Origin of the sequence: Streptomyces canus 299MFChir4.1 (genome assembly GCF_000383615.1) — a bacterium.
GTDB classification, from domain to species: domain Bacteria; phylum Actinomycetota; class Actinomycetes; order Streptomycetales; family Streptomycetaceae; genus Streptomyces; species Streptomyces canus_C.
The window spans coordinates 112,668-170,338 of sequence record NZ_KB911596.1; the positions used below are offsets into that span (position 1 = coordinate 112,668).

Genomic DNA, 57,671 nt, shown 5'->3' on the forward strand with positions numbered 1-57,671 from the left:
CGGCCATGTCGGCCCGGTGGACGGGGCCCTTGACTGGAGCCATGACGACTGGAGCCAGGACACAGAACAGCAGGAGCAGCGGATTCGTCCTCGGCGCGGCCACGATCGCCACGGGCCTGATCGCCGGGGCCTTCTACGTCTTCGCGTGCGCCGTGATGCCGGCCCTGGCCCGCAGCGACGACCGCGTCTACGTCGAGGTCATGCGCGACATCAACGAGGTCATCCAGAACCCGGTGTTCTTCCTCGGCTTCCTGGGCGCCCCGCTGCTCACGGCGGTGGCGGCCTGGCAGGCGCGGGGCCGGGGGTACCGAGGGTGGGTGTGGGCGGCCCTGGTGGCCTCCGCCCTGGCGTTCCTGGTCACCGTCGCCTTCAACGTCCCCCTCAACGACGCCCTCGCGCGGAGCGGCGACCCCGGCGCCCTGCGCGAGGAGTTCGAGGACCCGTGGGTGGCGTGGAACGTCGTACGGGCGGTGTTGCTGACGGTGACGCTGGGGCTCCTGGTGAAGGCCACGGGCAGTCGTGCCACCGGGCGCGACCAGCCGGACGTCGGAGGACTCGACTAGCTGAACGTCGGAGCTCGACTAGCTGGACCTGGGAGTACTCGACTATTTAGGCGTCGGAGTACTTCGCGTCGGCCGCCGGGTCAAGGGCGAGCCGGTACCCCCGTTTGACCACCGTCTGGATCAGCTTCGGCGCCCCCAGGGCCGTACGGAGGCGGGCCATCGCCGTCTCCACGGCGTGTTCGTCGCGGCCCGCGCCCGGCAGTGCCCGCAGGAGCTCCGCCCGGGACACCACCCACCCGGGCCGCCGTGACAGCGCCCGCAGCAACGACATCCCCGCGGGCGGCACCGGCCGCAGCACCCCGTCGACCAGCACCGCGTGCCCCCGGATCTCCACCCGGTGGCCGGCGATGGGCAGCGACCGGGCCCGCCCGGGAAGCTCCTGGCACAGCAACTGCACGAGGGGACCGAGCCGGAACCGCTCGGGCGAGACCGTCTCCACCCCCCGCGCCTGCAACGGCACCGCGGTCACCGGCCCGACACAGGCCGGCAGCACGTCGTGGTTGAGCGCGGCGAGCAGCTCCGGCAGCAGGCTCCGGTCCTCGGCCCGGGACAGCAGCGAGGCCGCGGCCGGCGCGCTCGTGAAGGTCAGCGCGTCCAGCCCCCGCGAGACGGCCGCGTCCAGCAGCCGGTCCACCGGCCCGATGTCCTCCGGCGGCATCCACCGGTACACCGGTACCCCGACGACCTCCGCGCCCCCGGCCCGCAGCGCCTCCACGAACCCGGGCAACGGCTCACCGTGCAACTGGATGGCGATACGGCGGCCCTCGACGCCCTCCTCCAGCAGCCGGTCGAGCACCTCGGCCATGGACTCGGACGACGGCGACCAGTCCTCCGTCAGCCCGGCCGCCCGGATGGACCCCTTGACCTTGGGTCCGCGCGCGAGCAGTTCCACCTCGCGCAGCCGGTCGAGAAGCGTCTCACCGAGCCCCCAGCCCTCGGCGGCCTCGACCCACCCCCGGAAACCGATCGCCGTGGTGGCCACCACGACGTCCGGCGCCTGGTCGATCAGGTCCTTCGTCGCCGCCAGCAGCTCGCTGTCGTCGGAGAGGGGCACGATCCGCAGGGCGGGCGCGTGCAGGACCGCGGCCCCGCGACGCTGGAGCAGCGCACCGAGTTCGTCTGCCCGGCGCGCGGCCGTGACTCCCACGGTGAACCCCGCGAGGGGGCCGTGTTGCTCTGCTGCCTGCTGTTCCTCGTACATGGCTCTCGTCCCGCAGTCTGTCGTCAGTCTGTCCTCTGACCTACATGCCGACCGAGCCTGTCAACGGCTCGTGACAGGCTCGGTTCCGGTTCATGTCGCCGGTGTTACGTCACACCTCGGCGTAGCTGAGCTGCGGCTTCGCCTCTGGGGCGGTCGAGGCCTGGCCCTGGGCGGCCGTACGCCGAAGGTATACGGCCCAGGTGACCCCGAAGCAGGCCGCGTAGAAGGCGAGGAAGGCGACGAACGCTCCGGTTCCGGAGCCGTAGGAGAGGAAGGACTGGCGGAAGGCGAGGTTGATACCGACGCCGCCGAGCGCGCCCACCGCGCCGATGAGCCCCATGGAGGCACCGGAGAGGCGACGCCCGTAGGCGGCGGCCGCCTCGCCCTCCAGCCCCTTGGCGAGGGCCTTCGTGTGGAAGATGCCGGGGATCATCTTGAACGTCGAGCCGTTGCCGAGGCCGCTGAGGACGAAGAGCACCACGAACGCGACGGTGAACAGTCCGAGCGACTTCTGCATGCTGGCGGCGATCAGGACCGCGGTCGCCGCGCCCATGCCGACGTAGTTCCACAGCGTGATCTTCGCGCCGCCGTACTTGTCGGCCAGCGCGCCGCCCACCGGACGGATCAGCGAGCCGAGCAGCGGGCCGATGAAGGTGACGTACGCGGCCTCCAGCGGGGTCCGGCCGAACTGGTTCTGCAGCACCTGCCCGAAGGCGAAGCTGTAGCCGATGAACGAGCCGAACGTGCCGATGTAGAGGAAGGACATGATCCAGGTGTGGCCGTCACGCGCGGCGTCCTTGGCGGCGCCGGTGTCGTTCTTCACGTTCTCGATGTTGTCCATGAAGAGCGCGGAGAGGATGGCGGCGACGAGGATCAGCGGGATGTAGATCCCGAGCAGCACCCGGGGTCCGCCGCTGGCGCCGATGATCGCGAGGGCGATCAGCTGGATGACCGGGACGCCGATGTTGCCGCCGCCGGCGTTGAGCCCGAGGGCCCAGCCCTTCTTGCGGAGGGGGAAGAACGCGTTGATGTTGGTCATGGACGAGGCGAAGTTGCCGCCGCCGATACCGGCCAGCAGACCGACCAGCAGGAAGGTGTCGAACGAGGTCCCCGGCTTCATCACGGCGAACGCGGCGACGGTGGGGACGAGGAGCAGACTGGCCGAGATGATCGTCCAGTTCCGGCCGCCGAAGATCGCGACGGCGAAGGTGTAGGGGACCCGGACGACGGCACCGACGAGCGTGACCATCGACGTGAGCAGGAACTTGTCGGCGGGGGTCAGCCCGTACTCCGGTCCCATGAAGAGCACGAGCACGGACCACATGGTCCAGATCGAGAACCCGATGTGCTCGGAGAGAACGGAGAAGAGCAGGTTCCGCTTGGCGACCTTCTCGCCGGTCTCCTTCCAGAAGGTCTCGTCCTCCGGATCCCACTGCTGGATCCAGCGACCGCCCCTGCTCGGGGGTGCGGGGGCTGTACTAGGGGCTGTCATGACGCCTCCACGGTGCGACGGGGCTCGGTCCTGCTTCGAGTGGCTGACCCCGAAGGTAGGGACGCGGCGTTTCCTGTCTGTGGCACCGGGTGACCGGAAGGGAACGTTGCTCTCACCCTCGCGGGGGGCGGGATGAGAGGTCGTGGGGGCTTTGTGTTACGGAAAGCTCCGCGCCGGGGGGCCGTGGTGTGAGGGCGGGGTGACCGGCCTCAGTCGTCGGTGTCCTCCGGGTCGTCGTAGTCCTCGAGGATCCGCAGCCCGAGGTCGGACTCCCTGTCGAGGGCCCATTGCCGCAGCTCGGCGATCTCGTCGGGGCTGAGTCCATACGCCGCGAACTCCTCGTCACTGACCCATACGACGCTCTCCAGGCGGTCGCGCAGCTCGACGAGGTCGAACTCACTCTCGTCCCGTGCGCCCAGCTGCTCCAGCTCGATCACGGAGTAGTACCGGCAGGTCGCGTGGACGTCGATCACGTCTCGCGGCAGACCGCGATCGCCGAGGGCGCGTACCTTCATGACCACCAGGTCCTCGAGATCGACCACGGGGCCGACGTCCATGACGACCGGCTGACGAGCCAAGGCCTCCTTGAGGAGGTCGACTTCACAGGCTTCTCGGCTGTCCGGATCCGATACAAGGAGCCGAGCCTTGAGCGGCCGGACATCGACCACGGCGAACGTCCAGCCCTTCCCCCGCAGGCCGTCCGCGAGGCGCGGGACGATGTCGGTCATCGACGCAAGGTGTCGAGTCGCGAAGTCCAGAACCTGACTGGGACGAGCGCCCAGGCCGTGAGCCTGTACGGCGTACCCGCCGGCGAGGGCGAGCTCGTAGTCCTCGCCCTCGTCCAGGGCATCCGCCAGCAGTCGGCGATGCAGCGGGGGCAGCTTCATACCGAGCCGGAGCGGCGGAGCTCGGGAAAGGCTTCCTCCCACGTGTCGCGCACGCCACGCCCCAGCATCTTGCGCAGGATGGGCCAGTGGCGGACGAGGTGCCCCTGATCGAGGTAACGCACGAAGTCTTCCGTCGATCCGTTGTTGAGGACGATCCGGTACATGCCGAGCAGCAGCTTCACGTCACCGAGATCGAAGATCCGCAGCCCGGACCATGCGAGCTGCAGGGGAAGCTCAACGGATCCGCTCTCCGGTCCAGCCAGCTCGTCGAGCGTCACCGGAAGCCGCTCCGTCCCATAGCCCCAGCGGGAGGTCGCGCTGCTGCTTCCGTCTGCGTACTCGGCCACGACAGCAGTATGCCGGGCTAGTACGACAGCCGCGGCTGGACTGCTCAACGCTTCCCACCGCAGGGGTTACCCCGGCCCACCTCGAACCACAACAGCTTCCCCGCGCCTCGGTCGAGAAGCCCGTCCCCGAGCGACCAGCCTCCCCAGGAGTCGGCCAGCTCCTGGACGAGGAGCAGCCCGCGTCCACTGACAGCCCCCATCGGGGCGGGCGGGACGCGGTCGCCCGGAGGTCGGGCGAAGGGAGCGGGGATGTGGGGGTGGCTGTCCCAAACCCCTACGCGGAGCCGCCCTTCCCCCAAGGCCGTCAACCGGAGCGAGGCAGGCCCCTTGGCGTGCCGGTAGGCGTTGGTGACGAGCTCGGACGTCAACAGCTCCACGACGTCCAGGACTTCGGCCATACCGTGCCCCTTCAGCGCGGCCCGCACGGTCGTACGTGCGACACGTGCGGCTCTCGGGTCATGCGGCAGGCGAAGGGCGTACACCCAGGTGTCGGGCAGGGCTACGGTGACCATCGGATACCTCCGGCAGGAGAGAAGGAGACCTTTGAGGACTCGCTCAACGGCCGCGCCGGGCGGTGGCTGTGCCTGGGTGGGTGCGCTTCCGGCTTATGGGCGGGGGGAGTTGGGCGGTACGTGACCACCGTAGAGCAGATGGTTAGATGCATCTAACTAAACTCATTGGAAGCATCTACTCTTCACTCGTGTGAGGTACCGAGCCGCCGCGACGCGGTCTGGAAGGAGACGCCGTGCCGCCCACTAGCAGCCCCACTCTCAGGCAGCGGAGGCTGGGCGCGGAGCTGCGCAAACTTCGCGAGCGAGCGGGGCTCACCGCGACCGGCGCCGCCGAACAGCTGGGCGTCAACCAGGCGCGCGTCAGCATGATCGAGACCGGCCGCACACCGATCAGCGCCGAGCGAGTGCGAACCATGGCCCATGCCTACGACTGCTTCGATGAGCGCCTCATCGAGGCTCTCGCGGCGATGACCGGCCGGCGAACACGCGGCTGGTGGGAGGAGTATCGCGACCACGTTCCGGTGGCCCTGGTCGACCTGGCGGAGTTGGAGCACCACGCCGCCGCACTACGTGTGGCGCTCATGCTCCACATCCCGGCACTGCTCCAGACGACAGACCACGCGCGGGCCCTCTTCCAGGCGGTGGTGCCACCCATGCGGCAGTACGAGATGGAGCACCGCCTCACCCACCGCCTCAAACGACAGGGCGTGCTGCACAGGCGGGAGCCGCCTCCGTACACGGCGATCATTCACGAGGCTGCGCTCCGCATGGGTTTCGGCGGCCCCGTCGTGGCCCGCGGCCAGCTCAAGCACCTGGCCGACATGAGCGAACTACCGCACGTCGAGCTGCGCGTGATCCCGTTCGGGGCGGCCCACTTCCCCACCACGGGTCAGTCCTTCGATTACGTCGAGGGCCCCGTCCCTCAACTCGACACGGTCCAGTTGGACTCGCACCACGGAGCCTGCGAGTTCCTGGACGCGGAGGCGCAGTTGAGCAAGTACCGAGCCGTGCTGGACGGCATGGAATCCTGCGCGCTCCCGTCCACCACCTCACGCGACTTCATCCACCACCTCATCCACGATCTGTGAGGGACGAATCATGCAGCCCACGCACTGGCGTAAGTCCAGCTACAGCGGCGACGGCTCGAACTGCGTGGAGATAGCCGCGACCAAAACCGTCATCCACGTCCGCGACTCAAAGAACGCGGAAGGCCCTCAGCTCGCCTTCCAGCCGTCCGCCTGGAGTCTCTTCATTTTCCATGCGACAGCAGACAGGCACCCCCACCCACCCCTGGCAGGCTAGCCAAGCCGGGGAGAAAAGGCGCCTAGAACGTCCGCACCTGGCTCAACCGGCTAAACTCACCTGCCAAATTTCGCGCGCGGCATTGATACGGGCCGCGACCAGCCCCACTGCTGCGCCATTGGATCGTGCTGTTCCAAGGTGTTCTCTTCGCCGAGGAGATACCGCCCGCGACGTCAGGACCTTCCTCGACGAGCTCCGCGTGACCTGCCAGTGCTGTGCTCAAGAACGAGACGTGAAAAGGTTGCGCTGCTGCACCACCGGCCAGTGCTGTGATAAGCAGCTGTCACCCCTGACCGTGACGTACGTCCACGCAGTCCTCAAGCCCGCCCTCGAACACGCCGTCCGTGAGGACGAGCTGCCGCGCAACGGCGCCCAGAACGTATAGACCATCACGCCCCGGCCGAGACGACTCAGCCCCTCACGTTGACCGAGGCACGGCAACTGCTTCAGGTGGCCAGCGGCGACCAGCTCCACGCCCTGTACGAACTCGCCCTGCGCACCGCCTCGGCAAGGGCGAACTCCTCGGCCTCCACTGGGAAGACCTCCACCTCGACGGCGGCATCACCACCATCCACCCACCGCTCCCTCCAGCGGACCCGCAGCCAGGGCCTGACCGTCCTGAAAACCAGGACCCTGGCCTCTGAGTGGCGCATCGCCCTCCCCACCGAGTGCCTCAGCTCCCTCAAGATCCACCAGGAACAGCAACAGGAAGAGCGCCAGACTGCCGGAACGAGCTGGGCGGACAATGGCCTCGTGTTCACCACCCCGAACGGCAAACCGCTCGATCCCGCCAACGTCACCCGCAGCTTCAGCCGCCTCCTCGAAAGCCAGCGCTCCGGGCGATCCGCTTCCACGACCTCCGGCACTCGACCGCGATCCTGCTCCTGGAACAGGGTGTCGACCTCCTAGTCATCAAGGAGCTCCTCGGCCACGCGCACATAGGCGTCTCCGCTGGCATTGCCGTCAAGCACCACCGAAGCCCCACCAGAAACAAACTCTGAGTGGGGCTTCTGCATTCAAAGTCATTGCCTCAGATGACCGACCGGCTGCTAGCGCGGATCGTCAATCCTCCGGACCAACGATTCTTACCGAATCCGGAAATTCACCAAGCAAGCCTGAATCACCTGCCACGACCCTGGTTCCCCTAAGTCGAAGGTCACGCAAGGAACCCATATTGAGAAGCGGAGCCACCGATCGCACCTCCCCCCCGTACGTAACCCTGAGCTCTTCCAGATTATTTAGAGCCGACACCGCATTGAAGTCCAGCGGCTCAGGCTGAATTGACTCCCCTCCGCCAATCAGCCAGCACCGGCGCAGATCTTGAAGGCCTCGAAGGGGGGCAAGGCTTTCAACCCGCGCCTCAAGAATCTCCAGGTCGTCAAGTTTCGTGCAGTCCTCCAACCCGCGAAGATCCACAATCTGCCCGATACCTTCCATCTTGAATGACGAGATCCAGGGCGCACTCCTCAGGAATCCCAAATCACTCCTGCCGGATGACCAGAGCGTCAATCTCGCCAGGGCGGGAAACCCTGCGAGGTCAATTGCGCCCGCCCGATCATCTACCGCCAGCGTCGTCAGAGATGCGTTCCGGCCTGCAGGGATCGCCACTTGCCCCCTCGTGAGGAGCACCAGTTCGCGGAGTCCAGCGATTTCAAAAGCCTGCGAGTCGTCGGTAACGCGGCCTTCAATCTCCAGATACTTGAGATCCGGCAAGCTGGACAGGAAATCAAGGCTGCCCAGCCGCGCGCTTCCGCTCACACGGAGGAACAATCCGTTGAATTCTCCGGAATGATACTGCCGGCCGAGTTCATGCTCATCGATCGAGCCGTCGGCTCGCCAATTCAGGACACTGTAGTCCGCCCGCATTAAGGAACCTCATTTCGGCGATTCAAAAGCGTACCGCCACCCACGCCGCCGTATTGATCCATTACCGACTGCTCTTGCTCCCTGATCGCCTTCCAGGAATGACCAGACATATCGTTCACCGATATGTTGGAAATATCGCTCGTCGTGTAACCTGCCGACTTCACGGCTGCCTTGTCTGAATTGAAAGCGGCATGCAGGCGGCTATGTATGTTAGTTGAACTGGATCCAACATACACCTTGCCATCCTTCATCGTGATGGTGTAAACCCCGGGCACGGTCGGAGCATCCCTGAATCCGAACGTGCTGCACGACGAGTTATGCACCAACACCGGCGTACTCCCCGCCAGCACATAGTACGTGTGGAAGACGTGCTGTTCCGAGCTGGGTTTTCGCAGGTCGGACGGGAAATGTCAGTCCGTCGCCGTCTGCTGGCGTGCGCTGATGTCCGCTCCGGTTGCCGTCAGCGTTGCCGTCAACGGCTCGGGCTTGGCTGAGTAGTTGAGACCGGGCCTCCGCATGGGTCCAGCAGAGCGGGGTGGGTCCCTCCTCGGTCGGGCAGCTTCGCCGTACCAGGGTTCTTCAGGGGCCGCCAAGGCTCACGTCGTGACGCTTGCGCTTGGCCTTGGCGGCCCCTGGAGGTTCCTGGTACGCCTCCGGTGGCCGGCCGAGGAGGGACCCACCCCGCGACCCACCATTCCGCACCACGATGCACCCGGGGACAAACGCAAGCCCCGACCCCCTCCGAGAGAGGGCCGGGGTGTGGGGCAGAGCCCCATGAGTCTTCTCGCTTTGACGCAAGCTGCTGCGCTCCGGCGCCCGCTCGGGCCGGGCGCCGGAGCGGGACGGAGGCAGGAGCGGCGGCGCGCGGACCGGGCGGGCGCCGCGCCGCGCATGCGCGGCGCCTTGAACCCGTAAAGAAAGTTGTAACTCAGTAGGTCGGGCGAGGCTTGAAGTCGTATGCGCAGCTGGGGAGGTTGGCGGCTTGACGGTGTGCGAGTGGCAGGAAGAGTGCCGGTCGGATGGTCCAGGTGATGCGTGTGTCGGCCTGGGTGATGGTCACCGTGCAGGGCTCGGCTCGTAGGAGGGCTCGTCGGGTTTCGATGCGGCCGTCGTACAGCCACTCCCACGCCTCTTGCGATGCGTCGGGGTCCAGTGCCGGTGAGATGGTGCGCAGGGCCACCGCTACCCATCGGTCGGCCTGTGGTGCCGAGTACGCGTCGAAGGATGCTCGCAGCGCTGGCCCCGTCTCCTCGGTGAGGTCCTCGGTCCAGCACTCGCACCAGTAGCCCCACTGCGGCTTGTCCCTCAGCACAGGTGTCCTCCTGAGCGTGGGGTCGTGAAGAGTTCCGCGGTGACCGTGCGGCCTCCGTCGCCGTGCCGGACGACGATCCGGTGGGCGATCGCGTTGACCATGGCCAGGCCTCGGCCGTGTTCGGCGTCCTGGTCCTGGTGCTCGATCTTCGGGGCGGTGCCGGCGTTTCCGTCGTCCGTGACGGACAGCGCTACGACCTGTGGGGAGACGGCCAGGGCCAGGTGGAAGCTGCCGGATGCGTGGCCGCTGGCCGTGTGGAGGATCGCGTTCGCGCTGAGCTCGCTCACGATCAGTTCGGCGTCCTCGGCCAGGGGGGAGCCGCGCAGGATGTCCCGTGTCCAGCGGCGGGCTCTGCTGACCTCTTCCGGGAAACCTGGGCAAGAAAGCCCCCACACCCGGGCTGTACTCGTATACTCGTGCATACAAGTTCCTTCGTGCTGGTAGGCCGCCATGTGCAGCGGGTTTGGGCTAGACGAGTTTCACGCCGTCGTGGGCGCGTATGACCGGCGGGGACATCGCGTCGAGTGCGTCAAGGACGCGGATCGCGTATGCCTCGTCGGCGAGCTCGGAGACCTCTTCACGGGTCGCCCAGCGCAGGGCGCGGGTCTCGTCGCCGGTCATGGGCGTGCCGTCGGCGGCCTCGCAGCGGAAGACCAGCGAGACGATGAGGCCCGTCATGTTCTTGTAGACACCGGTGAGGGTCGCGGGAAGTGCGATCTTGATGCCGGTTTCTTCGAGGACTTCGCGTTGCAGTGCCTCGGGGATGGTTTCCTCGCGCTCCAGGATGCCACCCGGGGGTTCCCAGTGACCGTTGTCGCGGCGCTGGATCAGGAGGGCCCGGCCCTGGTCGTCGACGACGACCCCGGCGACGCTCACGGAGTGCGGGCGGTCTGTGCTCACGTTCCTCGGCCCTCTCAGATGGCTAGGCTCTCCACCGTAGCAACAAGACTCGCCCACTCGTCTAGATACCTAAAGGAGTACACACGTGCCCACTCTTCCTTCCGGCCTCCTCGGCGACCTGGACCCCACGAGTGATCGTGCGGTCTTCCGTCAGATCGCTGATCAACTGCGCGAGGCCATTGACCGTGGGCGGTTCAGAGAGGGCGAAAAGCTGCCCTCGGAGGCTGAGCTTGTCGATCATTACGGGGTTTCCCGGATGACCGTTCGAAACTCGTTTTCCATCCTTCAGGGTGAGGGCCTGGTCCACGCTGAGCACGGCAAGGGTGTCTTCGTGCGGCCTCGGCCGCCCGTGCGTCGGCTTGCCTCCGACCGGTTCGCCCGGCGACATCGGGAGCAGGGCAAGTCCGCGTTCATCGTGGAGGCGGACGCGGCCGGCAGTCACCCGCAGGTCGATAGCCTTGAGGTCAAGGAAGAGAAGGCCAGTCAGGACGTCTCCACCCGTCTCGGGTCTGTGCGGCGGGTGCTGGCTCGTCGGCGCCGGTATCTGCTCGACGGGCGGCCGGTCGAGTTCGCCACCTCCTATCTCCCCCTCGACATCGCCCGGGGGACTCCGATCGCCGAGCCCAACCCCGGTCCCGGCGGCATCTACGCCCGCCTCGAAGAGCTGGGCCATCACCTCGACCGCTTCGAGGAAGAGATCCGCGCCCGGATGCCCTCGCCCGCTGAGGTCAAGACGCTCCGGTTGGCCTCCGGTGTGCCCGTGATCCATCTGATCCGGACCGCGTACGACACTGAGGGGCGGGCCGTCGAGGTCTGCGACACGGTGATGGCGGCTGACGCCTACGTGCTGTCGTATCAGCTTCCGGCGACCTGACCGCAGGTCAGAGGTGGTGCGCGGGGACACTTCTCCGAACTCGTACACCTCAACAGGCATACTCGTATAGACGAGTGGGCAAGTTGTGTGGCAAGGTGATCACCGCGACTCCGGGAGATCGGGTTCGCAGATCGCATCTTGTATAGACGAGTAGATAGGAAAGTTCCTTGCGCACCATCCGTGTTGAGACCTCGGCCGCGACGATCCTCCTGACGGAGGCGCCCGAGCCCAAGGTCCGGGACCGGCAGACCGGCGAGATAGCCAAGGACGCCGTCAGTGGTGAGTCGCTGATGACCATCGGTGTCGTCTACATCGAGGAAGGGGAGTCCTCGCTCATCAAGGTCACCGTCCCTGAGAGCGGAGTCTCGGAGGGGCTGGCGCTCGGGGCGCCGGTCTCGCTGCCGGGGCTCATCGCCCGGCCGTGGGAGTCCGTGTTCAACGGTCAGCAGCGGCACGGCATCGCCTACCGCGCCGCCGCCGTGACCCCGGCAGCCTTCCCGGCCACTACCGGGGCCGCAGCCTGATGAGCGACCTCGCAACGCTTGTGGAGGTGGGTGGTCCTGTCGCCATGCTCGGTGGCGGGGCCGCCTACGCCCGGGCCAAGCATCCGGCGGTCTACTGGTCCGCGGTTGGCCTGCCGGTATCCACGCTCCGGCTGATGACCTCCTACGGGTCGGTCATGGAAGCGTGTGGCCTGACCGTGGCGCCGTCCCGGCTGCGGGTCCTCGCCGTCAAGGCCACCACCCGCCGTGAGGTGCGGCCCGTGCCTCCTCGCCGGGGAGTCATCCGGCCCACCTCGACCGGGCTGCGGCTTCGCCTCCGGCTCGCCCCGGGCCAGGAACCGGCGGACGTCGCTGCCTCGGCCGAACGGCTTCGGCACGCCTGGGGCGTTCATGCCGTGTACGTCACCACGGTCAAGCCGGGTGTGGTCGAGCTGCGGCTCGTCGGCTATGACGTCCTGCGCCAGGTACGGATGCCCCGGAAGCTCGACAGCGGGTTCCTCACGGTGCCGGTAGCCCTCCGCGAGGACGCCACGCCCTTCCTGCGGGACTACCGCGCCGTTCCCCATCAACTCACCCTCGGCGCGACGCTGTCGGGCAAGTCCATGTACCTGCGTCACCTCATCTCCGGCCTCGCCCGTCAGCCGGTTGCGCTCGTCGGCATCGACTGCAAACGGGGCGTCGAACTGGCGCCGTTCGCCTCGCGCCTGTCCGCGTTTGCCACCGACCAGGAGGAAGCCGCCGAGCTGCTGCCCGCACTCGTCAAGGAAATGGAGGACCGATACGACCTGATCAAGGCCCGGCAGGGCATCGCTCCGGACATCCCCGACGAGGAGATCACCTCCGACATCTGGGGCCTGCCCGAGAGCGAACGCCCCGTGCCCGTCGTGCTGTTCGTCGACGAGGTGGCCGAACTCTTCCTCACTGCCACGAAGAAGGACGAGGAACGCCGCGACGAGATGGTCACCCAGCTCATCCGCCTCGCCCAGCTCGGCCGCGCCGCCGGCATCTACCTGGAAGTCTGCGGTCAGCGCTTCGGTGCCGAACTGGGCGAGGGTGCCACCATGCTGCGCGCTCAGCTGACCGGCCGCGTCTGCCACCGCGTCAACGACGAAGCCTCGGCGAAGATGGCTCTCGGTGACATCGCCCCCGAAGCGGTCCACGCCGCATGCGCCATCGCTCCCGACCGGCCCGGCCTGGCCGTCGCGGGTGACACCTCCGGTGGCTGGTCTCGCATTCGGACGCCGTACCTGTCCCTGGGCGCCGCCGCTGACGTGTGCCGCGAGTCGGCGCACATGGTGCCCGACCTGCCTGCCCTCAAGCGGTTCCGGCCCGACCTGCCCGTCCGGCCAGTTGAGACGCCCAGCCCGGCCGTTCAATCGCACCCCGTGACCGACTGACCTTCGCCCCCTCCCACCTCCCGGTCGGCGTGACCGCCTCGCGCCACGTCCCTACCCCTCCCATTCCTGAACCCGGAAGGAGCCGCATCGTGCGCGCCCACCTGGCCCGCGTTGACGCGGTGCTCGTCCAGGCCCTCATCGCCGCCGCGCTGTCCTTCGCCCACCTCCACGACGTTGCCGTGGCGGCCGGACAGGACGGCTGGAAGGCGTGGGCCTACCCCGTCTCGGTTGACCTGCTGCTCGTCGCCGCCTGGCGCCGACTGCGTACCGGCAATGCCAAGACGGCCGCCTGGTGCTGGTTCGTCATAGCCCTCGCCGCGTCCCTCGGCGCCAACGTCGCAACCGCCGGCCTTCTCGACCTCGGCAACGTTCCGGCTTGGCTGCGCATCCTCGTCGCGGGCTGGCCCGCCGTCGCCTTCCTCGGCGGCACACTCCTCGCCCACTCACCACCCAAGACGGCCGACGACGTCGAGGTCATCGAGGACCAGGAGGACGAGCCCGAAACCGCCCTCGAACCGACCACCCCAACCGCCATCGAGCCACCGCCGAAACCCCCGCCCGTGCCGGTCCCCGCCGCCCTCATCAACCACGCCCGCAAAGTCGCCGACGAGCACCACACCCGCACCGGCGCCCCCATCGACGCCCCCACCCTCCGCGCCCGCCTCGGCGTCCCGGCCCCCATGGCCGACGCCATCGCCGCCCAGCTCTGAAAGGAGACCCGCGTGAGCGCCCACCGCCGCTTCCGCAACGTCACCCGCATCGGCCCCGTCCAGGTCGGAACCGCCTACGACAACCGGGGCCGCGAGAAACACACCGCCGCCTGCACGGCCCCGCGCTGCAACTTCTCCGCCGACTACGACAGCCGCGCCGCCGCTGAACTCGCCGCCCGCACCCACCGCTGCCCCGTCCGCTGAAAGGACCCCCGCGCCGTGACCGTCAGCCTGCCGCTCGTCGTCGTCCTCGGCTTCTTCGCCTGGGGAGCGGTCAAGTTCCTCGGCGTCCGCGTCTGGATCGTCGTCCTGATCACCCTCTTCGGCTTCTGGCTCTCGCGCACCTTCCTCGCCCCCGCCATCGAGTCCGGCACCCGCTCCGGCGTGGACGTCATAAACGGCTCACATGCCTAGACGAGTAGATAAGGAGACCTCGACCGTGTTCCTGCCCAAGTACCCCGACGTCCCCACCCCGCCGCCCGCACATACCCACACCCCGGCCGACCCGGCCCCCGCCCGGCGCTCGCTCCCGTCGATCTCCATCGACCAGAAGACGGTCGCAGCCGTCCTCGTGGGAGGCGTGGTCCTCACCGCGCTCCTGGCGGCCGTCGCCGTCACGGCCATCTCGGTCGCCGTCGCCGCCGTGGTCCTGCGCTCCATGCTCCGCGACCAGCACCGCCGCTGATCAGCCCGCTCACCTCTGGGGCGGCGCGACACGGCCAAGCATCCGCCGCCCCAGCGGCCCATCACTCCTGACCGAGCCAGTCAGAAGGAGAACAGCCATCTTCACCCGCACCACCCCGCCCCCACTCCCGGAACTCACCAACCTCGCCGCACACGGCACCCTGCCCGGTATCCTCCGGCAGCTCTCCGGACTCGGCGGCTGCACCAACCCCATCCGTCTCGACGGCCACCGCACCGAGTACGACGTCGACACCACGACCGGCGAGATCGGCCGCGTCCTCCAGCACCTCGACTCCGCCACCCTCCCGGCCGGCCAACTCCTCGTCCGCTGCAACAACCGCCGCACCACCCGCTGCGCGGCCTGCGCCGAGGTCTACCGCCGTGACACCTTCCAACTGATCACCGCCGGACTGCGTGGCGGCAAAGGCACCCCCGAACACGTCGCCGCCCACCCCCGGGTCTTCGCCACCCTCACCGCTCCCGGCTTCGGCCCGGTCCACAACCGCCGCACCGATGGCCGCCCCTGCCGCTGCGGCACCCGCCACGACCAGGAGGACACCGACCTCGGCACGGCGCTGGACCCTGACACGTACGACTACGAAGCGGCCGTCCTGTGGAACGCGCATGCCGGTGCCCTCTGGCGGCGCTTCTCGATCTACCTGCGCCGTGAGGTCGCCAAGCGGGCTGGTCTGTCTCAGCGCAGGCTCCGCGACCACGCCCGTGTCTCCTTCGCCAAAGTCGCCGAGTACCAGAAGCGCGGAGCGGTCCACTTCCACGCCGTCATACGCCTCGACGGCCCGACCGGCGGCGACACCTCGCCCCCGTCCTGGGCCACCACCGAACTCCTCACCGACGCCATACGCACCGCCGCAGCCATGGCCCGCGTCGACGGCCCGACCATCGACGGACGCGCCCACACCTTCGCCTTCGGCCGCCAACTCGACGTCCGCACCATCCGATCCACCGACTTCAGCGGTGGCCAGGAACTGACCGAACGGGCCGTCGCCGCGTACATCGCCAAGTACGCCACCAAGGGGGCCGAGACGGCGACAGAAGCTCTCGACCGGCCTCTGAAGTTTGCCGCCGAGCTCGCGCACCTCGACATCAGCGACCACGCCCGCCGTCTCATACGAACCGCCTGGGCTCTCGGCGCTCGCAAGGACCTGGAGCACCTCCGCCTGCGTGCCTGGGCTCACATGCTCGGCTTCCGCGGCCACTTCTCCACCAAGTCCCGCCGCTACTCCACCACCCTCGGCGCCCTCCGCGACGCCCGCGCCGAATGGCGACGAGCCCAGGCAACCACCGCACAGCCGGAGCGCGAGCCGGAGACGACGTACGTCCTCGCTCACTGGGTCTTCGCCGGAACCGGCCTCTCCGACACCGAAGCCTGGCTGACCGCATCCCTCGAACCCGCCCCCGGAACGGAAGGAGAACCCACTCATGCCTGACAAAGAGCTGCTGACCGTCCCGGACGTCATGGCCCGGCTCAAGCTCGGCCGCTCCACGGTCTACGACCTGATCCGCTCACGTCGGCTCCCTTCAATCACCATCGGCCGCGCTCGCCGTATCCCCTCCATCGCACTCGACGACTACATACAACGTCACCTGGAAGAGGCCGCCTGATGACCGCACCCAAGCGCAAGGGCCGCGCCAACGGCGAAGGCACCATCTACCAGCGTAAGGACGGCCGCTGGGAAGCTGCGGGCTACGTCCTCGCCGCCGACGGCACCCGCAAACGGATCCGCGTCTACGGCAGCACCCGGAGAGAAGCTGCCGACAAACTCGCCGAGAAGATCGCCAACAGCCACCGCGGCCTCCCCGTCGCCACCGCCGACAGCACCGTCGGCGACTACCTGACCTACTGGCTGAATGGCGTCGCTGTCCACCGGCTTCGGGAGAACACTCACGTCCGATACGCCGCCTGCGTCCGCCTCCACCTCATGCCCGGCCTCGGTACCAAGAAGGTCGCACGGCTGACCGCCAAAGACGTACGCACCTTCCTCGACCGCCTGCGCACCACTTGCCAATGCTGCGCCCAAGGGCTGGACGCCGAACGGAAGAGCTGCTGCGCGGTCGGCGAGTGCTGCCAGAAGCGGCTGTCCCCCTTGACCGTGACGTACGTGCACTCGGTGCTCAAGTCGGCGCTGGAGCACGCCGTCCGCGAAGACGAACTGCCCCGCAACGTCGCCCGAAACGTCAAGGCCACCGCACCTCGGCCTCGGCGATTCCGACCGTTCACCGCAGCCGAAGCCCGCCAGTTCCTCGACGCAGCCCGCGCCGACCGACTCCACGCGCTGTACGCACTCGCCCTGCGCACCGGACTCCGCAAAGGCGAACTCCTCGGTCTCCACTGGGAAGACCTCGACCTCACCACCGGAACGGCCAGCATCCGCCGCTCGCTCCAGCGCACCCGAACCGGCGGCCTCACGCATCTGCCCACCAAGACCTTGGCGTCCGAGCGCCGCATCGCGCTCCCGACCGAGTGCATCCGCTCTCTCAAGGAGCACAAGGCGCAGCAGGACAAGGAATGCAAGACCGCAGGGTCAGCCTGGCAGGACAGCGGCCTCGTCTTCACCACGCCGACTGGCCGGCCTCTCGACCCGGCCAACCTCACCCGCCGCTTCCGCAGCTTCCTCAACCGGGCCGGACTCCGGCGCATCCGTTTCCACGACCTTCGCCACTCGACCGCGACCCTGCTGCTGGAACAGGGCGTTGACCTCGTCGTGATCAAGGAACTGTTGGGCCACGCCCACATCGGCGTCACCGCCGGCGTCTACGCCCACGTCCGGCTCCGCCTCCAACGCCAAGCCATCGACTGCCTCAACAACGCCCTGAACGGCACCGAGGAACCTCCTGACATCCACCTGCCGTAGCCGTCGTCCGCTGACGTTGCCGTCAGCGTTGCCGTCAAACGACCATGGGTGGGTCCCCCGGCCTCCGAGCCGGGGGACCCACCCATTCCTCTGCCAAATCGACTTGTTCGAATCTGGCTACTGCAGGAGCACGCGCATTCGCCGCGCGATATCTGCCGCCTTCAACCGAACCTGGTCATCGTTGAGCAGATCAGGCATACCGATGCCAGCTGAGTCGTAGTCGTGCGCGACATAAAAGAGATCTGTCGCCGCCTCATACTGCTCGGCTGTCGGATATGGGCCGCCGTAGCCCTTGTAAAGGGGAAGGCAGACAAGAGCGAACTCTGAAGGAGAGATTCGCCCTTCGGATACGGCCTCCGCAAGCACCAAGAAGGGTTCCAACGTCGCCATTTACAGCTTCCCTTGCATGGTCAGGTACCAGAACTGGTCTGAAGTCACATCCGACTTCCAGGCTCCCAGCATCTCGCCCGACTCAATGTCCACCGAGACGTGACGCCCGGTATTGAGATCCACGTAGTGCCGGGCAGCGGTCCCGCGATACATTCCCGCGATCTGAACGTTCCCTGGATCCTTAACGAAGCCTTCCAAAGCATTCACGAATGCCTGCTTGCTCGCCTTGCTCTCCTTCGCAGTGATCCCGAAGTCAGCAGCATGTTTGAAATGATGAGGCACCCTGTTCGAATCGACCCACACGGATCCGCACCCCGGACCTGAGTTATGAACCAGAACCGGAGTCTTACCCGCCAGCACATAGTACGTGTGCAAGTCCTCGACTGTGAGGTTGTAAGTACGTGCGTACTTGGTAAAGGCGCGGTTGCCGGTAACGATGACGGTGTCACCCTCATCGGTGAGCAGGGTCATGCCCGGCTTCAGTGCCCCCGCGTCGACCCAATCACCTTCGGACGGAGACCAGAACGGGTGCTCGAACGTGGCCGTCAGCTTCTCGATGCCGTCCTCTGTTGCGATGGACAGCTCGTTGAAGTGCTTGTCGTGCTCGGTGATGATGAGTCGCGTGACTTTTCTGGGGCCTGACTCGCCAGTCTTGGGATCCGTGGCCTCGACCTCGTCACCGAGTTTGATGTCCTCGATATCCTTGGTGGTCCCATCGGCCATCAGAACGTCGGTGCCAGCCTGGAAGCACTGAGTGCAGCCGCCTGTCGATCTCTTGGAACTGCCGCCCGACATCGGTTTTCCTGCAGCGCTATGAAACGGACTGCCCGCCACAGCACTGACCGCAGCGCCAAATCCCATTGACATGTTACGGAAGTTGGCCATCACGCCTTGAGGGCACGACTTCATCGCCCAGCAGACGTTCACCCCCCAATACCCCAGCTGGTTGGCGGCCCCCTCTGGATTCGTCCCGTCGGTCAGATAACCCGGCAGACGTCCATTAGTGGACTTGACCGTGTCCACGTAGTTATAAAAGCGCCGGATAAACTCATCGCGCCCAGTCCACTTAACTGGAACAGTGACACCAGGAAATATCTCGGCTGGATTGTAGTTGTAGCTGACCGCCGGGCCGTTGCAGTAGGAGCACGGCTTCTCCCCCTTGCGTTGCCCCGTATAACCAGCACGCTTCCCGTCTCCGGCCACCGGATAGCCGTCTCCGCAGATGTCTCGCCTGCACAGACCGGACGGGTCGCTGAAGCTGACAGGGCTGTTGTTCGAGTACGCGTACCCGTTCATCTGAAGCGGGTCCGCCAGGTCGATGATCGGGTCCGCGGAGAGGAAACGGCCCGAAGCCTGGTCGTATTCGCGCGCCCCGATATGCGTCAAACCGGTAGCCGCGTCATCAATGCCGACGCCCAGATAACTCCGCTTGTTCGGCCAGCTCGACGGCTTCGCTCCACGCACATCGCCGTAGGGCTTGAAATCGCGGCGGTTGACCGTCTGGCCACTGGCCAGGTCGACCGACGTGTTCGCCGTGCCGAGGTTGTCGGAGATCAGGACACTGAGCTTGTGGCCCGTCGTCGCGCCGTTGGTCGTGGAACGGACGACCGTGGGTGCGCCCGCCTGGCCGTAGGAACGCGAGGCCTTGGTGATGGTGCCGGTCGCGTTCGTCGTCAGTTCCGTCTCGCCCAGGTACAGGGTCGAGCCGGACGGCGAGTTCTCCAACAGGCGGTTGCCCGCGGCGTCGTAGACGTACGTCGTCTTGTTGCCGCCGGCGGTGATCGAGTCGAGCTTGTTCTCCTGCGACCAGACGAGGTTCTGGGCGCCGCCGGTCAGGGCCCGGACGGTGTTGTTGCCCGTGGTGTCGTAGATGTAGGAGCTGCCTCGGCCCGACGGGTTCGAGCTGACCGTCGTCATGGTGTGGGGCTGGGTCCGGTACGCCGGAGTGGTCGGCGTCGCATCGACCGTCTTGCCGTAGCCGTAGGTGAGCGTGACGTTCTTCGTCGCGTCCGCCGTGTCGTGTTCGGTCATGGTGGCGCGGTTGCCGAGCCAGTCGAAGGTGAACGACTGGCGGTAGGCGGTGGCACCTGTGGAGACGGTCGTGGCGTCCGGAGCGCCGGCCGTAAGCGTCGACTTCAGTGCCGAGTCCGGAGTTGCGGCATCCGTCGACTCGTCGGGAGCGTCGGTGACGGGGCCCGAGGACGCCGCGTAATCGGTGCGATAGCCCCAGGTGGCACCGCTCGCTGCCTTGCAGCCCGTGCCGTCGCCGCCAGGTGCGACCTTGGACGTCCAGGCATGCACCAGTTCACCCAGCACGTCGTAGGTGAAGCACTGGGTGTCCCAGACCTTGTCCGCCGGGTCACCGAGTTGGCGCGCACTGGAGGTGATCGTCCCGGAGGCGTCGTAGGAGTAGTAGTTGTCCGCGATGCGATGCGGGCCGGCCGTCTCGCGGTCCGTGACCGTGCGTTGGAGGCTGCCGTTGAAGGGGTGGACGAAGTTCGTCGTCCAGACGCGGTAGGGCTGGGATCCGGAGACGGCGCGTAGTACCTCGCCGTAGGGCGAGTAGGTGGCGTCGGCGGTGTACCAGGTCTGGCCCGAGGTCGATTCAGGCAGGCCGTCCCCGTTGTAACGGGTGACGACCTTCTCCCGTGCCAGACCGCCTGCCGCGGGCAGCGTGACGGACAGCGGCTTGCCTGTCGGTGTGTACGTGTAGGTGTACGCGTACGTGCCCGACAGTCCCGTCGTCATCGAGTTGGCCGGGATGACCGTCTCGCTGCCGGTGACGTTGTACTCGGCGTCGTAGCCGGTGACGCGGCTGACGTAGTCACCGGTGTCGGTGTGCCGCTTGGAGGAGAGCGGCTGTCCGATGCCGCCGGGCGCTTCGTCATAGGTGTACTCCTTGACCGGAGTGGCGGTCGTGGAGCCCTGCCGCGCCTTCAGGACGCGTCCGAGGATGTCGTACTCGGTGTAGATGTGCAGGCCGAGGTCGCTCCGCACGTGATTGGGGCGGTCGGCCGAGTCGTACCAGGTGTCCGTGGTGCCGGTGTCAGGGTCCGTCGTGGACGTCACCCTGCCTCGGGCGTCGTAGGTGTACAGCCACGCGTTGCCTGCCGGATCGGTGACCTTGGAGCGGTTGCCCCTCGCGTCGTACTCGTAGGTGGTCAAACGGCCCGCGTCGGAGTTTCCCTGGGTGTAGTGCTTCAGCATGGTGGGACGGCCGAGGGCGTCGTAGGCGGTCCAGGTCTTCGGCAGGGTCGAGCCCGCCGGGTCCACGAACGTGGAGGAACGGCCGTACGACGTGTAGTTCGCGTACTTGTACTGGTCGCCCTGGTAGACCTGCGACCGTACTTCGCGTTCCAGGCCGTCGTAGCGGTATTCGGTCCAGGAGGGGAACAGCCAGTTCGACTTCGGGGCGAACAGAACCGCCTCGGGTTCGCCCTTCGCCAGATAGCCTCCCGTCTTCTCCTGCACGAGGCCGTGGTCGTCGTACTTGGTGTCCACGATGATGCGGCCGGGGCCATGCGCCTCCGCCTGCTGCTGGACCTCGCGCCCCAGACCGTCGTACAGGGTGATGTTCGAGGCGTAGGAACCGTCGTCCTTCAGGGTCTTGACGGTCACCGCCGCCGGACGGTTCACGGCGCTCGTTGCGATGGCCGCCTGGTAGGCGATCTGCACGTTCGGCGACTGTCCCGCGCCTGAGCGGGACGGGGACCAGCCCTTCACCAGGCGGCCGAGAGCGTCGTACTCGGTGCGGGTGACACGGCCGTTGGGGTCGGTCACCGTGAGAGGGAGACCGCGCCCCGGGTCGTAGGTCGTGATGGTCTCGTAGTCCTTGGCGTCGTAGGACCTCACTTCGGTGACCGGACCGCCCTCGTCGGCCGGGGTGTACTTGGTCTCCGTCGTGCCCTGGCCGGGAGACGTGACGGTACGGACCCTGCCCAACGGATCGTAGGTCGTCGTGACCACTGACGAGTACGCCGTGCCGGCACCGTCGATCTCGGCCTTCGAGGTGACCATGCCTCTGGGCGGCACTGTTCCGTAGGAGAGATCGTCGTAGCTGAACCGAACGGCCGACTTGAGTTTGGTGGCCGGATCCGCCGTGTCGTGCGCAGCACACGAAGTGCCAGTGCTGCGCTGCTCCTTCGGCAGTCCGATCAGCCACGCCGTGGTGTTGTGGAGGTACGACGTCTTGGTGCACGTCTGGTTGGAGAGGGTCTCGGCGGTGCCGTTGGGCGTGACGACAGCTGTTTCGATCTGCTCGGGCAGGCCGTAAGTGTCATCGACCGTGGTGAGCGTGCGCACGGCGCGCCATCCCGAGTCCAGGATCTGGATCTCGTCCGTTCGTTTGACACCGGTGCGGTGAGCGAGCAGCGGGTCGGCAGTGGTGCCGTCCTCGTTCTCGCGGGCCCGGGAAGCTGTCTGCTGCGACCACGGGAAGTTGAGACTGCGGTTGAGAACCTCGCCATTGGAGTCGCGATAGGTGATGGTCTCCGCGGTCATGCCTGCGTACTGCGGCGCGTCGTCCGCAGCGAGCGTGTAGGCACCGGTGGAGTCCTTCACCGCACCGCCGACGCCCTGGAGATAGCGGGTCACGGAGAGGGACTGGGACGGCGCCTCTCCGACCTCGGAGACAACCGTCTCGCCCTTGGTGACCGTCACCTGCCGGTAGCCGCGCCAGTCGCTGTAGGTGCGCAGTGCGGGGCGGGTGAACTCGTCGTCGGTTTTGGCCCAGGCCGATCCGGAGTACTCGTACTCCGTGGTGACCGGCTTGCCCCGGGAGGTGACCTTGTCCATCTCCGTCACCGATGCGACGACGTACTTGTTGAACCAGGCCTTCGCAGGGGTTTTCTCGTCACCGTCAGGAGACCAGCGCACCGGGAAGCAGGTGCCGTTGCTCCTTCCCTTGTCCTCCGTGGGCTCGGTGGCGCAGCCGCCCGTGTACTCGACGTGGATGTCCCCACCGTTCTCGGTGGAGACGGTCCCGATGCGCGGACGAGTGAAGCCGGGGCGCTGGTCGCTCTTGTTCTTCAGCACCAGGTTCGGCAGTTGGCGGTCCCGGAGCCGGCCCTGCAGGGGTGAGGAGGAACCGACCTTGTACGGCGCGAAACTCACGCCGTCGTCGGACTGCACGGTGCCAGTCGTGTCTCCGGGCGCGTAGCCGGTGCGGGTGATGGAATTGAGCCACAGGCCGGGGGCTGTGTCGTACCAGTCCTCGGGGAAGGACTGACGAAGCGTGTACTTGTCGACCGGGCCGAGGCCTGCCTGGCCAGCGCGAGCCGCCTTCGTCGTGACCGTGTCCAGGCGCATCTGCGTCCAGAACGACGGGAACGCTTGGCACATCTTTGACGTGGACTTGCAGTTGAGGTTGCCGGGGGTGTCCCACCAGGGACGGTAGGCGCCCGGGTCGTCGGTCTTGGCGAAGTTGGACGCGGCACAGGCCGTTTCCGACTTGAGGCAGCGCTGCTTGACGCCGAAGTCCACGGTCGCCGACGGCTTGGTCAGGCCGTCAGGGCGCATGCCGTACTCGATGGACGCCGGGTAGGCGTAACGGTCGTACTGCTCGGGAGACTTGAACTTCTCGCGGACGGCGTAGTAGTTGGTCTCCTGCTTCCAGTTGACGATCATCGTGTTGCCGTTGACGTCGACGACCTTGTCCAGACCCCAGCGCCAAGCCTGCTGCTTCCCGGCGCCGCAGCGGGAGTCGGCGAAGGCCGTGGCGTGGCACGGCTCGCCCTCGTGGTTGCCGAAGACCGGGACGGTGGAGACGGAGTTGGTGGTCGCGCGGCCTCCGCCGACGGTGTTCTGGCCGTAGTAGTACTGGGTGCCGTCGGTGGTGGTGACTACCCAGTACTCGCCGTTGTTGTCGTCGTTCGTGCCGCCCACGCGGTGTTCGACCCGGGTGCCGTCGTCCTGTTGCGGGCGGTAGACCTCGGTGTCCTTGTCGGGGTTGCTGCCGGATGCCGCGTCCCGGACCAGTTCGGTGGTCTTGCCGCCCAGTGACATCACCGCGTTGTACGACACCCAGCACAGGTCGGACGTCTTGTCCTTCTTGGCCGTGTTGTTGGGAGTTCCGGCCTTGAGCGTCTTGCGGTCGTCCTGGCAGGAGCGGTAGCGGCGCTCGATGTAGCCGGGGTCGTATGACCAGCCTTCGCCGATCCAGGAGGCCTGGGGCGAGGCGACGGACGTGCGGCCGTCCACGGTCTGCGAGCTGTACTCGAAGGAGATCTTGGGAGTCGGTCCAGCCGGGGGGTCCGGCACGGTGAGGGGATAGGACCAGTTGAACGCGCCCGATGATCCACCAGCCGTCCACTTGCCGTCCGAGGAGAGCGGTGTCGCCTTGAAGCTGCCGCCGCCGCCTGTTCCGGAATCGACAGCGCCGATCACCGCCGTGCCACTGCCCGCAGTGGCGATCGGTGTCGCCTTTCGGTAAGCCGCCTGGATGACACCTGAGTTCGAGGGCTTCACGGACCTCGCCGAGGCAGGTGTCACCGTGCCGTCGGCCGCGGGATCGACGGTGGCCGTGAGCGATGCCGACGCCGTGTCGTTCGTGGTCTCCAGTTCCTCGTACGCCTGGCATGCTTCGTCGTCAGGCGCGGTCAGGTAGCAGTCGGGGAACTGCACGAAGCGCAGACGGGATGCCCAGTCGGCGCCGTAGAGGTTCTCGAACTTGGCGTAGTCGAGCTTCACGGAGACCGGGACCGCTCCGCTCGCGGGAGCTTCCACGACGATTACCGCGCCGTCGACACCCTGGCCCGTCGAAGAGGTCCGCTGCGGGATCGTGACCTGCCAGGTGCCTGTCGGTGCCGGCTGGTCGGCCGCCTGGCCGAGACTCACCGGCAAAGTGCCGGCAGGCGCCAGGGCTGCCTGTTCCGCTCCTTGTCCGGCAGTTCGAGCCGAGGCTGTCGTCGCGGTGGAACCAAAAACGACCGGCGCCGATCCTGTCGGCGTGGTCGTCGTGTTGGCAGGCGCTTCAAGCCTGTCCTTGGGCACCATGGCGCGCAACGTCGGGCGGTCCAGGCTGAACTCTTCACCTGGGATCGGCTCTTCCTTCTCGAGCTCCTCCAGGGTGAGCGTCTCCCGCCCGACCTCGGCCTGCGCCGGATCCGGGGGGAGGGCCATCGCCTGCGTGGGCAACAGTCCAACCAACAGCACCGCGGCCGTCACCGGAACCACCGCGTGTGCCAGACGGCGCTTGCGGGCATGCGAAAGTCGATCGAACACGACCAGGTCCCCCCGGACCACTTGAAGCGGGACCGGTGAAGGACCACGCGTGACGACTTATCAGAGAGCACAAGATTCTGTGATCACTCTGTGAAAAAACGCCAGATGTGATGGATCGATGTGATGATCGTCACCGTGCGTAACGCATCATTGCGCAGCGAATACGCCTGTAAGCAGGATTTCGCTTTACGTGGGATTGACTTCCCCTTTATCGCCCATTGGGGAAAATCAGATCTCTTGCGACATAGGCCATGCCGAAGCGACCAAGTTGCCCTGCTTGGTGGATATTTGCACCCAAGCAACTCAGTCGCTCGCCGCCTTCTTCGCAGCACCGAGCCCTCATGACGGAGGCAGTCCCCAAGATCGCCACAGGGTGACGACAGTTTCCCCATAGGTCATCATCGGCTGGCCACACGAAGGGGAAGGGGAACCCGCCCGATGACGCACAACAGGCGTCGCCTGCCCGGCCGTCGGGCCGGAGCGGCACTGCTCGCCGCCGCCATCACCACGATCGGAATCGTCTACGCCGGCTTCCGGCTGACCGACGAGGCACACAACGACAGGGCCCGCGGCCGAAGCGCTCCGACGGTCAGTGAATCCGTCGCGCTCACCCAGGCCGCGAGGACGGGGAAGTCCGTCGAGGTGACCGCGGCTCGCACCGCACGCTCCACCACGTGGGCCCGCCCCGACGGCCAGATGGCGAAGCAGCTGTACTCCTCCCCGATCCGGGCCAAGGTGGACGGCGAGTGGAAGAGGATCGACCCGAACCTGCGGCGCACTGCGCAGGGTTGGGAGCCGAAGGCCACCAACACGCGGATGGTGTTTTCCGCCGGGTCGGGTGAGCGCACCCAGGAGCGCTCTTCCCGTTCAACCACGCACCGCGTCTCTCTGGTCAAATCCGCCGCCGCCGACACCGGGACGCCGTTGGCCACGCTCCACGTGGGCAACAACGGGGAGCACACGATCCAGCTCACCTGGCCGGGCCCCATACCGACGCCGATCGTCGACGGCAATCGCATCTTGTACCCGGAGATCTTCCCGGGCGGCGACCTGGTGCTGACCGCGGACGACGACGGATTCGGCCAGACCCTCGTGGTGAAGAACCGGCAGGCCGCGTCCGATCCGCACGTTCAGCAGATGACATACGGCCTGCACTCCAACAATCTCTCCTTCCGCTTGGATCCGCTGTCAGGGATGCTCAGCGCGGTGAACCTCTCCAACGATGAGGTCGCCGTCTCCCCCACCCCGCTGATGTGGGACAGCAGCGGATCCCCCGCCGTCACCGACGGACAGGTGGGTGCCACGGCCCAGCCGACCGAGGCTGAATCCCCGAATCCGACCGACTCACCGACCGAGACGCCCTCGGACACGGCCAGCCCGACAGAGGAGGAAGTCGAGTCCGACGAGCAGAAGGACACCGACGTCGAGGTTCTCCCCTCCGCAAGCGACGGTCCCGGACCCTCCGTTTCGGAGTCTCCCCTGCCGTCTGCGCCAGCCGAGCCGACCCCGGCGCCGTCCCAGACCGGTTCCGGCGCGTCGCTGAGTCTGTCCGCCCTGGATGGCCCTTCACCCGACTCGCGCGGTGAGCTGGTGAAAGCCGGTCTGTCCCCGGGCCAGTGGACTCTCACTCCGGATCAGGACTTCCTCAGCGATCCAGCCACGGTCTACCCGGTCTTCATCGACCCCTCGGTGAAGAAGCAGATGCAAAACTGGACCACCGCCTACGACCGCCACCCCAAGGCGACGTTCTACAACGGCAAGGGTTTCAACAAGGGCGGTACGCACGAAGCGCGGGTCGGTTTCGAGTCCGACACGTGGGGCACGTCACGGTCGTTCTTCAACATGACGTTCGACAAGGACCTCAAGGGCGCGAAGATCACAACAGCCAAGCTGTACCTGCTGGAGACGTATTCCTGGTCCTGCCAGGCCCGCTCCATGAGCGTGCACCTGACGAGCGCGATCAACGCGCACACGAACTGGGACAACGCTCCCGAACTCCATGACGGCAACAAGCTGACCACCAAGAGCTTCGCGCACGGCTACAAGTCCGGCTGCCGCGACGCCTTCGAAACCTTCGATGTGAGAAAGGGCGCGCAGAAGCGAGCCGACAAGGGGGCCGACTCGATCACCTTCGGGATGCGTGCACGGGATGAGGACTCCCAGTACGCGTGGAAGAAGTTCGTGGCCGACGGCCCCGAGCACCCACCTGTGCTCGAACTCGTCTACAACCGCAAACCATCGATCGTCACCGACTCCCTGGACCTCGGTCCAGACGGCAAGTGCACCACCACGAAGCCCTATGTCCGCATGGGCTCCGGCGATCTGACCTTCACCGCCAAGGCCACGGACAAGGACAAGAACCTCGACTACTTCGACTTCGACCTGTGGGAGATGGGGAAGTGGGATGAGACCGGCGATCTGCTGAAGTCGACCGGCAGGATCACCCTAGGCAGAAACCTCGGCACGGCATTGAGCACCACCAACGGATTCGCCACCAGCAAGCTCAAGAATGGCGCCACATACTCCTGGCGAGTGCAGATCTTCGACGACGCGGGCAGCACCTCGGGCTGGTACCCGAAGACGCCTTGCCGCTTCGTCCTCGACACCGCCGCGCCGCGCCCACCCGTGGTGACGTCCACCGACTTCCCCAATGCGGACGGCAGCCAGAACGGCTTCGGCAGCGGTGGTGAGGACAGCAAGTGGTCCGACAAGAAGTTCGGTACTGCCGGCGCCTTCGACCTGCGCGCCCTGGACAAGGATGTCCTGCGATACGAGTACGGCTACAACTCGCCCAGCTACAGCGGGGTCGTTTCTCGCGTCAACGGCACGGATACCACCGTCCACGCCGCCATCAGCGACGCCAAGCCCCCCGCCGCCGGACCCAACGTGCTCTACGTCCGGACCGTCGACGCTGTCGGCAACGTCTCCGAGCCCACCAAGTACTTCTTCTACGTCACCCCGCGCGATCAGGCAGACAAGCCCGGCGACTTCACCGGTGACCAGTTCCCGGACATGATGGTCGTCACCGACGAGGGCAATCTCGCGCTCTACCCATCCGAAGCGACGACGACCGATGCGGCCAAGGGCTCGGGCGACCTGAACTACTCGATGCCCGGGGCCTACTGGCCGAATCCCGACAAGGATCCCAACGGCAACGACAATCTGCCGCCCTACGTCGCAGCCCCGAAGGGCCACTTCAAGGGCGCCCTGATCACCCACAACGGTGACATCTACGGCGGAGACGGCCTCCAGGACCTCGTCGTCCGGGTGGGCGGCAAGCTCTGGGTCTATCCGAGCGACGGCTACGGTGCGGTGAACATCGACAGACGGCAGGAGATCCTGCTGCCGTCCAGCGCCCCGAGCCCTTCGACACTGACCCAGATCATGGCCGCCGGGGACATCACGGGCGACGGCCGCACCGACTTCTTCGCCACGGCCGGCGACGAGTTGTGGGCCTTCACCGGATACCACGGAGCGACGGTCGACCAGGCAGTCCTGCTGTCCGGTGGGTGGACCAACCGTGACCTGGTGACCGTCATGGACGTCAGCGGAGACGGTGTCGCCGACATGGTCTACCGCACCGATTCGTCCGGGCGCCTTCTGCTCCGCAAGGGCATCGCCGCGAGCGCGGGAGGGACCGACCTCAACTCCCTGGCCTCCGCCGCGAACTCCTCTGGCAAGACCGACACCGAGTACGGTGCCTCGGGCTGGTACACCACCGACGTTCCGCTGCTGATGGGGACGCCTGACGCCAACAGCGACGGCATCCCCGACATCTGGGCCGTCGCGGCCAACGGTTCCGTGAGGTTCCACCCAGGGAGCAAGACCGTGCTGTCGGGCTCGGGCACGCAGGTCATCAACCCGAACACCTACTGGCCGCTTCGGCTCTCCATCGGATGACACAGCCGGGCTCCGCTCCCCGCACGGGGCGCGGAGCCCGGAGCCGTCAGGATCCGTGTGCCGCGCTCGCCCCAGGCCGGACCCGACCCCGGCGCGAACCGTTCGGCCACAACCGAGGCCGCCGCCTCGCCGCCAAGTCCTCGATCCACCCGAATGCCACGATCGCCAGCCCGATCAACGGCCACACCAGGACGAACATCCACAACATGTCCGTCGCGTCGAGTGCCGCGACCGCGCGGTCGGTCTGCATGAAGGGGAGGTTGTAGGCCTGGTCGATGATCGGGACCGTGGCCATGATCAGCAGGTTGTGCCAGAGGTAGATCGTGACGGCGCGGTTGTTGGAGAGGGTGACCAGCTTGTCCCAGCGGGCGAGGCGGCCCGGGAGTTCCTGCCAGGACGGCGAGTACTGGAGCAGGATCACCACGAACCCGAAGGACCAGGTCGCCTGGGCGAGCGGGATGTCGTTCAGGTCCCAGCCGTCGGGGCCCAGGTGACCGGAGGCCCACCACAGGGCGAAGGACATCACCAGGACCGATCCGGAGACGGCGAGATAGCGGGGGACCTTCGCCAGCACTCCGTCGTGGTGCGCGAAACCGAGGACCCAGCAGCTGCCGTAGATCGCGAAGTCGGTGACCGCGTTGCCGAGTTCGCCGGGGATGGTCACCAGCCCCGTGCCCACCACGGCCGTCAGGGCCAGCGGGGCCAGCAGGGTCGCCCAGGGCACCTTGCGGAAGGCCCACAGCAGCAAGGGAGACGCCAGCACGAACCACAGATACGCGCGGAGGTACCACAGCGGACCCACCGCCTGGTCCGCCCACGTGCTCTCCAGCAGGTCCTTCGGGAAGCCGACCTCCCAGGGGTACGGCGGCGCCCCGATCGGGATGACGTAGTTCACCAGCTCCAGCAGGCCCCAAGTGCCGCTGTGGTCCGGGTCCTCGGACAGTTTCCAGCCGCCCAGGAACATCAGCGGCAGCACCACCGCGCTGAACGCCCAGAGGGGAGGCAGGAGTCGGCGGATCCTGCCCCTGATCACGCTCAGCGTCGGCCTGTTCAGGGAGCGGGCCATCAGTGAGCCCGCCAGCGCGAACATCACGCCCATCGACGGGAACAGGACGGTCAGCCACGCCCAGCCGAAGAGGTGGTAGAGGACGACTCGGACCAGGGCAAGGGAGCGGAGGAGGTCCAGGTAGCGGTCCCGGCCGGGTGCCTTGGAGGCAGTGACCATCCCCTGCCGGCCCGCCGTGTATTCCTGCGTCATCCGACCGGCCTCCGCTCGTCGCTCTCCCTGCGTGCCTGCTGCCGCGGTACCGGTCCGCCCGGTGCCTCGACGACTCCCGTGCGGCGCAGCTTCTGCCAGCGCAGGCGGCCTCCGGTGAGGGCCGTGATCCAGGACTGGAGCAGGACGACGTACATGAGCTGGCGGTAGAGGATCTGCTGCAACGGCAGCGAGATCAGGTGGGTCATGCGTTCCCGGTCGAGGCGGAAGGCGTAGGCGGCGCAGACCACCTGGATCGCCAGGACGCCCAGCCAGGCCACGATCGTCTTCTCGGTCGGGCCGAACACGACGCCGTAGAGGAGGAACACGTCGATCAGGGGGGCCAGGAGAGGGGCCACCACCATGAACAGGGAGACCAGAGGGAGGCCGACGCGGCCGAAGCGGCCCGACGGGCCCCGTTCGACCAGAGCGCGCCGGTGCTTCCAGATCGCCTGCATGGTGCCGTACGACCACCGGTAGCGCTGGGACCAGAGCTGCTGGACGGACTCCGGCGCCTCGGTCCAGGCGCGCGCCTTCTCGGCGTAGACCACGCGCCAGCCGTCCCGGTGCATGGCCATGGTGATGTCGGTGTCCTCGGCGAGCGTGTCGTCGCTCATGCCGCCGACGCGTTCCAGGGCGGACCGGCGGAAGGCTCCCACCGCGCCCGGGATCGTCGGCATGCAGCGCAGGACGTCGTACATCCGGCGGTCGAGGTTGAAGCCCATCACGTACTCGATGTGCTGCCAAGCGCCGATCAGCGAGTCCCGGTTGCCGACCTTCGCGTTGCCGGCCACGGCTCCCACGCGCGGGTCGCCGAAGGGCTGGACCAACTCCCGTACGGTGGACGGCTCGAAGACCGTGTCGCCGTCCATCATCACGATGATGTCGTGACGGGCGTTCGCCAGACCGCGGTTCAGCGCGGCCGGCTTGCCCGCGTTGAGCTGGCGTACGACCCGGACGTTCGGCAGGCCCATCGCCTCGACGATCCGGGCGGTGCCGTCGCTCGAACCGTCGTCGATGACGAGCACCTCGATGGGATGCTCGCTCGCCATCAGGGAACGCACGGTGTTCTCGATGCACTTGGCCTCGTTGTACGCCGGGACCAGCACCGACACCGGCTGGGTGACCGGCGCTCCCCAGCGGAAGTCCTTGCGGCGCACCCGGCGGGCGTGGATGCCCGAGAGCAGCAGCATCAGGACGAAGCGGCCGATGACCAGGGAGCCGATGATCGAGAGCCCGACGACGAGGACGTCGGTGATGTGCTCGGAGGCCTGGACCAGGAAGATCCACGCCTTGCCCTTCCACAGTTCGGGTCCGGCGACCGCGGTGTGCGCGGTGGGCGCGTCGAGGGCCTCGGTGAGGTTGTCGAACGCGTAGCCCTTGTCCCTCATCTCGGGCAGGAACCGGTCGAGCGCCTGGACCGTCTGGTGGCGGTCGCCGCCGGAGTCATGCATGAGCACGACCGCGCCCTTGCCGCTCTTCGGCGTGGCGTTGCGGATGATCTGGCGGACGCCGGGCTTCTGCCAGTCCTCGCTGTCGGTGTTGTTGACGACCGTGATGTAGCCGCGGGTGCCGATGTACTCGGTGACCGGCCAGGACCTGTCGTCCATGGCGTCGGCGAAGGAGGAGTACGGCGGGCGGAAGAGCGAGGTGCGGATACCGGCCGCGCCGGCGAGCGCGAGCTGGTTCTGGGAGAGCTCCCAGTCGATGCGCTTCTTCGACTGGAAGGACAGGTCGGGGTGGTTGAAGGTGTGCAGGCCGATCTCGTGGCCCTCGTCGACCATGCGCTTGACCAGGTCCGGGTAGCGGGAGGCCATGGTGCCGGTGACGAAGAAGACCGCGTGCGCGTGGTGCTTCTTCAGGACGTCCAGGACCTTGGGGGTCCAGGTCGGGTCGGGGCCGTCGTCGAAGGTGAGGACGAGCCGGTGGTCGGGCACCTTCAGGCTGGTGGCGCGTCCGCCGCGGGTGTCGATCACCGGGCCGCCGTCGAGGATTCTCTCCGGCACCTTGTCGGTGGCGGCCTCGGCCCGGATGCGGTGGTCGGCGAGGATCTCGCTGTGGACGTAGCCGCGCAGCATCAGCATCGCCATGAGGGCGACGAGGACGAGTACGGGCAGTAGCAGGCGCATGGGCAGGCGCCGGCGCCTGGAGCCGTCGGGGGCTCCTGGTGCGGCTGCCCCTGGGCGGCGGGTGCGGGTTGCCATCAGAGGATGTGCTCCGGGGACGTGGAGGAGAGCGGGGCGCCGGCAAGCACGGGAGCGGGGGTGGCGGACGGCTCCGACGCGACCGGCGGGGTGCCGGTGGTCTCCGACGCGATGGGCGAGGGGGTGGCCGGGCCCTCGGCGACCGTGCCGGGTCCGGCGCTGTCACCGCCCGTGGTCTGGGTCGGGGCGACCGAGGGGTCGGGGCTCGTGGTGACGGGCGGGGTGACCGACGGGCTGGGCGGCGGGGTCACCGACTGCGTCGGCTGTGTCGACGGATCGGCGCTGACCGACGGGTTGCCGCCCGGCTGGGTGGCGGTGGCCGACGGATCGGCGGAGGTCCCCGCCTTGCCGGGGCTGACGGTGGCGCCGGGCGCGGTGCCGCTGACTCCAGGAACCGGTGTCGCCCCGCCGCCGACCGTCGGGGTGGTCCCGGGGATCACCCCAGCACCCGCGGAGGGCGCGGTGGACTCGGCCGGCAACGGGCTGGTGTCGACCTTGCCTGCCGGGGCATCGTCCTTCGGGCCGGTCATGGGGAGCCAGGGTGCGTTGGAGTTGCCGGACAGCAGGGTGACGACGATGACGACGGCGTAGACCGCGCAGGCCAGACCGACGGCGATGCCGATCCGGCGGAAGCGTCGGCTGCGGCGGCCGGACTCGTCGACGAAGACCGGGCCGTCGGAAGCCTCGGTCGCGCCGTCCCCGCCGGGGCGGCCCTCGATGCGGTCGTCGCCGCTCACGCTGATCGCGTCGAGCTGGACGGTCACCTCGTGCGGGTCGTGGGTGCCCTCGTCACCGCTGCCGGACTCGTCCCAGGGGTCGCGTACGACGGTTCTGCGGCCGGGCGGCTCCGGGAGGTCCCCGTCGCGGTCCGCCCTCGGGGCTCCCGGGAAGTCCCGGGCGCCGCTCTTGCCCGTGCTTCCCGCGCTTGCCGCGCTTCCTGGCTTTCCAGGCTTTCCCGCCGGCATCTCGGTGCGGTCGGCCGTCGGCTCGGGGCCTTCGGTGCCGACCGAGCCGGAGAGTCCCGCGGGCGGGGCATCGGCTGAGCCGAATACTCCCGTCGCTCCGGTCTCCGGGAACGTCTGGGTGGCGCCCCCCGTCGTCAGCATGTCCTGGGTGCCTGATGCAACCTCGGGCCATTCCGGTTGGGCGTCTTCTCGCCACTTTTTCACGCGCACGCACATCCCCCCACGGGCTGATCTGGGCGCGCTGTCGACCTTGAGCACACGTCGGCCGAACCGGGCCCCCACCCGGTCCGAGCGCCCCCTTTACCACACCGTGCTCAGGCGCCGAATGTATCGCACGCGAAGGATGTGTGTTTGCCACGTGTCATTTGTGGATGTTCATAACGGCCTCATCGGTGGCTGGAACCCATCCATCGGAGGGTCGGCGAAGCCAGTCATGTTCGACGGACAGTTCGATTGCGGCACGCCGGAGAGCATCGAAGGCGGGGTGCACCAGACCCTTGCGCCACACGAGGGACACCGGCGACAGCGGTACCGGGTCGACCAGCGGACGCAGCACGGTGGCGGGCATGGCCGGGAAATCCACGACCGCGAGAATCGGGTTCCGGGTCTTCGCCATGATCCGCTGGAACTCCTCGTCGCCGACCGCGAGCGGGGCCGGCGGGGCGATCCGGATGCCCCGTCCTTCGAACAGCCGACGAGCGAGATCGGTCCATTCCGGAGTGCGCGGATTTCCGGCCCCCGCGTACACGGTTTCACCCTCCAGGGCGGCGAGCGGGACCCGCTCCAGCGCGGCCAGCCGGTGATCCTCGGGGAGGACGACGGCCATGGGCTCGTAGCGCACGGGCTGGTGGTCGAGACCCGACCGCAGCGCCGGGTCCACACCGGCGAACCGGCCGAAGGACGCGTCGAGGCGACCGGTCAGCAACTGCGCCGCCGCGCCCGTCAGCCCGCTCTCGTAGCGGGCCATCAGCTCCTGGTCAGGGGCGAGTTCCCGGGCGCGCAGCAGCACGGCGCGGGCGGTGGCCTGGTCGGGGAAGTTCAGGTCCACGAGCAGGGGGCGGGCCTGCGCGAAGGCGGCGAGCAGCTCGTCCTGGGCGTCCAGGGCCCGGCGGGCGTACGGCACCAGCCGCTCGCCGTCGGCGGTCAGTGTCACCTGCCGGGTGGTGCGCACGAACAGCTCCGCGCCCAACTCCCGCTCCAGTCGCCGCACATCGCGGCTGAGCGCCTGCTGGGCGACGTAGAGCCGGGCCGCCGCGCGCGTGAAGTGGAGCTCGTCGGCGACGACGACGAAGGCGCGCAGGAGACGGGGGTCGAGGTGGTGGGGGCGAGGGCCGGGACTCGGGCTGGGCACGGACATCGGGCGAACTTACAACACAGGTGCGTGAATCGGCGCCGAGCAGGTGTTGGACCCCTTGATCGCCCTCACGCGACGGTAGGAGCATGCCGCAACCGAACCGACCGATGTTCACCACGACCGCGGACGCGCTCGTCATCGTCGACTTCAGTCCACGAGGCCCGGGAGGTCCAGGAGGCCCAGGAGGCACGCGTGGTCCGCGCGCCTCGCGCTCCCCCCGTTGTCGCCGCGCACTCGGCCCCTACCGCCGTCTTCTCGCCACCCCCGGAGCCCGCACGTTCACCATCGGGAATCTTCTCGCCCGGCTTCCGATGGGCATGTTCAGCGTCAGCGCGGTCGTCATGATCGCGGGGACGCGTGGGTCGTACGCCCTCGCCGGCGCCGTCACCGCGGCCGGTCTCGGGGCCACCGCGGTGGTCGCCCCGTGGACCGCGCGGCTCGTCGACCGATACGGACAGGCCAAGATCGCCGTACCGGCCACGGCACTCGCCGCGCTGGGTTCGCTGGCGCTGCTGCTGTGCGTCCGCCTCGGCGCCCCGGCCTGGACGCTCTTCGTGTCGTACGCCGCCACCGCCACGACCCCCAACCTCGGAGGCATGTCCCGGGCCCGCTGGGCCCACCTCCTCCACGGCGACGAGAGCTCGCTGCATGTCGCGAACTCCTTCGAGCAGGCCGTGGACGAGGCGTGCTTCATGGTCGGGCCGGTCCTCGCGGCCTTCCTGTGCACGGCGTTCTTCCCGGAGGCGGGCACGCTGACCGGGGTGGTGCTGCTGGTGACGGGCGTGCTGGTGTTCACGGCACAGCGCTCGACGGAGCCGCCGGTGCGGGGGTACGGCCCCTCGAAGGCGCCCTTCCGCGTGCCCGGCATCCCTCCCCTCCTCGCCGTCTGCCTCGCGATGGGCGCCGTGTTCGGCTCCATGGAGGTGGTCACCATCGCGTTCGCCGACGCGCAGGGACACCGCTCGGCGGCCGGGATCGTGCTGGCGCTCCAGGCGGGCGGTTCGTGTGCGGCGGGGCTGGTGTACGGGGCGACCCGGAGGGCGGGGTCGGGGTCGGGGTCGGCCGAGGACCGGTACGTGTGGTGCATAGCCGCCATGACGGCCCTGCTGACGCTGCCCCTGCTGGCCGCCTCCCTCACGGGCTCCCTGCCCGTCCTGGCGGCCGCGCTGCTGATCGCCGGGATGGCGACCGCCCCGACGATGGTCACCGGCATGACCCTGGTCCAGCGACGCACCCCGCCCGGCCGCCTCAACGAGGGCATGACCCTCGCCGTGACCGGCCTGCTCGGCGGAATCGCCTGCGGCAGCGCGGCCGGCGGCTGGACGGTGGAGCACGTTTCGCCGGTGGCGGGCTACGGCGTCCCGGTCACGGCGGCCGCGGCAGCCCTGATGACCGCCCTCACGTGGACGAGGCCGACGAGGACCTGACCCGCATCACCGACCCCGGCACGACCGGCAACTGGACGAGGCAGCGCCCGTCGCCCGCGGCGGCGTACGACATCCCGGCCCCCTCAGCCCCGACAGCACCGACGACCGCTCGCCCGTGGCCGAGCCCCGAAGACATGACCGCCTCGCCTACGTCAGCACAACCAGCGAGCGGGCGAGGCAGCACCCACCCTCCCCACCCCCAATCATCGAATCGCTTCACCCGATCCTGCACAACCCATTGACGACCTTCAAAGCCGCCACATACGTTCCTTCGTCGAAGCGCTTCGACAGGGGTCGTCGAATCGAGTCGAATCGACGACCCCTGCGCGGCGCCCGGCCCGGAGCAACCATCCGACTCCCCGGAGGTACGGGATGTTGACGGCACGAAGGCGCGCGGTGGCGGCGGCGGTGGTCCTGACCGGATCGCTGCTGATGACCTCCTGCGGGAACTCCGACAGCGGGTCCTCCGACGGGAAGACGCTGCGGCTGTGGCACTACGAGGGCCCGAGCAGCGCGATGGGCATCGCCTGGAAGGAGGCGATCAAGGAGTTCGAGGCCACACACCCCGGCGTGAAGGTGAAGTTCGAGGAGAAGAGCTTCGACCAGATCCAGAAGACCGCCCCGATGGTCCTCAACTCCTCGGACGCGCCCGACCTCATGGAGTACAACAAGGGCAACGCGACCGCGGGCCTGCTCTCCAAGCAGGGACTGCTCACCGACCTCACGGCAGAGGCCACCAAGCGCGGCTGGGACAAGAAGCTCAGCCCCAGCGTGCGCACCACCAGCCTCTACGACGCCAACGGCGTGATGGGCTCCGGCAAGTGGTACGGCGTCCCCAACTACGCCGAGTACACGCTGGTCTACTACAACAAGGACCTCTTCAAGAAGTACGGCATCGCCGAGCCGAAGACGCTCGGCGAACTCACCGCCGCCATGGACAAGTTCGTCCAGAACAAGATCACGCCCCTCGCCAACGGCGGCGCCGCGTACCCGGCACAGCAGTACCTCTACCAACTGGCCCTGTCCAAGGCCGACCGCTCCTGGGTGAACGCCTACCAGCTCTACAAGGGCAAGACCGACTTCCACGACGCGGCCTGGACCCACGGCGCCGAGACCTTCGCCGACTGGGTCAAGAAGGGCTACTTCAGCAAGAGTTCCAGCGGCCAGAACGAGGAGGCCGCCGGTGTCTCCTTCACCTCCGGCAAGGCGCCGATCCTGTTCTCCGGCAGCTGGTGGTACGGCCGCTTCAAGACGGACAACAAGTTCGACTGGGGCACCTTCCGCTGGCCCGACTCGAAGCTCACCCTCGGCTCCGGCGGCAACCTCTGGGTCGTTCCCCAGGGGTCGAAGAACAAGGACCTCGCCTACGACTTCATCGACATCACCATGTCGAAGAAGATCCAGAACCTGCTCGGCAACTCCGGCGGTGTCCCGGTCGCGGCCGACGCCTCCGCCATCACCGACCCCCAGTCGAAGACCCTGATCGACGACTTCAACACCCTCTCCAAGAACGACGGCCTGGCCTTCTACCCCGACTGGCCGGTCCCCGGCTTCTACGACGTCCTCGTCTCCGAGACCCAGAAGCTGATCACGGGCAGCGAGAAGCCCGACGGTTACCTCGGCGATCTCCAGGAGGCCTACGACAAGGGCGCGCCGAAGCAATGACGGTGACCGTCGAACGGAACGCGCGGGCGGTCGGGAAGGACAACGCCTCGGAGTCTCCGCGCGGTCCACGCGACTCCTACGCCCTCTTCCTTCTCCCCGGCGCCCTCGCCTTCCTCGCGATCGTCGTCCTGCCGTTCGTGATGAACACGTACGTGAGCTTCACGGAGTGGCAGGGCGTGGGTTCGCCCACGTGGTCCGGGCTCGCCAACTACCGCGAGCTGATGGACGATTCCGAGTTCTGGGCGTCCTTCCGGCACAGCCTGTTCATGGTCGTGGCGATGGCGGCGATCCCCACGGCCCTCGGACTGGTCCTCGCCGCAGCCCTGTTCGACTACGTCGGCAAGCACTTCGGATCCAGAACAGCCGCCGTTCTCCGCGCCTGCTTCTACCTCCCCCAGGTCCTGCCGATCGCGGTCGCCGGCATCGTCTGGAGCTGGATCCTCGCCCCCGACAACGGCTCCCTCAACGCCCTCCTCAAGGCGATCGGCCTCGGCAGCTGGCAGCAGGACTGGCTCGGCGACCCCGACCTCGCCCTCTACAGCGTGATGGGCGTCATGGTGTGGGTCCAACTCGGCTTCCCGCTGGTCGTCTTCATGGCGGGCCTGCAACGCGTCGACCCGCAGCTGTACGAGGCGGCGGAGCTGGACGGCGCCGGCTGGTGGCGCCGCTTCTGGCACATCACGCTGCCGCAGATCCGGCCGGAGATCTACGTCGTGCTGACCTGGTGCTCGATCGCCGCGCTCAAGGTGTTCGGCGCGGTGTACGTCCTGACCAAGGGCGGGCCCGGCGGCGCCACCGACGTGCCCTCCTACTTCTCCTTCACCACGTTCTTCGAGAAGACGCAGGTCGGCTACGGCGCCGCGATCTCCACCGTGCTGACGGTGATCATCCTGGCGCTCTCCCTGATCGGTCTGAGGCTCCAGGAGAGGAGCGACCCGTGACCACCGCCCTGCGCCGCTACCCGGTGCTGATCGCCCTGTGCATCGCGGCCCTGTTCATGGTCGTGCCGTTCCTCATCGTGACGGTCAACGCCTTCAAGTCCCCCACGGAGTACGCCCAGAACGGCCCCCTCAGCCTCCCCGACGGCTTCTACACGGACGGCATCAAGGACTTCTGGGAGCGGGTGGACTTCGGCCGGAAGCTCGTCAACTCGGTGCTGATCAGCGGCTCGGTGGCGGTACTGGCCGTGGTGCTGTCCGTCCTGAACGCCTACGCGATCGGCATCGGCCGTATCAAGGCCCGCACCTGGGTCCTCGCCTTCTTCGTCCTCGCGAACATGCTGCCGCAGGAGGCGCTGGTCTATCCCGTCTACTACCTGAGCAAGCAAGTTGGCCTCTACGACACCAGGTTGAGTGTGATCATCGTGTTCACGGTGATCCAGGCCGCGTTCGGCACATATCTGCTCTCCTCGGTGCTCGGCCAGTTCCCCCGCGAGATCCTGGAGGCGGCCCGGATCGACGGCGCCGACAAGTGGCAGGTCCTGTGGCGGATCGTCGTCCCGGTCAGCCGCCCCACCCTCGGGGTGCTGCTGGTCTTCTTCTTCATCTGGACCTGGAACGAGTTCCTGCTCCCCCTGGTCATGCTGATCTCCAACGACAACCAGACGGTGTCGGTGGCCCTCGGCGTCCTCCAGGGCCAGCGCCTGATGGACGCCACGATGACCAACGCGGCCGCCCTGCTCGGCGTGCTCCCCGCGATCGTGTTCTTCCTCCTCTTCCAGCGAACCCTCACCCGCGGTATCGCCGTGGGTGCCGTGAAGTAAGGACCCCCCACAGATGAAGTTCACCGACGGCTACTGGCTGTTGCGCGAGGGCGTGACCGCGGCCCATCCGGCCCAGGTCCACGAGGTCAGCGCGTCGGACGGCCGGCTGGACATCCTCGCGCCGACCCAGCCCATCCGCCGCCGCGGCGACCTGCTGAAGGGACCGGTCGTGACGATCAGCGCCCATGCCCCGATACCCGACGTCATCGGCGTCACCTTCACCCACTTCGAGGGCGAGCAGCCGCAGGGCCCCCGGTTCGAGGTCCGTACGGCGGACTTCACGGCGCACACGGAGTACGACGAGCAGCACGCCACCCTCACCTCCGGCGCACTGTCGGTCCGGGTGGCCCGCACGGACACCTGGCGGGTCGACTTCCTCGCGGACGGCCGGCTGCTGACCGGCAGCGGTCCCAAGGGCATGGGCATCATGCGGGACGCCTCGGGCGCCCACTACCTGCGCGAGCAGCTCGGTCTCGCCGTGGGCACCTCGGTCTACGGCCTCGGTGAACGCTTCGGGCCGCTGGTCAAGAACGGCCAGGTCGTCGACATCTGGAACGCCGACGGCGGCACGGCCACCGAACAGGCCTACAAGAACATCCCGTTCTACCTCACCGACGCGGGCTACGGCGTCTTCGTCGACCACCCGGGCAAGGTCTCCTTCGAGGTCGGCTCGGAGGCGGTGTCACGGGTGCAGTTCAGCGCCGAGACCCAGGAGTTGACGTACTACGTCATCTACGGCCCGAGCCCGAAGGAGATCATCAGCAAGTACACGGCCCTCACCGGCCGCCCGGCCCTCCCGCCCGCCTGGTCCTTCGGCCTGTGGCTGTCGACGTCCTTCACGACGTCGTACGACGAGGAGACGGTGACGTCGTTCATCGACGGCATGAAGGACCGCGAACTGCCCCTCTCCGTCTTCCACTTCGACTGCTTCTGGATGCGCGAGTTCAACTGGTGCGACTTCCAGTGGGACCCGCGGGTCTTCCCCGACCCGGAGGGCATGCTCGCCCGGCTGCACGCGCGGGGCCTGCGGATCTCCGCGTGGATCAACCCGTACATCGCCCAGCGGTCGCCCCTGTTCGCGGAGGGCAAGGCGCTCGGCCATCTCCTCCGGCGTCCCGACGGCAGCGTCTGGCAGTGGGACCTGTGGCAGCCCGGCATGGCCCTGGTCGACTTCACCAGCCCGGCCGCCCGCGACTGGTACGCGTCCAAGCTGGAGGCGCTGCTCGCGCAGGGTGTGGACTGCTTCAAGACCGACTTCGGCGAGCGGGTACCGCTGGACGTGGAGTGGTCCGACGGCTCCGACCCGGAGAGGATGCACAACTACTACTCCTACCTCTACAACCGGACCGTCTTCGACGTGCTGCGCAAGCACCGCGGCGAGCAGGAGGCGGTCGTCTTCGCCCGCTCGGCGACCGCGGGCAGCCAGCAGTTCCCGGTGCACTGGGGCGGCGACTGCGAGGCGACGTACGAGTCGATGGCCGAGTCCCTGCGCGGAGGCCTGTCCCTCGGCCTGTCCGGCTTCGGCTTCTGGAGCCACGACATCGGCGGCTTCGAGGGCACCCCGACACCGTCGCTGTTCAAGCGTTGGCTGGCCTTCGGGCTCCTCTCCTCCCACAGCCGCCTGCACGGCAGCTCCTCCTACCGGGTCCCGTGGCTGTTCGACGAGGAGTCCGTCGACGTACTGCGGCACTTCACCCGCCTCAAACTGAGCCTGATGCCCTATCTCTACGAGGCCGCGCGCACCGCCCACGCCGAGGGCGTGCCGGTGATGCGGGCGATGGTCCTGGAGTTCCCGGACGATCCCGGGTGCGCGCACCTGGAGCGGCAGTACATGCTCGGCCCCGACCTGCTGGTGGCGCCGGTGTTCGACGACGAGGGCGAGGTCTCCTACTACGTCCCCGAGGGCACCTGGACCCACTTCGTGACCGGCGAGACGGTGACCGGACCGCGCTGGGTGCGCGAGAGGCACGACTTCCTGAGCGTGCCGCTGCTGGTCAGGCCGGGCGCGGTGCTCCCGGTCGGCGCGGTGGACGACCGGCCCGACTACGACCACGCCGACGGGGTGACCCTGCGGGCGTACGGCCTCGGGCGGGGCGAGCAGGTCACGGTACGGGTGGGCGAGGTCGCCTTCACCGTCGTACGGGAAGGGGACACGCTGCGGGCGTCCTGCGGTGACCCGTCGGCGCCCTGGAGCCTGGCGGCCGGGGACCGGTCGGCGCGGGCACGGGCGGGCACCGGGTTCCTCTCCCTGGAGCTGGGCTGATGGTGAAGATCACGGATGTGGCGCGGCGCGCCGGGGTCTCCCCCAGCACCGTCTCCTACGCACTCAGCGGCAAGCGCCCGATCTCAGAGGAGACCCGGCAGCGGGTCGAGGACGCCATCCGCGAGCTGGGCTACCGCCCGCACGCGGGCGCCCGCGCCCTGGCCGGCCGGCGCTCGAACGTGCTGGCCCTGGTCGTGCCCTTACGGGCGGGGATCCACGTCCCGACCGTGATGCGGTTCGCGGTGTCCGTGGTGACCACCGCCCGCCGCCACGACCACGACGTGCTGCTGCTGACCCAGGAGGAGGGTGTGGACGGGCTGACCCGGGTCGCGGAGACGGCGCTGGTCGACGCGCTGATCGTGATGGACGTCCAACTGGACGATCCGCGGCTGCCGTTGCTGCGGAATCTGGAGCTGCCGTCCGTGCTGATCGGCCTGCCTGCCGCTTCGGAGGGCCTGACCTGCGTCGACCTGGACTTCAGGGCGGCGGCCGAGGCGTGCGTGGAGCATCTGGCGAGGCTGGGTCACCGGTCGGTGGCCCTGGTCGGTTCCCCGCCGGAGGTGTACGTGCGCCGGACGGCCTTCGCCCAACGGGTGGTCCAGGGCTTCACGGACGCCGCCGACCGCAGCGGGATGTCTTCGTCCGTCCACCCCTGCGAGCCGGGCGCGGCCCGCGGGGTCGCTGAGCAACTGCTGCGGGAACAGCCCGCGTTGACGGGAGTGGTCGTCCACAACGAGGCCTTGCTGGGACCGCTGCTGGACGCCTTCGAACACCTCGGCCTCCGCGTCCCGGCCGACCTGTCCCTCACCGCGATCTGCCCCGACGAGCTGGCCGAGTCGGTCCGCGTCCCGATCACCTCGGTCGCGCTGCCGTCGGCGGAGGTGGGCGAGCGGGCCGTGGAGCTCCTGATGAAGAAGCTGGCCGGGACGGCCGTACCGGAGGCGACCCTGCTGCCGCCGTGGATGACGGAGCGGGCGAGCACGGGGCGGCGGACGGTTTCCTGACGCGCCTTGGCCCGTCCCTCGTGATCAACAGGTGAGGGCCCTGCCTTCCACGAGGTGTGGACGGCAGGGCCCTTGGGCCTCGCTCTAGTCGCCGGAGACCCGGAACTCGACGTTCTGCACCACGAACTCACCGTAGTGCAGGGCCGATCCGAGACCTTCCAGCCTCTTGTACTGCTCCTCGGACAGCGACGCGTCAGGGGCGTACTCGATCACCCTCAGCAGTACCCGCAACGCCAGGTCCGGGGTGCAGTGGTGGGCGCAGTCGACGAGCGCCCGGCGCACCTCGGCGGTCAGGAACCCCATGGACTCGATCTCGGCGACGACCTCGTCCCGGTGGTCGAGGCCGTCCTCCGTGTCGGCTCCGGTGAGCGGCGGCGCCTCCGCCCGCGCGGACAGCCAGGTGTCGCACACCTCGACGACGGTCCGCGTCCACTCGGCTCCCGTGGTCTGCCGGAAGCTCGGGCCGTACTGCGACCCGGCCGTCCACAACACCTCCAGCGTCTGCGACGGCAGGCCGTCGAGGAGTGTCCGGGCGTCGCGGCGAACGGACAGGGCATCGGCGGCTCCTTCCCCCAGGCGCCGCGCGACGAGTTCGGCGGCGGTGTCCGCCTCATAGGACCAGTCCTGGTGGAAGAAACTCATCACCCACGGGACGCCGAAGTCGAACTCGGTGAAGCGCTGCACGGGGGTCTCCTCCTTACTTCGGGTAGCAGGTCTGCACGTAGTAGCCCAGGGGGTGTTTCGCCTGGCCCTCCACCTTGGGCGCCCGCACGAGCTTGATGAAGAAGCCGTTGCCCGTGGCCTTGGGAGCGGCCCGGCCGCTGTCGTAGTAGACCGTACCCAGGGAGTTGTTCCGTCCGAAGGTGCCCGACCAGGTCAGCTCGTTCGTCCTGTTCTCCGACATCCACTTGCGGATCTTGTTCGCGTTGTTGGCCAGGGCGTAGTCGACGACCTGCTGCGCGGTCTGCTGGTCGACGAACACGCTGTTCGGCGTGTCGTAGCCGTTCTTGACCGTCTTGTCGTGGGCGATGGTCTCGGCCTCCGCCTGGCTGGGGCGCACGTGGTCCTTGAGGGTGTGCGCCTGACCGGGGAAGCTTCGCTCGTCCAGGATGAGGTCGCTGCAGTTGTGGACCAGGACCGGGGTGGCGCCCGCCACCGCGTAGAACGTGTGCAGTCCGGCCACGGTCAGGTCGTACACGGTCTGCGGTGAAGAGGCGTCGCGGTCGAGCACCGCGGCCACTGTGCGCGGGCTCGCGCCGGGGGTACGCAGGCTGTCGCCGGGACGCAGGTCGGACGCGAGGGTCCAACCCCGGCCGATGACGAAGAACTTGTGCCCCGAGGTGCTGGTCAGGTCGCCGCCGGACGCCAGTGTGATGTCCAGCAGGTCGGCGGAGGCGTGCGAGAAGGTCTGGGTGACCGGCTCGCCCCGGGTGTTTCCGGTGTCGGGGTCGGTGGCCAGGAGCCGGTCGCCGAACCGCACGTCACGGATGTCCTTGCGGCTGCCGTCGGCGAGGACCACCTGGGTACCGCCGGGGAAGCTGTTGCGGATGCAGGCGGTGCGTGCCTCCTCGTACGTCCGTGCGCTGCGCTCGATCGCGGCCAGGGCGCGGGCGTCCACGTCCAGGACCCGCAGCGCCTTCAGGGCGTCGGAGACCCCGATGCCGGTGCGCATCGCGGCGTCCACCGCGCGGATCGCCTCGGTGACCTTCGCGATCGGGCCGCCCAGCGGCAGCCAGGTGGCGGCCCAGGCACAGTCGCCGTAGCTGCCGCCGTCCTGGGCCGTGGTGATCTTGTGGTAGCAGCCGACGAAGTCACCGATGATCGAGTCGAAGAGCCCCTTCCACAGGTCCTTGGTCGCCTCCCAGGAGGAGATCTTGACCTTCTTGCTCAGGTCCGTGAACGTCTTCGTCTTCAGGAACTGCGTGTCCTCCGCGGGGCAGCCGGACTCGGTGGCCGGCACCTCGGGGTTCAGACACAGGTAGTAGCTGACGGTGGCGTCGAAGTGCACCTCGTACACCAGGTCGCAGGGAAGGCGCGAGCAGTCGTCCGGCAGCCGCTGCGGGTCGCCGCGCTGCTTGATGTCGTCGATGACGGAGAACACTCCGCCGAGCCCGGTGCCGGCACCCGCCTGCACCTGGCTGTTGGCGTCATTGCGCGCTGCCTGGTCGGCCGCCTGCTGCGCCGACTCCGCGTACTTCTGCGCGTCCTTGGCGGCCTGTTCCGCCGCCGTGGCCTCGGCGTCCGCCCTGTCGGCAGCCGCCCGGGCGTCCTTGGCGGCCTGTTCGGCCTGCGCGGCGGCCGAGCGGGCGGCCTCCGCGTCCAGGGCCGCCTGGTCGGCGGAGGCGCGGGCGTCTACCGCGTAGCTCTCGGCGCGGTCGGCTGCCTGGTCGGCGGCGGCCGCGTCCTCGGTGGCCTGGCGGTCGTACTCCTTGGCCCGGGCGAGGGAAGCCTGCGCGTCGGCCGCGTACTGGGCGGCCTCGGCGGCGTAACCGAGCGCTTCCTTCGCCGACTTGCGGGCGTCGGCCGCGAACCCGGCGGCCTCCGCGGCCAGCGTGTAGGCCGCCTTCGCGTCACCGGTCGCGGCGGCCGCGAGGCTCGCCGCCTGGGCCGCGTTCTTCTGCGCGTTGGCCGCGTGCGCCTCGGCGACCGCCCGCTGCTGCTCGGCGATCGTCTTGGACGACTGGCCCGACAGCACGGCCAGGCCCGCCGCCGAGTCGGTGGTGACGTAGGGCGCCCCCAGCTGGATCGCGTCGTTCGCCGGAGCGGCCACCTGCTGGGCCGCGTTGCCGGCGTCCTCCGCCGCCTGCGCGGTGGTGTAGGCGTGCCCGGCCGCGTCCGCCGCGCCCGCGACCGCCTTGGCGGCCTCGGCCTTCGCCGCGTCGGCCTGCTTCATCGCGTCGGCGGCGTGCTTCTCGGCCTCGTCGGCCAGCTTGACCGCGGTCCGGGCGGCGGAGGCGGATGCCTCGGACGCCTTGATGGCGTCGGCGGCCGCGCTGGTCGCCGTACGGACGGCGGCGTCCGCCCTCAGCTTGGCGGCCTGGGCCGCGTCGGCGTCGGAGCGGGCCCTTCGGGCAGCGGCCTCCGCGCGTGTGGCGGCGGCGTCCGCGTCGGCCGCGGCCTGCGTGGCCGCGTCCGCCTCGGCTCGGGCCGAACTCGCGGCCGACTCGGCGTCACCGGCAGCCTTGTTCGCCTCGTCGGCGGCGGCCCGGGAGTCCTTGGCGTCGGCGTCCGACTCGTGGGCCTCGGCGTAGGCGTCCTTGGCGTCGGCCTTGGCGCGGGCGGCGTTGGCCTTGCTCTCCGCGTCCCACGCGTCATCGCTCTTGCCCTTGGCCCGGTCCCGGGCGGCCTCGGCGTCCTGCCGCTTGGCGCGGGCCGTGGACTCGGCGTTCTCCGCCCGGCCCTTGGCCTCCTGGGCGGTCTGCGCGTACCCCTGCGCGTTCTGCTTGTGCTGGGCGGCCTCGGCCTGCTTGGCGGCGGCGGTCTCCTTCTCCGCCTTCGCCGTTGCCGCCTCGGCCTCCGCCGCGAGCCGCTTGGCATGCGCGTCGGCCGCCGCCGCCTTCGCGTCGGCCTCGGCCTTCTGCGTCTCGGCGAGCTTGGCCTTCGCGAGGTCCCGCGCGTCCTTGGCGGTCTGCGCCTGTAGGGCGGCCGCGTCGGCGGCGGCCTTCGCCTGGGCCCGGGCCTCGTTCGCGGCCGCGGTACGGAAGGCGGCCTTGGACTGCGCGGCCTGCGTCAGGGCCCGTGCGGCGACGGTGGCGCTGTCCCCGGCGGCGGCACGGGTGGCCGCGTAGGCGGTGTCACCGGCCTTGGCCAGCGCGTCCAGCGCGGCGGCCGAGGCCTTGGTGACCTGCGCCTTCTGCTGCCCGGCGAGCAGACCCCGGCCCCGCGGGGCACCCGCCTTGTCGGCGATGCCGTACGCCGCCGTCAGCGCGGTGTCCGTCGTGGTGGCGGTCGTCTTCGCCGCCGTGGCCTGGGCCTTGAGCAGGTCGACCTGCTTCTTCGCGGCGGCCTGGGCGTCCGTGACACCCTTGGCCGCCTTGTCGAACTGCGCCTTGGTCGGGTAGTCGAGGTCGTCGGTGCCCTGGTGCCCGGACGGGACGACGTCGAACTGCTGCGGCGCCTTGCCGGTGCAGTCCCACATCCGGCCGTCCCGGCTGTTGGTGTAGTCGGCGAGGTCGAGGCAGTTGCCGGTGCCCGGGTTGTAGAGGCGCGAGGTGCCGTGGGTGCCGTACTGCCACTTCTGGGAGGCGCCGGTGCCACAGGTGGAGATCTGCACCGCCGTACCGTTGGCGCTCGCGCCGCCCTTGACGGTCAGGCACTTGCCCGAGTTGGGGTTGACCAGGTGGTCGCCGTCGATCTGCCACTTCTGGCCGACGCTGCCGTTGCAGGTGTAGATCTGCACGGGCGTGCCGTTGTCCTTCTTGCCGCCCGCCACGTCCAGGCACTTGTCGGATGCCCCGTGGGCGTGCACGACGAAGGGGCTGGTGCCGATCCAGCCGGGGCCGCCGGCCGACCAGTAGTCCTGCCAGCGGACCAGGTGGTCGGCGCGCCAGGAGAGTCCGAGCAGTTCACCGAGTGCCTTGGAGCCGGTGGCCAGCGCCTTGACGGCGGTCTTGTTGGCGGTCAGGAGCTGGTTGCGCGGGGTGGCCTGCGCGGTGATCTCCTGCTGCCACTCGGCGGAGGCGGCGGCGACCTCCTTGCCGAGCACCTTGTTCGGGTCGGCCGGGGTGCGCCAGGCGCAGGAGGAGAACCGGGTCTTCAGGTCCTCGACCGCGATGCGGTATTCGACGCTGCCCGGCTCGGGCGCGGTGCGCGGGAAACCGCCGTACGACAGGAAGAGCCGGGCGTTGTCGGCGGCCGTCGGCTCCATCGACCAGTTCACCAGATGGTCGTAGGCCTGGTGCTCCTCGTACGCCTGATTCCAGTTGGGCGAATGCGGGTCGGGGTCGCCGCCGTACAGCGGGTCACCGAGGTCCTTGACCGCCTTGACGCCGGCGTCGTCGGCCTTCGGGGTCAGGTCACGGTAGAAGTCGTCCTCGGACTTCCAGAACTGTTCCCAGATCCACGTGGAGATGCCGGTCTGCTGGAAGAAGTTGGGGCGGTCGTCGCCGCTCGTGCCGGGCGGCCACTCGAAGTCGGCGACCGACTTGAAGCCGGACGGCGTGGGCAGTCCGGAGATCTGGAAGTCCCGGATGTGGTCGTAGAGCGCCGAGCCCTCCTTGTCGGCGGCGTCCCGGTCCTGCTTGAACGCCGTCGACAGCGGAGTGGTCTCCCAGTACTGCCGGTTCGCCGCGGTGTGCAGCTTGTCCGGCGTCTGGTTCAGCCCGTCCTGCGCGACCCCGAACATGGCCGGCCCGCCCATCCGCAGCGCCTCGCCCAGCAGGCACTGGTCCTGTCGGAGCTGTTCGGCGGCCTTGGCGTCGAAGCCGTCGTAGCTGTCGCCGCTGTCCGAGGCGTCGGCCACGGAAGCCATGTCGTCGCCCGCGTACCGGCTGATCAGGTCGGGCTGTACGGCCACTGAGCCGATCAGCGCCACGGCTACCGCGGATGTCAGCAGCGGTGTCAGGAGCCCGGAGCGCGCTCGGGCATGCGTGAAGAGCCGATATCTCGGCATGGTGGTCTGTCCTCCCCGTGGCGACGGTGTTCCCCCGGTCGCCGTTCGACGCGCCCTGTGGCGGAGTGGTCGGCTCCGTCCGGCGCGGCGTTTACCTTAGACATACATGTCGGGTGCAGGACAAGAGTTTTCTGGGTCACATGTGGGAAACATGTGAAGCCTGAGGCAGTGCGGACAACCGGGGACGGATCGGGGACAGGCATGACGAAGGCCCCGCTGCCGTGGAGCAGCGGGGCCTTCGCCCACATGGGGTTGCCTCCCGGAAGAGGCGAGTGGAGATGGCGGGAATCGAACCCGCGTCCAACGGTGCAGAACCAGGGCTTCTCCGTGTGCAGTTCGCTGCGATTTTCTCGGCCCCGGCGATCACGCGAACAAGTCGCCGACGGGCCCAGTCACTGTTTGATTTCCCATCGCACCCCGTGACCGGGCGCAATGGTTTAGTCCCCTAGATTATGCCAGGATCCGGGTCGGGAACACTCCCGGGCTGACACCCGTTAGGGCCTTCGCTCACTGCTTATTAGGCAGCGAGGGCGAAGACGCGGGAATCGCTCTTGGAATTGGCGATTATTGGTTGCGACATATGGTTTACGAGATCATTGCCGCTTCCTCGACACGCTTCCCCTGCCTCAACAGCCGCTGTCGAAACCGATCATCCCCATGTTTTGTTTTCAATGCGCCCACCGACCTCGGCCGGTGTTGGCTCCATCGTACGTGACCAACGCACGCCGATGCCACTGTATTCCCGGCGACCGCGCCGGGCCGGCCGCGCCCTACTGACCGCGCTCCTTGCGCTTCACCGCCGCGATCGCCCGGTCCGACTCCCGCCGGTCCTGCTTCTCGCGCAGGGTCTGCCGCTTGTCGTACTCCTTCTTGCCTCGCGCGAGGGCGATCTCGGCCTTCGCACGGCCGTTGGTGAAGTACAGAGCGAGGGGCACGATCGTGTGACCCGTCTCCTGGGCCTTGGTCTCCAGCTTGTCGATCTCCTCGCGGTGCAGCAGCAGCTTGCGCTTGCGGCGCGCGGAGTGGTTGGTCCAGCTGCCCTGGCTGTACTCGGGGATGTGGGCGTTGTGCAGCCACGCCTCACCGCCGTCGATCTGGACGAACCCGTCGGCCAGCGAGGTCCGCCCCTGGCGCAGCGACTTCACCTCGGTACCCGTGAGCACGATCCCGGCCTCGTAGGTGTCGATGATCGCGTAGTCGTGCCGGGCCTTCTTGTTCTGGGCGACCAGCTTCCGCTTGCCGCCCTTCTCCCCGTCCCGGGCCTTGCCGCCCCCGCCACCCTGCTTCGGCTGGGACTCCTTCGGTACGTACATTCCCTTGCTCATAGTGCTGCCCATTTTCGCACTAGGTGGGGGTGCGAGGACCAGTCCTTATCGACGGGCGGTCGGGGCAGCGCCCCTTCAGTGGCGCTGGGAACTGCGCGACAAGCCCACACCGGCCCGCAGCCGACGGACGACCTCTAGTCGCCCAATCCCCCGAGCACCGTCTCGGCCTGCTGAAGAGCTCCCTCGTCGGCTTCCAGATCGGGCGTGATACCCCGTCCGTCGACCCCTCGCCCCGACGGGGTCCGATAGTGCCCCACGGTCAGCTCGGCCACGGCCCCGTCCGGCAGCCGGCTGGGCATCTGCACGGACCCCTTGCCGAACGTACGGGACCCGACGACCACGGCCCGCCCCCGGTCCTGCAGCGCCCCGGTGAGAAGCTCCGCCGCGCTCATCGTGCCGCCGTCGACCAGCGCGACCAGCGCTCTGCTCGTGTCCCCGCCGGGCTCGGCGTGCAGCGCCTGCTGCGACCCGTCGACGTCGTAGGTCGCGACCAGTCCCCCGTCGAGGAAGGCGGACGCCGCGGTGACCGCCTCGGTGACCAGCCCGCCGGAGTTCCCGCGCAGGTCGAGAATGATCCCGCCGCCGGCCGGAGCGTCCTGGACGGCGTCACGGACCTCGTCCCCGACGCCCTTGGTGAACGAGTCGATCCTGATGACGGTGATCCCGCCGGCGAGTTCCCGGACGGCGACCGAGTCCGTGGACAGACGGGCGCGCCGGACGATCTTCGTCCACGCGTGTGTGCCGCGCTCCAGGCCGAGCCGCACCGCCGTACCGGCGGCCGCGTCCTTGGCGTCGCCGCGCAGTAAGGAGACCACCTCGGTGACCGGATGCCCGTCGACCCGCTCCCCGTCGACGCTGCGCAGCCGGTCGCCCTCGCGGATCCCGGCGGCGGCCGCGGGCGAGTCCGAGCTCACCCGGGTCACCTCGATACGGCCGTCCCGCTCGCGCCGCGCCCACAGGCCGACGCCGGTGTACCGGCCGTCGAGGGCCTCCTCGAACTCCTCGTACTCGCCACGGGAGTAGACGGCCCCCCAGCGGTCCCCGCTGCGGCTGACGGCGCGCTCGGCGGCCTCCTCGGGGGACGCGCCGTCGGCCATGGCCTTCTCGGCCGCCGCGGCCACGTCCTCGTGATGACCCGCGGGGGCGGCCGAACGGGCCGCGTCCGACGAGGACTTCCGGTCGTTGCCGTCGGCCTCGGAGAAGGAGCCGGTCGCCGCGCCGGCCACCAAGACGCTCGCGAACACCAATGTCAGGGCCGCCCCGCGGCGGATGCGGCGGGGCTGACAGAACAGATCTCGGCCCGACATGCCGGTGAGTCTAGGACAACGCAAGAGGGCCGCACGGCCGGTTGACCGTACGGCCCTCTTGGCATGCGTCACACCTTCAGGTACTTGCGCAGCGCGAAGAACGCGGCCAGCGCGGGCATCAGCACACTCGTGGCGAGGATGAGCGGCAGCTTCGTCAGGACGGCGTCCCAGCCCACGAAGTTGATCAGGTTGAGCTTGGTGGCCAGGGCCATGCCGTGGTCGACCGTGAAGTACCGACCGACGACGAGGAAGACACAGGCGAGCCCGCCGCCGATCGCGCCGGCGACGGCGGCCTCCATGATGAACGGCGCCTGGATGTAGAAGCCGGACGCGCCCACGAGCCGCATGATCCCGGTCTCCCGCCGACGGCTGAACGCCGAGACCCGCACCGTGTTGACGATCAGCAGCAGGGCGACGATCAGCATGAGCGCCATGACGCCGAGCGCGGCTCTGTTCATCAGGTTCAGCAGCGTGAAGAGGTTGTCCAGGATGCCCTTCTGGTCCTGCACGGACTGCACGCCGTCACGGCCGTTGAAGGCGGTCGCGATGACCTGGTACTTCTCCGGATCCTTCAGCTTGATCCGGTACGACTCCTGCATCTGGTCCGGGGTGAGGGACGCGGCCAGCGGGGAGTCGCCGAACTGCTCCTTGTAGTGCTTGTACGCATCGTCCTGGGACTCGTGGATGACCGTCTCGACGACCGACATCTTCTTCAGGTCGGAGAGGACGTCCTTCTTCTGGTCGTCGGTCACCGCGCCCTTGGCGCACTTGGGATCCGACTCGGCGTCGCTCTTGTTGCAGAGGAAGATCGAGACGTTGACCTTGTCGTACCAGTAGCCCTTCATGGCGCCGACCTGATCGCTCAGCAGGAGCGACCCGCCGAACAGGGCGAGCGACAAGGCGACGGAGACGACGACCGCGAACGTCATCGTCAGGTTGCGACGGAGACCGACACCGATCTCGGAGAGTACGAACTGGGCGCGCATGGCGTCTTCTTCAGGCCTTTCCGGGGACTCTTCGAACGGCGGTCAGTGCTGGTAGCCGTAGACGCCGCGTGCCTGGTCGCGGACGAGGCGGCCCTTCTCCAGCTCGATGACGCGCTTGCGCATCTGGTCCACGATGTTCTGGTCGTGCGTGGCCATCAGGACCGTCGTGCCCGTCCGGTTGATCCGGTCGAGCAGCTTCATGATGCCGACGGAGGTCTGCGGGTCGAGGTTGCCGGTGGGCTCGTCGGCGATCAGCAGCTTGGGCCGGTTCACGAAGGCCCGCGCGATCGCCACGCGCTGCTGCTCACCACCGGAGAGCTCACCGGGCATCCGCTCCTCCTTGCCGCCGAGCCCGACGAGGTCGAGCACCTGCGGCACGGACTTGCGGATCTCGCCGCGGGACTTGCCGATGACCTCCTGGGCGAAGGCCACGTTCTCGGCGACCGTCTTGTTGGGCAGGAGCCGGAAGTCCTGGAACACCGTCCCCAGTTGGCGCCGCATCTGCGGCACCTTCCAGTTGGACAGTCGGGCGAGGTCCTTGCCCAGCACGTGCACCTGTCCCTGGCTGCACTGCTCCTCGCGGAGGATCAGCCGCAGGAAGGTGGACTTTCCGGAGCCGGAGGACCCGACGAGGAACACGAACTCGCCCTTCTCCACTTCCAGGGAGACATCCCTGAGTGCGGGGCGGGTCTGCTTGGGGTAGACCTTGGATACGTTGTCGAATCGGATCACGGATGCACCACGGTAGGCCGGGGGTAGATGAGCGTGACCATACGCGAACCGGGTGCGCGAGCGCAGGCGCCGGTTCGGGTTGCGTATCGGTTGGGCGGTTTTGTGCCCACCTGGGAACCCCTTCTCGGCAGCGCACAGGCGACCCCCGGAGGAACCTGGCACAGTAGAGAGGGGAACATTCCCCGACCCGGAGGCGTTCTTCCCGTAGAACGTATTTCGCAAGAAGGGTGACGCGCATGACGTACGACCGCCTGGTGTGCGCAAACTGCGCGGCACCCGTGAGCGAGGGCCGGTGCCATGTGTGCCGCGCGAACCGCGAGCGGCTGCAGCAGGAGAACCTCTTCGCGGGCCTGAACCCGACGGCTCTGATCGCGCTGCTCGCGGTGCTGATCGCAGCGGTGGCCCTGCTGGCGCACCAGACCGCGTAGGCGGCGGTCGAGGACATACGAAGGGCCCGGAGCGTGTCCGCTCCGGGCCCTTCGTCGTACAGCACGCGCACGCTAAGCGGGCGCGTGACTACCGGACGTCACCGTCAGGCGGCAGCGCCACCGCGGCCGCCGGCCAGGCGCGGCAGCAGACGGAAGCCGACACCGCCGGCGATCATCGTGGCGGCACCGATGACCAGGAAGGCGGTCTGGCCGGCGCCGGTCTCGGCGAGCTCCTGACCGTTGCTCTGGGCCGCCGTGTTGGACGTGGTGTCCGTGCCGGTCCCGGTGAGGGCCGAGGAGCCCTCTTCCTGGGTGGAGGCGTTGGAGCCGCCGTCGGGGTTGGTGTTGCTGTTGCCACCCCCGGCGTTGCCGTTCCCGTTCCCGTTCCCGTTGCCATTCCCGTTGCCGTTCCCGTTGCCCGGGTCGGTCGGGTCCTCGGTGGGCTCGGTGGGCTCCTCGGTCGGGTCCGTGGGCTCATCGGTGACCGGCGGCGTGGTCCCCGGGTCCGTCGGCACCTCGGTGCCGGGGTCCGTGGGGAGTTCGGTACCCGGGTCGGTCGGAATCTCCGTGCCCGGGTCGGTCGGGTCGTCGCCGAGGCCGGTGTCGACGTTCACGCCGACACCGCTCTCGCCCACGCTCACGCCGATCTCCAGCGCGGATGCAGCGCCGGCAGCGGTCAGCGAGGCACCGGCCGCGATCACGGCACCGGCGGCTATACGCGCGATCCGGATCCGCGTCTTCTTCGTCATGTGGTTGCTACCCCCAGTAGCTCATCGTCAATGAGGCGGCGCTCGGGGCCGTGATCGACGGGAGAAGGTAGCTGTGCTTCAAGTCCCCCGGTTCACATGCGCCCCAGAGATACGCATGCCACGCTTCACCCTTCCCATTTTTCAAAGCAACGTCAAGGCCGTTGCGGGCGCGATGTCCTGGTAAGCGCTCTTTGCCGGGGAAAGCGGTCTGTGAGTGTGATGTAAAACCCAGACATAAAGCAAACTGCCGCCCGATGGGCGGCAGTTGCGGTGCGACGGTCAAGTCGACAAAGTTACTTCTCCTGCTGCTTGCGCCAGCGAATTCCGGCCTCCAGGAAGCCGTCGATCTCGCCGTTGAACACAGCCTCGGGGTTGCCGACCTCGAAGTCGGTGCGCAGGTCCTTGACCATCTGGTACGGGTGCAGGACGTACGAACGCATCTGGTTGCCCCAGGAGTTGCCGCCGTCGCCCTTGAGGGCGTCCATCGCGGCCTGCTCCTCCTGGCGGCGCCGCTCCAGCAGCTTGGCCTGGAGGACGTTCATCGCGCTCGCCTTGTTCTGGATCTGCGAGCGTTCGTTCTGGCAGGAGACGACGATGCCGGTGGGGAGGTGGGTCAACCGCACCGCGGAGTCGGTGGTGTTGACGCCCTGACCGCCGGGACCGGACGACCGGTACACGTCCACGCGCAGCTCGGACTCGTCGATCTCGATGTGGTCGGTCTGCTCGACCACGGGCAGGATCTCCACCCCCGCGAAGGAGGTCTGCCGGCGTCCCTGGTTGTCGAAGGGCGAGATGCGCACGAGCCGGTGGGTGCCCTGCTCCACGGAGAGCGTGCCGTAGGCGTACGGGATCTGCACGGCGAAGGTGGTCGACTTGATGCCGGCCTCTTCGGCGTACGACGTCTCGTAGATCTCGGTCTTGTAGCCGTGCTGCTCCGCCCAGCGCAGGTACATCCGCTGGAGCTTCTCGGCGAAGTCGGCGGCGTCGACGCCACCGGCCTCGGCGCGGATGTTCACGAGCGCCTCGCGGGAGTCGTACTCACCGCTGAGCAGCGTACGGACCTCCATCTCGTCCAGCGCCTTCTTGACGGAGGTGAGCTCCGACTCGGCCTCGGCGAGGGTGTCCGGGTCGTCCTCCTCCTGGGCCATCTCGAACAGCACGGCGAGATCGTCGATCCGGCTGCGCAGCGCGTCGGCCTTCCTGACCTCGGCCTGGAGGTGGGACAGCTTGCTGGTGATCTTCTGCGCCTCGTCCGGGTTGTCCCACAGGGACGGCGCGGCCGCCTGCTCCTCGAGCACGGCGATGTCTGCCCTCAGCTTGTCGAGGTCCAGAACGGCCTCGATCGACTCCATGGTCGAGGAGAGGGACTTGAGCTCTTCGGATACATCGACGACTGCCACGCCCTCCAGCCTAACGTCTGTGGCAACCGACCTCGGTCGTCCCCCGGAGCACCGCCCCCTCAGGGGGAGGCCGGCGCCGAGCTCTTCGTGTCCTGCGGTGCCGCTCCCGCGTCGTCGCCCGAGGTGGCCACCCAGATCCCCGCACCCGCCGCGGCGACCAGCACCAGCCCCGCGAACAACCGACGTCCGTCGCCCCCGGACCACCACCCCTCAAGGAGAAACAGGCGCCGAATTCTTCGTGTCCTACGGCGACGCCCCCGCGTCGTCGCCCGAGGTGACCGCCCAGACCCCGCGCCCGCCGCCGCGACCAGCCCCACCAACAACCGACGTCGGTCGTCCCCCGTAGCGCCGCCCCCTCAGGGGAGGCAGACGCCGAATTCTCCATGCCCCACGACGACACCCCACACCCACCGCCCGCGACCAGCACCAACCCCGCCAACAACCGAAGCCCGCCGCCCGCGCACCGCCACCCCTCAAGGAGAAGCAGGCGCCGAATTCTTCGTGTCCTGCGGCGACGCCCCCGCGTCGTCGCCCGAGGTGACCGCCCAGATCCCCGCACCCGCCGCGGCGACCAGCACCAGCCCCGCGACCCCCACGACCAGTCTCCGCCGCCGCGTGGTCGCCCGGTGCCGCGCTGATCCCGGCCGCGGCGCCCCGGCGGGCCTCGGCACCCGGGCCGTCCCGCGTGCGCCTCCGGCCAGCTCGTCGGGGCCGGGCACCCTCATCGAGGTGTGCGTGTCCCGATTGGAGTCCGCGGGCTTCGCGCCCGGCACCAACGGCACCGCTCCCCGCCGCACCGGTCGCGCGGACGGTGCCGGCTCCCCGGAGGAGTCCGCGGCCGCGTCCTCCCCGCCCTGCTCGTCCTCCTGCTCCGCGTCCGGCTCGTCCACGTCCAGCGGGGGCATCCCGGCCAGCAAGGGCAGCAGTTCCCGCAGCCGCGTCCCCAGCTCGGACGCCCGCAACCGGGAGGCCGGCGCCTTCGCCAGGCACTGCACGATCAGCTGCCACAGCTCGTCGGGGATGCCCGGAAGCGGAACCACCGTCTCCGTGACGTGCCGTCGCAGCACCGCCCCGGGATGGCCGCCGCCGAACGGCGTGAACCCGGCCAGCAGCTCGTACAGGACGGTCGCGAGGGCATAGATGTCCACGGACGCCCGCGGCGGCAGTCCCTCGACGATCTCCGGTGCCAGATAGTCGGGCGTCCCGATGATCTTCGTGGCCCGGGTCCGGCGCGGCGAGTCGATGAGTTTCGCCACACCGAAGTCGGTCAGCAGCGCCGGATGCGCGCCCCCGGGGCCCAGCGGTCCCTGCATGTCCAGCAGGATGTTCTCCGGCTTCACGTCCCGGTGCACGACGCCCGCCGCGTGTGCCGCGGCCAGCCCGTCCGCGACGTCCGCCACGATCGCGGCCGCCGCCTCGGGGGCGAGCCGTTTCTCCCGGTCGAGCCTGGTGCGCAGATCGGTCCCCCGGACCAGGTCCATGACGAGCGCGAGGTCGTTGCCGTCGACGACGAGGTCGCGCACGGAGACCACGTGGGGGTGGTCCAGGCCGAGCAGGGCCGTGCGCTCCTGGACGAAGCGTCCGACGAGCTCCTGGTCGGACGCGAGGTCCTCGCGCAGCAGCTTCACGGCGACGGGCCCCTCGGGTCCCTCGCCCAGCCACACCGTGCCGGCGCTGCCCCGCCCCAGGATCTGGTTGGCGGTGTACCGGCTGCCGATCTTCCGTGCCAAGGCTGCTCCTACAGACGCGTGTTGCCGATAAAACTACGCGTCGGAAGAGGCAACCTTCACCGCGGAGAGGTAAATCACCCGCTGAGTGTCGACAAATCCCCAGAGTTACTGCTGCCCTGAGGACTTTCCGCCCAGGTCCCCGATCCAGCCGCTCACGGTGTCGATGATGTCCCCGATCTGCTGCCAGTAGCTCTTTCCGGTGCCGATCCACTCCTGGAGCGGGCTCAGCTCCCAGATCAGCCAGCTGGCGACGAACAGGATGACGATCGTGAACAGGCAGCCCTTGAGGCAGCCCAGACCCGGGATCTTCATCGGGTTGGCGCTGCGCTGCCGCGGCTGCCGGGGCTCGCGCGCGGGGCGCTCGGGCTGCGGCGGGGGCGCGTACCGCTGCGGCTGCTGTTGCTGCGGGGCGTATTGCTGGGGCTGCTGCTGCGGCTGACGGCCGTAACCGCCCTGCGGCGGGCGTTGCTGGGGCCGCTGCTGCCGCTGCGGCGGCTGCTGTTGCTGCGGCTGCTGTTGCTGCGGCCTGGCGACCTGCCGCTGGGGGCGGCGGCGCAGCGGGTCCTCGTT

General features: G+C 68.5%; 47 protein-coding genes, 1 other RNA gene and 1 pseudogene (1 of these 49 only partly in view). 22 read left to right on the top strand and 27 right to left on the bottom strand.

The annotated features are described in order from the left end of the window. Positions 1-41 precede the first annotated feature (41 nt). On the top strand, positions 42-563 hold the full coding sequence (locus H293_RS0128480; RefSeq protein ID WP_020121229.1) for an anthrone oxygenase family protein: 522 nt from the start codon (positions 42-44) through the stop codon (positions 561-563). A gap of 46 nt (positions 564-609) precedes the next feature. Here the strand turns inward: H293_RS0128480 and H293_RS0128485 are convergent, their stop codons facing one another. The 5 genes from H293_RS0128485 to H293_RS0128505 form a co-directional block, all read right to left on the bottom strand. After that, positions 610-1,764, bottom strand: a complete 1,155-nt coding sequence (locus tag H293_RS0128485; RefSeq protein ID WP_020121230.1) for a uroporphyrinogen-III synthase — start codon at positions 1,762-1,764, stop codon at positions 610-612. Positions 1,765-1,873: 109 nt separating this feature from the next. Beyond that, the gene (locus tag H293_RS0128490) at positions 1,874-3,256 is read right to left on the bottom strand and encodes a nitrate/nitrite transporter (protein ID WP_020121231.1); all 1,383 of its coding nucleotides are present in this window, start codon (positions 3,254-3,256) and stop codon (positions 1,874-1,876) included. 209 nt (positions 3,257-3,465) lie between these two features. Further along, entirely contained in the window at positions 3,466-4,143 is a 678-nt protein-coding gene (locus H293_RS0128495) for a nucleotidyl transferase AbiEii/AbiGii toxin family protein (RefSeq protein ID WP_020121232.1), read from the bottom strand. Next, positions 4,140-4,490 (bottom strand): hypothetical protein, encoded by a 351-nt coding sequence (locus H293_RS0128500; RefSeq protein ID WP_063746938.1) that lies wholly within the window; start codon positions 4,488-4,490, stop codon positions 4,140-4,142. Before H293_RS0128500 ends, H293_RS0128495 begins: the two co-directional genes overlap by 4 nt. A 44-nt stretch (positions 4,491-4,534) precedes the next feature. Next, on the bottom strand, positions 4,535-5,002 hold the full coding sequence (locus H293_RS0128505; protein ID WP_020121234.1) for an ATP-binding protein: 468 nt from the start codon (positions 5,000-5,002) through the stop codon (positions 4,535-4,537). Between the two features lie 233 nt (positions 5,003-5,235). Between H293_RS0128505 and H293_RS0128510 the strand changes: the two genes are divergently transcribed. From H293_RS0128510 to H293_RS52895, 3 genes and pseudogenes are all read left to right on the top strand, one after another. Then, positions 5,236-6,090 carry a helix-turn-helix domain-containing protein gene (locus H293_RS0128510; RefSeq protein WP_020121235.1) on the top strand — a complete coding sequence of 285 codons (855 nt, stop codon included), beginning with the start codon at positions 5,236-5,238 and terminating at the stop codon, positions 6,088-6,090. 10 nt (positions 6,091-6,100) lie between these two features. Next, a complete protein-coding gene (locus tag H293_RS55225) occupies positions 6,101-6,304 on the top strand; it encodes a DUF397 domain-containing protein (RefSeq protein ID WP_078612688.1) in 204 nt (67 codons plus the stop codon). A 160-nt stretch (positions 6,305-6,464) separates the two neighbouring features. After that, positions 6,465-7,263 (top strand): annotated as a pseudogene (locus H293_RS52895) (tyrosine-type recombinase/integrase); the annotation flags it as partial. A 103-nt stretch (positions 7,264-7,366) separates the two neighbouring features. Here H293_RS52895 and H293_RS58505 read toward each other — a convergent pair. From H293_RS58505 to H293_RS0128540, 5 genes are all read right to left on the bottom strand, one after another. Next, positions 7,367-8,170 carry a leucine-rich repeat domain-containing protein gene (locus H293_RS58505; protein WP_158694444.1) on the bottom strand — a complete coding sequence of 268 codons (804 nt, stop codon included), beginning with the start codon at positions 8,168-8,170 and terminating at the stop codon, positions 7,367-7,369. Then, the gene (locus H293_RS57455) at positions 8,170-8,520 is read right to left on the bottom strand and encodes a GIY-YIG nuclease family protein (protein WP_310591926.1); all 351 of its coding nucleotides are present in this window, start codon (positions 8,518-8,520) and stop codon (positions 8,170-8,172) included. Before H293_RS57455 ends, H293_RS58505 begins: the two co-directional genes overlap by 1 nt. Positions 8,521-9,098: 578 nt before the next feature. Further along, a complete protein-coding gene (locus H293_RS0128530) occupies positions 9,099-9,482 on the bottom strand; it encodes a hypothetical protein (RefSeq protein WP_020121239.1) in 384 nt (127 codons plus the stop codon). Then, on the bottom strand, positions 9,476-9,904 hold the full coding sequence (locus H293_RS0128535; RefSeq protein ID WP_028808270.1) for an ATP-binding protein: 429 nt from the start codon (positions 9,902-9,904) through the stop codon (positions 9,476-9,478). The genes H293_RS0128530 and H293_RS0128535 overlap by 7 nt, the downstream gene beginning before the upstream one ends. Positions 9,905-9,950: 46 nt before the next feature. Beyond that, on the bottom strand, positions 9,951-10,358 hold the full coding sequence (locus H293_RS0128540) for an NUDIX hydrolase (protein WP_020121241.1): 408 nt from the start codon (positions 10,356-10,358) through the stop codon (positions 9,951-9,953). Between the two features lie 109 nt (positions 10,359-10,467). Between H293_RS0128540 and H293_RS0128545 the strand changes: the two genes are divergently transcribed. The 10 genes from H293_RS0128545 (at position 10,468) to H293_RS0128595 (ending at position 17,423) form a co-directional block, all read left to right on the top strand. After that, the gene (locus tag H293_RS0128545) at positions 10,468-11,256 is read left to right on the top strand and encodes a GntR family transcriptional regulator (protein WP_020121242.1); all 789 of its coding nucleotides are present in this window, start codon (positions 10,468-10,470) and stop codon (positions 11,254-11,256) included. 167 nt (positions 11,257-11,423) lie between these two features. After that, positions 11,424-11,780 carry an SCO3933 family regulatory protein gene (locus tag H293_RS0128550; RefSeq protein ID WP_020121243.1) on the top strand — a complete coding sequence of 119 codons (357 nt, stop codon included), beginning with the start codon at positions 11,424-11,426 and terminating at the stop codon, positions 11,778-11,780. Further along, positions 11,780-13,156 carry an FtsK/SpoIIIE domain-containing protein gene (locus tag H293_RS0128555; protein ID WP_028808271.1) on the top strand — a complete coding sequence of 459 codons (1,377 nt, stop codon included), beginning with the start codon at positions 11,780-11,782 and terminating at the stop codon, positions 13,154-13,156. The genes H293_RS0128550 and H293_RS0128555 overlap by 1 nt, the downstream gene beginning before the upstream one ends. A gap of 89 nt (positions 13,157-13,245) precedes the next feature. Beyond that, entirely contained in the window at positions 13,246-13,866 is a 621-nt protein-coding gene (locus tag H293_RS0128560; RefSeq protein ID WP_020121245.1) for a DUF2637 domain-containing protein, read from the top strand. 12 nt (positions 13,867-13,878) lie between these two features. Then, on the top strand, positions 13,879-14,070 hold the full coding sequence (locus H293_RS0128565; RefSeq protein WP_020121246.1) for a mobile element transfer protein: 192 nt from the start codon (positions 13,879-13,881) through the stop codon (positions 14,068-14,070). A 15-nt stretch (positions 14,071-14,085) separates the two neighbouring features. Further along, the gene (locus tag H293_RS0128570; RefSeq protein ID WP_020121247.1) at positions 14,086-14,280 is read left to right on the top strand and encodes a hypothetical protein; all 195 of its coding nucleotides are present in this window, start codon (positions 14,086-14,088) and stop codon (positions 14,278-14,280) included. Between the two features lie 25 nt (positions 14,281-14,305). Next, positions 14,306-14,551, top strand: a complete 246-nt coding sequence (locus H293_RS0128575; RefSeq protein ID WP_020121248.1) for a hypothetical protein — start codon at positions 14,306-14,308, stop codon at positions 14,549-14,551. Positions 14,552-14,711: 160 nt separating this feature from the next. After that, the gene (locus H293_RS0128585; protein ID WP_028808273.1) at positions 14,712-15,998 is read left to right on the top strand and encodes a replication initiator; all 1,287 of its coding nucleotides are present in this window, start codon (positions 14,712-14,714) and stop codon (positions 15,996-15,998) included. Then, positions 15,991-16,173, top strand: a complete 183-nt coding sequence (locus tag H293_RS0128590; protein WP_020121251.1) for a helix-turn-helix domain-containing protein — start codon at positions 15,991-15,993, stop codon at positions 16,171-16,173. Before H293_RS0128585 ends, H293_RS0128590 begins: the two co-directional genes overlap by 8 nt. Further along, positions 16,173-17,423, top strand: a complete 1,251-nt coding sequence (locus H293_RS0128595) for a tyrosine-type recombinase/integrase (RefSeq protein ID WP_020121252.1) — start codon at positions 16,173-16,175, stop codon at positions 17,421-17,423. The genes H293_RS0128590 and H293_RS0128595 overlap by 1 nt, the downstream gene beginning before the upstream one ends. Before the next feature lie 117 nt (positions 17,424-17,540). Here the strand turns inward: H293_RS0128595 and H293_RS0128600 are convergent, their stop codons facing one another. Next, positions 17,541-17,813 (bottom strand): hypothetical protein, encoded by a 273-nt coding sequence (locus H293_RS0128600; protein ID WP_020121253.1) that lies wholly within the window; start codon positions 17,811-17,813, stop codon positions 17,541-17,543. After that, positions 17,814-24,932: a polymorphic toxin-type HINT domain-containing protein gene (locus H293_RS0128605; protein WP_051138171.1), complete on the bottom strand. Its 7,119-nt coding sequence runs from the start codon at positions 24,930-24,932 to the stop codon at positions 17,814-17,816. A gap of 540 nt (positions 24,933-25,472) precedes the next feature. Between H293_RS0128605 and H293_RS0128610 the strand changes: the two genes are divergently transcribed. Next, positions 25,473-28,934, top strand: a complete 3,462-nt coding sequence (locus H293_RS0128610; RefSeq protein ID WP_020121255.1) for a DNRLRE domain-containing protein — start codon at positions 25,473-25,475, stop codon at positions 28,932-28,934. A 46-nt stretch (positions 28,935-28,980) separates the two neighbouring features. Here H293_RS0128610 and H293_RS0128615 read toward each other — a convergent pair whose 3' ends face one another. The 4 genes from H293_RS0128615 to H293_RS0128630 form a co-directional block, all read right to left on the bottom strand. Next, entirely contained in the window at positions 28,981-30,192 is a 1,212-nt protein-coding gene (locus H293_RS0128615) for an acyltransferase family protein (protein ID WP_020121256.1), read from the bottom strand. After that, positions 30,189-32,393: a bifunctional polysaccharide deacetylase/glycosyltransferase family 2 protein gene (locus tag H293_RS0128620; RefSeq protein ID WP_028808274.1), complete on the bottom strand. Its 2,205-nt coding sequence runs from the start codon at positions 32,391-32,393 to the stop codon at positions 30,189-30,191. Before H293_RS0128620 ends, H293_RS0128615 begins: the two co-directional genes overlap by 4 nt. Next, positions 32,393-33,499 (bottom strand): hypothetical protein, encoded by a 1,107-nt coding sequence (locus H293_RS0128625; protein WP_020121258.1) that lies wholly within the window; start codon positions 33,497-33,499, stop codon positions 32,393-32,395. The genes H293_RS0128620 and H293_RS0128625 overlap by 1 nt, the downstream gene beginning before the upstream one ends. Before the next feature lie 220 nt (positions 33,500-33,719). Next, the gene (locus H293_RS0128630; RefSeq protein ID WP_020121259.1) at positions 33,720-34,715 is read right to left on the bottom strand and encodes a LysR family transcriptional regulator; all 996 of its coding nucleotides are present in this window, start codon (positions 34,713-34,715) and stop codon (positions 33,720-33,722) included. Positions 34,716-34,798: 83 nt separating this feature from the next. On the opposite strand from H293_RS0128630, the gene H293_RS0128635 reads away from it, so the two are divergent. From H293_RS0128635 to H293_RS0128660, 6 genes are all read left to right on the top strand, one after another. Next, entirely contained in the window at positions 34,799-36,139 is a 1,341-nt protein-coding gene (locus tag H293_RS0128635; protein ID WP_106968427.1) for an MFS transporter, read from the top strand. A gap of 372 nt (positions 36,140-36,511) precedes the next feature. Further along, positions 36,512-37,804 carry an ABC transporter substrate-binding protein gene (locus H293_RS0128640; protein WP_028808276.1) on the top strand — a complete coding sequence of 431 codons (1,293 nt, stop codon included), beginning with the start codon at positions 36,512-36,514 and terminating at the stop codon, positions 37,802-37,804. Further along, positions 37,801-38,745, top strand: a complete 945-nt coding sequence (locus H293_RS0128645; protein ID WP_020121262.1) for a carbohydrate ABC transporter permease — start codon at positions 37,801-37,803, stop codon at positions 38,743-38,745. Before H293_RS0128640 ends, H293_RS0128645 begins: the two co-directional genes overlap by 4 nt. Further along, a complete protein-coding gene (locus H293_RS0128650) occupies positions 38,742-39,566 on the top strand; it encodes a carbohydrate ABC transporter permease (RefSeq protein ID WP_020121263.1) in 825 nt (274 codons plus the stop codon). The genes H293_RS0128645 and H293_RS0128650 overlap by 4 nt, the downstream gene beginning before the upstream one ends. 13 nt (positions 39,567-39,579) lie before the next feature. Next, entirely contained in the window at positions 39,580-41,829 is a 2,250-nt protein-coding gene (gene yicI / locus H293_RS0128655) for an alpha-xylosidase (RefSeq protein WP_020121264.1), read from the top strand. Next, positions 41,829-42,833 (top strand): LacI family DNA-binding transcriptional regulator, encoded by a 1,005-nt coding sequence (locus H293_RS0128660; protein WP_020121265.1) that lies wholly within the window; start codon positions 41,829-41,831, stop codon positions 42,831-42,833. The genes yicI and H293_RS0128660 overlap by 1 nt, the downstream gene beginning before the upstream one ends. An 84-nt stretch (positions 42,834-42,917) precedes the next feature. Here H293_RS0128660 and H293_RS0128665 read toward each other — a convergent pair whose 3' ends face one another. The 7 genes from H293_RS0128665 to ftsE all read right to left on the bottom strand — a co-directional run bounded on the left by H293_RS0128665 (position 42,918) and on the right by ftsE (position 52,794). Beyond that, positions 42,918-43,517 (bottom strand): hypothetical protein, encoded by a 600-nt coding sequence (locus tag H293_RS0128665; RefSeq protein ID WP_020121266.1) that lies wholly within the window; start codon positions 43,515-43,517, stop codon positions 42,918-42,920. A 13-nt stretch (positions 43,518-43,530) separates the two neighbouring features. Beyond that, positions 43,531-48,444, bottom strand: a complete 4,914-nt coding sequence (locus H293_RS50115; RefSeq protein ID WP_020121267.1) for a ricin-type beta-trefoil lectin domain protein — start codon at positions 48,442-48,444, stop codon at positions 43,531-43,533. Between the two features lie 270 nt (positions 48,445-48,714). Then, positions 48,715-49,101: a transfer-messenger RNA gene (gene ssrA / locus H293_RS54310) on the bottom strand. A 113-nt stretch (positions 49,102-49,214) separates the two neighbouring features. Then, complete coding sequence (gene smpB, locus H293_RS0128680) at positions 49,215-49,757, bottom strand: SsrA-binding protein SmpB (RefSeq protein WP_007382420.1); 543 nt, start codon at positions 49,755-49,757, stop codon at positions 49,215-49,217. 146 nt (positions 49,758-49,903) lie between these two features. Next, positions 49,904-51,076: a S41 family peptidase gene (locus H293_RS0128685; RefSeq protein WP_199790206.1), complete on the bottom strand. Its 1,173-nt coding sequence runs from the start codon at positions 51,074-51,076 to the stop codon at positions 49,904-49,906. Between the two features lie 68 nt (positions 51,077-51,144). Continuing rightward, positions 51,145-52,062 (bottom strand): permease-like cell division protein FtsX, encoded by a 918-nt coding sequence (gene ftsX / locus H293_RS0128690; RefSeq protein ID WP_020121269.1) that lies wholly within the window; start codon positions 52,060-52,062, stop codon positions 51,145-51,147. A 42-nt stretch (positions 52,063-52,104) separates the two neighbouring features. Then, entirely contained in the window at positions 52,105-52,794 is a 690-nt protein-coding gene (ftsE, locus tag H293_RS0128695; RefSeq protein ID WP_020121270.1) for a cell division ATP-binding protein FtsE, read from the bottom strand. A gap of 236 nt (positions 52,795-53,030) precedes the next feature. Here ftsE and H293_RS0128700 point away from each other — a divergent pair, with 236 nt between their 5' ends. Continuing rightward, positions 53,031-53,222, top strand: a complete 192-nt coding sequence (locus tag H293_RS0128700) for a hypothetical protein (protein ID WP_020121271.1) — start codon at positions 53,031-53,033, stop codon at positions 53,220-53,222. Between the two features lie 104 nt (positions 53,223-53,326). Here the strand turns inward: H293_RS0128700 and H293_RS0128705 are convergent, their stop codons facing one another. From H293_RS0128705 to H293_RS0128725, 4 genes are all read right to left on the bottom strand, one after another. Then, positions 53,327-53,971 (bottom strand): hypothetical protein, encoded by a 645-nt coding sequence (locus H293_RS0128705; RefSeq protein ID WP_020121272.1) that lies wholly within the window; start codon positions 53,969-53,971, stop codon positions 53,327-53,329. A 293-nt stretch (positions 53,972-54,264) separates the two neighbouring features. Continuing rightward, on the bottom strand, positions 54,265-55,371 hold the full coding sequence (gene prfB, locus H293_RS0128710) for a peptide chain release factor 2 (RefSeq protein WP_020121273.1): 1,107 nt from the start codon (positions 55,369-55,371) through the stop codon (positions 54,265-54,267). A 473-nt stretch (positions 55,372-55,844) separates the two neighbouring features. After that, entirely contained in the window at positions 55,845-57,101 is a 1,257-nt protein-coding gene (locus H293_RS0128720) for a serine/threonine-protein kinase (RefSeq protein WP_020121275.1), read from the bottom strand. 105 nt (positions 57,102-57,206) lie between these two features. Then, positions 57,207-57,671, bottom strand: the 3' end of a protein-coding gene (locus H293_RS0128725; protein WP_028808277.1) for a serine/threonine-protein kinase. Its footprint extends 1,254 nt past the window's final position; only the last 465 of its 1,719 coding nucleotides appear in the window; the start codon falls outside the window, past its right edge; its stop codon occupies positions 57,207-57,209.

What these genes read in the sequence shown, in the direction of transcription:
- H293_RS0128480 (WP_020121229.1), top strand. Translation starts at nt 42, where the DNA reads ATGACGACTGGAGCCAGGACACAGAACAGCAGGAGCAGCGGATTCGTC.
- H293_RS0128485 (WP_020121230.1), bottom strand. Translation starts at nt 1,764, where the DNA reads ATGTACGAGGAACAGCAGGCAGCAGAGCAACACGGCCCCCTCGCGGGG.
- H293_RS0128490 (WP_020121231.1), bottom strand. Translation starts at nt 3,256, where the DNA reads ATGACAGCCCCTAGTACAGCCCCCGCACCCCCGAGCAGGGGCGGTCGC.
- H293_RS0128495 (WP_020121232.1), bottom strand. Translation starts at nt 4,143, where the DNA reads ATGAAGCTGCCCCCGCTGCATCGCCGACTGCTGGCGGATGCCCTGGAC.
- H293_RS0128505 (WP_020121234.1), bottom strand. Translation starts at nt 5,002, where the DNA reads ATGGTCACCGTAGCCCTGCCCGACACCTGGGTGTACGCCCTTCGCCTG.
- H293_RS55225 (WP_078612688.1), top strand. Translation starts at nt 6,101, where the DNA reads ATGCAGCCCACGCACTGGCGTAAGTCCAGCTACAGCGGCGACGGCTCG.
- H293_RS58505 (WP_158694444.1), bottom strand. Translation starts at nt 8,170, where the DNA reads ATGCGGGCGGACTACAGTGTCCTGAATTGGCGAGCCGACGGCTCGATC.
- H293_RS0128535 (WP_028808270.1), bottom strand. Translation starts at nt 9,904, where the DNA reads ATGCACGAGTATACGAGTACAGCCCGGGTGTGGGGGCTTTCTTGCCCA.
- H293_RS0128555 (WP_028808271.1), top strand. Translation starts at nt 11,780, where the DNA reads ATGAGCGACCTCGCAACGCTTGTGGAGGTGGGTGGTCCTGTCGCCATG.
- H293_RS0128590 (WP_020121251.1), top strand. Translation starts at nt 15,991, where the DNA reads ATGCCTGACAAAGAGCTGCTGACCGTCCCGGACGTCATGGCCCGGCTC.
- H293_RS0128595 (WP_020121252.1), top strand. Translation starts at nt 16,173, where the DNA reads ATGACCGCACCCAAGCGCAAGGGCCGCGCCAACGGCGAAGGCACCATC.
- H293_RS0128600 (WP_020121253.1), bottom strand. Translation starts at nt 17,813, where the DNA reads ATGGCGACGTTGGAACCCTTCTTGGTGCTTGCGGAGGCCGTATCCGAA.
- H293_RS0128605 (WP_051138171.1), bottom strand. Translation starts at nt 24,932, where the DNA reads ATGGCCCTCCCCCCGGATCCGGCGCAGGCCGAGGTCGGGCGGGAGACG.
- H293_RS0128610 (WP_020121255.1), top strand. Translation starts at nt 25,473, where the DNA reads ATGACGCACAACAGGCGTCGCCTGCCCGGCCGTCGGGCCGGAGCGGCA.
- H293_RS0128615 (WP_020121256.1), bottom strand. Translation starts at nt 30,192, where the DNA reads ATGACGCAGGAATACACGGCGGGCCGGCAGGGGATGGTCACTGCCTCC.
- H293_RS0128620 (WP_028808274.1), bottom strand. Translation starts at nt 32,393, where the DNA reads ATGGCAACCCGCACCCGCCGCCCAGGGGCAGCCGCACCAGGAGCCCCC.
- H293_RS0128625 (WP_020121258.1), bottom strand. Translation starts at nt 33,499, where the DNA reads ATGCTGACGACGGGGGGCGCCACCCAGACGTTCCCGGAGACCGGAGCG.
- H293_RS0128630 (WP_020121259.1), bottom strand. Translation starts at nt 34,715, where the DNA reads ATGTCCGTGCCCAGCCCGAGTCCCGGCCCTCGCCCCCACCACCTCGAC.
- H293_RS0128635 (WP_106968427.1), top strand. Translation starts at nt 34,799, where the DNA reads ATGCCGCAACCGAACCGACCGATGTTCACCACGACCGCGGACGCGCTC.
- H293_RS0128640 (WP_028808276.1), top strand. Translation starts at nt 36,512, where the DNA reads ATGTTGACGGCACGAAGGCGCGCGGTGGCGGCGGCGGTGGTCCTGACC.
- H293_RS0128645 (WP_020121262.1), top strand. Translation starts at nt 37,801, where the DNA reads ATGACGGTGACCGTCGAACGGAACGCGCGGGCGGTCGGGAAGGACAAC.
- yicI (WP_020121264.1), top strand. Translation starts at nt 39,580, where the DNA reads ATGAAGTTCACCGACGGCTACTGGCTGTTGCGCGAGGGCGTGACCGCG.
- H293_RS0128660 (WP_020121265.1), top strand. Translation starts at nt 41,829, where the DNA reads ATGGTGAAGATCACGGATGTGGCGCGGCGCGCCGGGGTCTCCCCCAGC.
- H293_RS50115 (WP_020121267.1), bottom strand. Translation starts at nt 48,444, where the DNA reads ATGCCGAGATATCGGCTCTTCACGCATGCCCGAGCGCGCTCCGGGCTC.
- smpB (WP_007382420.1), bottom strand. Translation starts at nt 49,757, where the DNA reads ATGTACGTACCGAAGGAGTCCCAGCCGAAGCAGGGTGGCGGGGGCGGC.
- H293_RS0128685 (WP_199790206.1), bottom strand. Translation starts at nt 51,076, where the DNA reads ATGTCGGGCCGAGATCTGTTCTGTCAGCCCCGCCGCATCCGCCGCGGG.
- ftsX (WP_020121269.1), bottom strand. Translation starts at nt 52,062, where the DNA reads ATGCGCGCCCAGTTCGTACTCTCCGAGATCGGTGTCGGTCTCCGTCGC.
- H293_RS0128700 (WP_020121271.1), top strand. Translation starts at nt 53,031, where the DNA reads ATGACGTACGACCGCCTGGTGTGCGCAAACTGCGCGGCACCCGTGAGC.
- H293_RS0128705 (WP_020121272.1), bottom strand. Translation starts at nt 53,971, where the DNA reads ATGACGAAGAAGACGCGGATCCGGATCGCGCGTATAGCCGCCGGTGCC.